A 57,671-nucleotide genomic window follows, 5' to 3' on the forward strand; every position below is an offset into this window, starting at 1 on the left:
ACCTCGGCCTGTGGGTGATGAACGTCGTCGCGTGGATCTGCCTGTTCACGGTGGTCCTCATCCCGCTGGCGATCATCCTCTTCCTCATCGCCAACGTCGGGATGGTCGTCTGGCACCTGCTGGCCGCCTACCGCGCGAGCCAGGGGCGCACGTACTCCTACCCCTTCCAGATCCGCATCCTGCACTGAGGCTTCCTGGAAAGATGCGTTCGGGGATCACACCCCGAGCAGGCGCCGCACCACGGTGTCGGCGAGCAACCGCCCGCGACGGGTGAGCACGACGCGGCGGTCGCGGACCGCGGACGTCCCGTCGACCAGACCGTCGGCGACCAGGCCGGCCACGGCCGGACGGCCGGCCGGTCGCAGGTCGTCGACCGGCAGCCCGTCGGCCAGCCGGACGCCGAGCAGGACCCGCTCGTCGTACCGCTGCTCGTCGGTGAGGACCTCGCGCGCCGCGGCCGGCGAGACGCCGGTGGCCAGCCGCTGGGCCCACCCGGCGGGGTGCTTGACGTTCCACCAGCGCACGCCACCGACGTGCGCGTGCGCGCCGGGACCGACGCCCCACCAGTCGCCCTCGGACCAGTAGCCGAGGTTGTGCCGGCAGCGGTTCGCCGGGGTGCGGGCCCAGTTGCTCACCTCGTACCAGCCCAGGCCGGCGCCGGTCAGCAGCTCGTCGGCGAGCTCGTACTTGGTCGCCTCGTCGTCGTCCTCGGGCGCGGGGACCTCCTCGCGCCTCACCTGCACCGCGAGCCGGGTGCCCTCCTCGACGACGAGCGCGTACGCCGACACGTGGTCCGGCTCGAGCGCGAGCGCGGCCTCGAGGCTGGTGCGCCAGTCGTCGACCGACTCCCCCGGCGTGCCGTAGATGAGGTCGAGGCTGACCTGCAGCCCGGCCTCGCGCGCCCACCCGACCGCGCGCGCGACGCCCTCGGGGTCGTGGGTGCGGTCGAGGGTCCGCAGGACGTGCGGGACGGCGCTCTGCATCCCGAGGCTGACGCGGGTGTACCCGCCGGCGGCGAGCGCCGCCAGACCGTCGCGGCTGACCGAGTCGGGGTTGGCCTCGGTCGTCACCTCCGCGTCGGGCGCCAGACCCCAGCGTTCGCGGATGCCGTCGAGGACGCGGACGAGGTCGCCGGCGGCCAGCATCGTCGGGGTGCCGCCGCCGACGAACACGGTGTCGACGGTCGGGGCCCGGTCGCCGAGGACGCGGGCGGCCAGGTCGAGCTCGGTGAGCGCCGCGTCGGCGTACGTCGTCGTGCCGGTGCCGGGCAGGCTGCCGTCACCGAGCTCGCTCAGCGTGTAGGTGTTGAAGTCGCAGTAGCCGCAGCGCACCGAGCAGAACGGGACGTGGACGTACATCCCGAACGGCGCCGTGCCCAGGTGGGCGAGGGCGGACCCGGGCAGCTCGCCCGTGGGCGGGGCGGGGTCACCGTCGGGCAGGGCGCTGGGCACCGGCCCAGTCTCCCCCAGGGGTGCGGCGTCATCCCGAGTGGGTGAGGACGCCGTACCGGGTCCGGGTGCGCAGGGCCCAGGTCGAGGCGGGCACGACGAGCACCCCGGCGAGCAGGATGATCCCGCCGAGCACGAGCCAGCCCGGACGGCCCCAGCCGATGCACAGCACCGCGACCAGCGGCGGCGCGGCGATCGAGGCCAGTGAGAAGGAGAGCCCGGCGAACCCCTGGTACTGGCCCTGCCGCTCGGCCGGCGCCAGCCCCATCTGGACGCCCCACTGGCCGCCGGAGCCGGTCATCTCGCCGACGACGTGCAGGCCGGCGCCGGCGAGGAGCAGGGCCACGGCGAGCCAGGCGGGCACCCCGCTCGCGAGCGGGATGACCGCGAACCCGGCCACGACCCAGACGCCGGAGCGGGCCATCAGCCGGGCGGCCGCCGGGACGGTGTCCGAGCCGCGCGCGAGGCGGACCTGGAACGCCGCGACGGCGACGGTGTTGACGAGCATCGTCGCGGCGACGACCCAGGTCGGCGCGGAGGTGTGGGTCGAGACCCACAGCGGGACGGCCAGCTCGATGACGAAGAAGTGCATCGAGTAGATGCCGACGAGGAGGGACACGACGGCGTACGGCGTGTCCCGCAGGACGGCGAGCCGCGGCTCGCCGACGGCCCGGGCGGGAGCGGGGGCGAGGTGCGGCAGTCGGCCGAGGACGAGCGCGGTCACGAAGAACGTCAGGGCGTTGACGACGAAGACGGCGAGGAAGGCCCAGCGGGTGTCGACGGCGAGGGCGAGACCGCCGAGGAGGGCGCCGAGCGAGATGCCGACGTTGGTCGTCGAGCGCAGGTACGCCTTGAACGCGACGCCGCGCCCCCCGGTCGCAGCGCGGGCGACGTACCCGTTGCGGACCGCCGAGGCACCGCGGTCCACGAGGGCCTCGAGACCGAGGACCACGACGAGCTGCCACGGGCTGCGGACCAGGGTGAGGCCCAGCGTGGCGACCCCGGTGAGAGCGATGAGGAGGCGCAGCACCTCGCGCGGGCCGCGGACGTCGCCGAGGTGGCCCAACGGGACCTGGGTGACGAGGGCGACCGCCGCTCCGACGCTGAGCGCGAGGGCGACCTGCGTGGCGGTCAGCCCGACGACCCGCGTGAAGTACAGCGCGGTGGTCGTCATGACCGCGCCGTTGCCGAGGGTGTTGACGAGGGTGGCGGCCGCGAGGACCCACAGGACCGGGTCGGTCGGGATGCCTCGGTGGGTCAGGCCGGTCACGGGCGCTCCTTAGATATCTTGACGTCAAGATATCTGACTCGGAGCGGTGATGGCCACCTGTTCCCGTCCGGGTCGGACGGGGCGCCTAGGGTCGGGACGTGACCTCCTCCGCCGCCGCCGAGCCGCCGTCCGCGCCCACCGCCGTCCCGTCGTGGCTCGAGCTCGACGGGGTCGTCAACATGAGGGACCTGGGCGGGCTCCCGGTGGTCGGCGGCGGCACCACCGCGCCGGGACGGCTCATCCGGTCGGACAACCTCCAGGAGCTCGGCCCGGCGGCGGTCCGCCACCTCGTGGACGACCTCGGGGTGACGACGGTCGTCGACCTGCGCACGCACGTCGAGGTGGCCAAGGAGGGCGACGGGCCGCTCGTCGCCGAGCCGGGGGTCGAGATCGTCCACCTGACGCTCTACCGCGAGGACAGCCCCGAGAGCGGGATCCCGGCGGCCGAGCGGGAGCTGCCGTGGAAGAAGGACCGCACCGTCGGGGACGCGGCCGGGGAGCGGGGCGCGTCGGAGGCATCCGCCGCCGCGGACGCGGTGGACGCCGCGGACTCCTCGGGCTCCTCGGACGCGACGGATGCGACGGATGCGACGGATGCGACGGATGCGACGGATGCGACGGATGTGACGGAGCGGCACGACCGGTTCTGGTCGCAGCACTACCTCGGGTACCTCGAGCAGCGTCCCGACCACGTGCTGGCGGCGCTGCGTACGATCGCGGACGCGCCGGGGGCCGTGGTGGTCCACTGCGCGGCCGGCAAGGACCGGACCGGGACCGTCGTCGGCCTCGCGCTGGCGCTGGCCGGCGTCGAGGAGGACGCCGTGGTCGCCGACTACGCCGCGTCCGCCGAGCGGGTCCCGCAGATCCTGGCCCGGCTGACCGGGCGACCGGCGTACGCGACCAACCTCGAGGGCAAGACGGTGGACCAGCAGTCACCGCGGTCGGACACGATGCGGATCCTGCTCGACACCCTCGACCGGGAGTACGGCGGCGTCCGCGGCTGGCTCGCCGCCCAGGGCCTCCCGGCGGACGAGGTCGAGCGGCTGCGCGACGGGCTGCGGACCAAGCTGGGCGTCCACCCGCCGGACTGAGCCCGGCCCTCAGCCTCCCGGGCGTGCGGCCCGCTCGGTCAGCCACGCCTCGAACGTCGTGTCCCCGACGCGCCACCGTCCGCGTGGCAGCAGCGCTCCCTCACGCATCAGGCGACCCGTCCGCCCGGGGAGCGGGAGCGGCACGACGCGCCGGTGCTCCCCGACGGCGCCGACGAGCCTGCGGCTGAGGTCCGGCAGCCGCGCGACGGCCGGGCCGCCGAGGTCAACGAGGCGACCCCGGGGTCCGCGCTCGACCGCGTCCACCAGGACCTTCGCGACATCCGCGGCGGCGACGGTCTGGCTGAGCAGGTCGGGCACCAGACTGGTGCGACCCACCCGGGCCACGTCGAGCATCTGCTCGGCGAACTCGTGGAACTGCGTCGCCCGCAGGATCGACCAGGGCGTCGGCCCGGCCCGTACGGCGGCCTCCTGCGCCACCTTCCCGAGGTAGTAGCCCGACGGCACGTCGTCGATCCCGACGATGGACAGCAGGACGTGGTGGCCGACGCCGGCGGCCTGCTCGGCGGCGAGCAGGTGGCCGGTGACCGAGGTGAAGAAGTCCTCCGCGACGGACCGCCGCTGCGTCGAGACGTTGGTGACGTCGACGACGGCGTCGACGCCGTGCAGCCGCTCGCGCAGGCCGTCGCCGGTGCTGAGGTCGACCCCGAGCGAGCGGGCGAGGGGGACGACCTCGTGGCCGCGGTCGTCGGCGGTGCGCGCGACGAGGCGGCCCACGGTGCCGGTCGCCCCGGCGACCCCGATCCTCACCTCCCCAGTGTGGGTGGCGGGGTCGGGTGCCGACGTGGGATTGGTCGACGACGGTCCGGGCGGCGGCCCGACAGGGACGTTCGTGCGACGGGGGCCTCCCTCTCGGCCCAGCGCAGGGTCTCACACCTATCATCACCGTCAGGCGGCCAGTGCGAGCAGCTCGACGAGGCGACGTTCGACGCGGCTCAGTCGGCGCACGGCTCGCCCCTCCGGCCGACCGGCGCGCAGGTCGTGGACGGCGTGGGCCAGCTGTCGTCGGGTCCGTGACCGCCCAGCCGCTCGGACGAGGTCGCGGCGGTTCGATCTTCTCGACGACCTGGACGTGGCACGTCTGCTCGACGGGCGAGACAGGACCGACGGCGCGGTCGAGCGATAGGTCAGAGCCGTCGGTGTCGTGATGAGCACCTCGTGCAGGGTCGGCGGCGCCAGGGATCCTCCCGCCACGAGGGCGCCCGCCGACGGGTCGCGACCACCCACTCGGCCGTGGTCGCCTCGCTGGCCGGGGTGGAGGGTCTGGGTGTGCCAGCCGGGGGCTTCCTTGGTCTGGTTGCAGCGGGCGCAGAGGCCTTGGCCGTTGGCGGCGGTGGTGGGGCCGCCGTCGGTGTGGGGGGTGACGTGGTCGCCGTGGCGGATGGGGGCGTCGCAGTACGGGGTGCGGCAGGTCTGGTCTCGGGCGATGAGGAAGCGGCGCAGGCCGCCGTCGAAGACGCGGCGTCGGGACTCGAGCGCGACGAGGGCGCCGGTGTCGGGGCACGCCCACAGCCGGCGCAGGAACGTCGCCGCCCGCACCCCGACCTCAGGGTGGGCGTCGGGGGCGCCGCGGACCAGGTGCCGGGCCAGCCACGCCGGGATCGGGCCGTACCCCGGCACGTGGGCCGGCTGGTCGTAGCCCGGGTCGTCGGGGTCGCCCCACAACGCCTCGGCCGAGACGACGAGCTGGACCTCGACCGGCACCGCCGGCGGACCGCCCTGACCTCGTGGCTCCTGCACCTCACCGGCCGTACTGGCCGTACTGGCCGTACTGGCCGTACTGGCCGTACTGGCCGTTGCGGCTGCGGGCTCTTCCGGAGGCGTGGCCTCTCCCGGAGCCGGGGGCTCTCCTGGGCTCGGGGGTTGGGCCGGACTCGGGGGTTGGGCCGGACTCGGGGGTTGAGCCGGGCTCGAAGCCCGGGCCGGGGCCGGGGTCGGGGTCGGGGTGGGGGTGTCGCTGTCCCACCGGGTCGGGTCGGTGACCCACCCGGGCAGGTCCGGCGTCCCGGCCGACTGCCCGGTCACGGCCTGCACCAGCAGGTCCGCCATCAGCTGCCCCGTCCCGCGCCCGTCGCCGGCCGTCTTCGCCGCGGACGCCGCCGCCGACAGCGACGCCTGGCAGGCGATGCCCTGCACCACCGGCAGCAACGCCGTCAGCCACAGCATCCCGTCGGCCGCGGGTCGCGTCGAGACCCGACGCTGCCCGACGGCCTTCTCGTGCCGCTTCACCGCGGCCTGCGGGTCCAACGCGTACCCGCGCGCGATCACCGCCGCCCGGACCTGCCGCTCGCTCCAGCACCGCAGACCTTCCCCGACCTGCTCGTCCACCCGCCGCCGCAGCGCCGGCGTCAACGTGCTGGTCTCCCGCGCCACGATCTCCGCGCCCCACTCCGAGACCTCCCCCGCGTCCAACGCCGCCAACGTCCGAGGCAGGTCCGACGTCCACGCCTTCGCCGCGGCCACGCACGCCGAGGCCCGCGCCGGCGAGATCCGCCGCGCCAACCCGACCTGCCCCACCACCGACGAACGCGCCAACCGCTCCGCCCGCACCCGACGACGCACCAACCCCCGATCACCCGGCTCGTCGCCGTGCCCGAGGGATGTGCCGTCCGCCGCGGCGGACCCGGCGCGCGCGTCGAGCACCGCGCGGGCCGCCGCCTCCTGCGAGACCGCGAACGCCGCCGTCACCCTCGCCTGCGCCCCCGCCGCCACCGACTTCACCGCCTCCAGCAGAGAGATCACCTCGACCCGGACCGCGTCCACCGGCGCCACCACGACCACCGGCGCGATCGAGGAGCCCCATGACGCAGCCGGCTCACCCGCGTCACCCGGTTGCTCGCCCGCAGGCCCCTGCGGCACCGTGAAGTCCCCCTCGGCGACGCGGCGTCCCACCCGACGCAGCTCCTGCGTCAACCACGTCAGGCGTGCGCGGGGCTCCAGCGGGATCGCCTCGAACGCGACGGCCGTGGGATCGAGGCGCAGGTCCTCGAGATCGACGAGGACCTCCCGAGCAGCCGGCACCGACCCGGCCGCCGGCCCTTCGTCACCCGTCGATTCGAACATGCGTCCACGGTAGAGGCCGCCACCGACACGCCCCGGCGACGTCCGCACCGGAGGCCGCCGACCTCACCCCTCGCCGAGCAGGACCGCCCGCCGCTCGCGCGCCCACGCCGAGAGCGGACGGGCGGGGACGCCGGTGATCCGCTCGACGTCGTCCGTGAGCACGTCCACCCCGTCCCGCCCGTGCCGAGCCACCCGTCCGAACTGCTGTCGCAGCCCCTCTGCCTGCCACGACGACATACCGGTCGCGCGCAGGACCCCGGAGAAGACCCGGCTCGGCAGGTGCACGTACCGCACCCGGCGCCCGAGCCCGGCGGACAGCTCGCGGGCGACCCCCCGACCGTCGAGCAGCGCGGGGCCGGTCAGCACGGGCTCCGCCCCGTGGTGCTCGCCACCGCGCAGCACCGTCGTCGCGACCCGTGCGATGTCGGACGTGTCGATCCACCCGATGACGCCGCGCCCCATGGTCTGCGGGAAGAGACCGCGGCGGATCGCCGGCGCGGACGGCTCGAGGTTCGTCATGAACCCCGACGCGTGCAGGATCGTCCACGCCAGCCCGCTCGAGCGCACCAGCGCGTCGATCCGCCAGATCGCTCTCGCCCACGGCAGCGGTGAGTGCTCCGCGGTGTCCCCGCCCGACAGGTGCACGAGCGCCTGGACGCCCGCATCCCGAGCCGCCTGCACCGCCGTCGTCCCGTGCACCTGCTGCTGCGGCGTGGCCGCCGTCACGAGGAACAGCCGGTCGACCCCCTCCAGCGCCGCGGTCGTCGCCGCGCGGTCGCCGAGGTCGGCGATCCGGGCCTCGATCCCGCGGGACTCGAGGTCCCGCGCCTGCTCCGGCCGCCGGACGATGCCCCGTACGGGGACCCCCGCCTCCCGCAGCATCCCGAGGGTCCTGCCCCCCACGTCCCCCGTCACGCCGGTGATGGCCACCGTCCCGTTCATGTCGCCTCCGAGTATCAGTTTTCTGATACTGAAGCCTACGCCTACGATCGTCCGGTGTCCCATCCGCTCCCCCCGACGTCGCAGGACGTCGACGCCATCGCGGCGTGGAGCGTCATCCGCGCCGCCCGGGCGCTGGCCCGACGGCTCGCGGACGAGCTGGCCCCGCACGGACTGACGCCCGTCGAGTTCGGAGTGCTCGTGCAGCTCGCCGCGTCCGGGGACCCGCAGGGGCGAGGCGGGCTCGCGCAGGCCGACCTGGCCCGGGCCGTCGGCGTGCGACCGCAGAGCATGACCGTGATGACCCGGACGCTGGCCGAGCGCGGCCTGGTCGACCTCGGCGAGCGACGAGGACGCGGGCGCCGATCGGCGGTCGTGCTGACCGACGACGGGCGTCGACTGCTCTCCCGCGCCTACCCGGTCGTCCTGGCGAGCAACGACTGGTTCGGGCCCGACCCGGCGACGGCGCCCGCGCTGGTCGTGACGCTACGACCCCTGCTCGGACCGGCCGAGCAGCCGGCGCCGCACGTCCCCTGACCCTCGTGAAGCCCCGGGCGACGACGAGGGCGCCGTACGGGCGCTACTTCTTGGACCCCGGCCCCGACTCGCTGGACAGCGCGGCGATGAACGCCTCCTGGGGGACCTCGACGCGGCCGACCATCTTCATCCGCTTCTTGCCCTCCTTCTGCTTCTCCAGCAGCTTGCGCTTGCGGGTGATGTCACCGCCGTAGCACTTGGCGAGGACGTCCTTGCGGATCGCGCGGATGTTCTCGCGGGCGATGATCCGCGACCCGATCGCGGCCTGGATCGGCACCTCGAACTGCTGGCGCGGGATGAGCTCGCGCAGCTTGCCGGCCATCGAGACGCCGTACGCGTAGGCCTTGTCCTTGTGCACGATGGAGGAGAACGCGTCGACCTGCTCCCCCTGGAGCAGGATGTCGACGCGCACGAGGTCGGAGACCTGGTCGCCGTCGGGCTCGTAGTCGAACGAGGCGTAGCCGCGGGTGCGCGACTTCAGCTGGTCGAAGAAGTCGAAGACGATCTCGGCGAGCGGCAGCGTGTAGCGCATCTCGACGCGCTCCTCGGAGATGTAGTCCATCCCCCGCAGGTTGCCGCGCCGCTGCTGGCACAGCTCCATGATCGCTCCGATGAACTCCGACGGAGCGAGGATGGTCCCGCGCACGACGGGCTCGCGGACCTCGGTGATCTTCCCGTCGGGGTACTCGCTCGGGTTGGTCACCTCGACGTGCTTGTTGCCCTCCATCGTCACGTCGTAGAAGACGCTGGGCAGGGTCGAGATGAGGTCGAGGTCGAACTCGCGCTCGAGCCGCTCGCGAACGATCTCGAGGTGGAGCATTCCCAGGAAGCCGACGCGGAAGCCGAAGCCGAGCGCCACCGAGGTCTCCGGCTCGTAGACCAGCGCGGCGTCGTTGAGCTTGAGCTTGTCGAGGGCCTCGCGCAGCGCCGGGTAGTCGGAGCCGTCGATGGGATAGAGACCGGAGAAGACCATCGGCTTGGGGTCGCGGTAGCCCCCCAGCGCCGCGGCCGCGGGCTTGGCGGCGTTGGTGACGGTGTCGCCGACGCGCGACTGGCGCACGTCCTTCACCCCGGTGATGAGGTAGCCGACCTCGCCGACCCCGAGTCCCTTCCCAGGAACCGGCTCGGGCGAGATGACGCCGATCTCCAGCAGCTCGTGGGTCGCCCGCGTCGACATCATCGCGATCTTCTCGCGCGGGTTGAGGTCGCCGTCGATGACGCGGACGTAGGTGACGACGCCGCGGTAGGTGTCGTAGACCGAGTCGAAGATCATCGCCCGCGCCGGGGCGGACGGGTCACCGACCGGCGCCGGCATCTGCTCGACGATCCGGTCGAGGAGGGCCTCCACCCCGACCCCGGTCTTGCCCGAGACCTGGAGGCAGTCCTCCGGCTCGCAGCCGACCAGCTTGGCCAGCTCCTCGGCGAACTTCTCGGGCTGGGCGGCCGGCAGGTCGATCTTGTTGAGGACCGGGATGATCGCGAGGTCGTTCTCCATCGCCAGGTAGAGGTTCGCGAGGGTCTGCGCCTCGATGCCCTGCGCCGCGTCCACGAGCAGGACCGCGCCCTCGCACGCGGCGAGCGACCGGCTCACCTCGTAGGTGAAGTCGACGTGCCCCGGGGTGTCGATCATGTTGAGGGCGTACGTCGTCCCCTCGGACTCCCACGGCATGCGCACGGCCTGCGACTTGATGGTGATGCCGCGCTCGCGCTCGATGTCCATCCGGTCGAGGTACTGCGCGCGCATGGCGCGGTCGTCGACGACCCCCGTCAGCTGCAGCATCCGGTCGGCCAGCGTCGACTTGCCGTGGTCGATGTGGGCGATGATGCAGAAGTTGCGGATGAGGTCGGGCGGCGTCGCGTGCGGGGTGAGCGCGGTACGGGCTCTGGGTGACACGAGCGGCTGGTCCTCGACTGTCTGGGGGAACGGGTGGGGTCCGGGCGGAATCCCCATCATTTCACGCCCGTACGACGCCCCCGTACGGCGCCGCGCCGCCGCCCACCGCCACGGGCACCCGCAGCGGACCGCGGATCGTCGTCGTGGGCCGGCGCACGACCCTCCCGTCGACCCGCAGGTCCGGCATCCGCACCGCGAGCTCGCGCAGTGCGACGGTCGCCTCGAGCCGGGCCAGCGACGCGCCGACGCAGTAGTGGATGCCGCTGGAGAAGGCCAGGTGCTGCGCGCCCGGGGTGCGGTGGAGGTCGAAGCGGGCCGGGTCGGCGTACACCCGGGGGTCGCGGCCGGTCGCCGCGAGCAGGGTGACGACCCACTGCCCGCGCCGCACCGTGGTGCCGGCGAGCTCGACGTCCTCGTGCGCCACCCGGGCGGTCTCGTGCACCGGCGGGTCCCAGCGCAGGGTCTCCTCGACCGCCGCCGACGCGAGCGACGGGTCCGCCACCAGGGCCCGCCACTGGTCGGGGTCGCGCTGCAGCGCGAGCACCGCCGACCCGATGAGGTTGACCGTCGTCTCGAACCCGGCCACGAGCAGCAGCGTGCACATCGGCAGGATCTCCCCGGCGCTCAGAGCGGCCCCCTCGCCCTCCCCCAGCTCGCAGACGAGCACGGAGACGAGGTCGTCCTGCGGGTCGGTCCGGCGCCGCTCGACGAGCCCGGCGAACTGCGCCTCGAGCGCCGTCGCCGCCCCCATCACCTCGCGCAGGTGGCGCAGCGACGCCACCCCGTCGAGGGCCGAGGCGAGCGCGGCGCCGTACCGCTGCAGGGCGGCCGCGTCGGCGTCGTCGACGCCCATCATCGTGCTGATCACCCCGACGGGCAGCGGCGCGGCGAGGTCGGCGACGAGGTCGAACCGTCCGCGCGCCGCGGCCGCGTCCAGCAGGGCACCGACCCGCGCCTGCACCATCGCCTCGTACGACGCCATCATCCGGGGGCTGAAGGCCGGCGCCGCGAGCCGGCGCAGCCGAGTGTGGTCCGGCGGGTCGAGCTGGAGGAAGGACAGGTCCGCCCCGGACGCGGCGGCCGGCGCGTCGACGGGATCGAGCGGCACGACCCCGAACCGGCGGCTGCGCAGCACCTCGCCCGTCACCGCGTGGCTCGTCGTGACGAGGTTGCCGAGGCGGGTCGGGACGAGGTCGCCGCGCGCCCGCAGCGCCTCGTAGACGGGGTACGGGTCGCGCCGCCCCTCGCGCAGGTGGGCCCGCGCCAGCAGGTCGCCGCGCACCCGGCCGGCCCACCACTGCGCGGCCTGCTCGTGCTGCAGCGACCAGGCGTAGCGACCGAGCTGGGCGGCCTGGTGCAGCGGCCGGGTCAGGGGACGGCTCACGCCCCGACCGTACGACGCCCCGGCGGCACCGTCACCCGGTTACCGTCACCCCGTGCTGACCACCGTCGCCGTGTCCGGCTACCGCTCGCTGCGCGACGTCGTCGTCGGGCTCGGACCGCTCACCGTCGTCACGGGGCCGAACGGCAGCGGCAAGTCGAGCCTGTACCGGGCGCTGCGGCTGCTCGCCGACTGCGGCGCCGGCCGGGTCGTGGGGTCGCTCGCGGCCGAGGGGGGTCTGCCGTCGGCGCTGTGGGCCGGGCCGGAGACGACCGGCGGGGCCCGGCGCGGGCACGGGACGCAGTCCACCGTGCGGAAGGGGCCGCGGGCCGTGCGGCTCGGCGTGGCCGACGACGACGGCTTCGGCTACCTCGTCGACCTCGGGCTCCCGCCGGCCGACGAGCGCTCCGCGTTCGACCTCGACCCGGAGGTCAAGCGGGAGGTCGTCTTCAGCGGGCCGGTGGCCCGCCCGGCGGCCGTGCTCGTCGACCGCGACGGCCCGCTGGTCCGCGCTCGTGGCGACGCCGGCTGGGCGCACCTCACCCAGCGCCTGGGCGCCACCGACAGCATGCTCACCGAGCTCGTCGACCCCGAGCGCGCACCCGAGCTGCTCGCCGTCCGCGGTCAGCTGCGCGGGTGGCGGCTGTACGACGGCTTCCGGGTCGACCGCGACTCCCCCGCCCGCCAGGCGCGGATCGGCACCCGGACGCCGGTCCTCGACCCGGACGGCGGGTCGCTGGCCGCCGCCTGCAGACCATCGCCGAGATCGGCGACGCCGCGGCGCTGGCCGGGACGGTGGCGGACGCCTTCGACGGCGCGCAGGTGAGCGTGGGCTCGGTGGGCGGTCGCTTCGACCTGGCGCTGCGCCAGCCGGGAATGCTGCGCCCGCTCGCCGCGGCGGAGCTGAGCGACGGGACGCTGCGCTACCTGCTGCTCGTCGCGGCCCTGCTCAGCCCGCGGCCGCCGCGCCTCATGGTGCTCAACGAGCCGGAGACGAGCCTGCACCCGGACCTGCTGCCCCCGCTGGGACGGCTCGTGCAGCGGGCCGCGCGGGAGACCCAGGTCGTCGTCGTCTCGCACGCGAGCACCCTGGTCGACGCGCTCGACGCCGGCCGGGGCGCCGTGACCCGGATCGCCCTGGCGAAGGACGCGGAGGGGCAGACCGTGGTCGAGGGCCAGGAGGGGCTCCTGGACCGCCCGGCCTGGCACTGGCCGTCGCGCTGAGCGACCCTCCCGGCGGTCAGACCCTCGCGGCCTGACGCCGCGCGACGAGCACCGACAGCCCGAGCACGCCGAGCCCGAGCACGGCGAGCACCGCACCGATCCGGCTCGGCCACTCGTAGCCGTAGCCGGCGGCGAGGACGAGGCTGCCGAGCCAGGCGCCGAGCGCGTTGGCGATGTTGAGGGTCGAGTGGTTGAGCGCGGCGGCGAGCGACTGCCCGTCGCGGGCGACGTCCATCAGCCGGGTCTGCAGCAGCGGCACGAGGATCGAGGGCAGGAAGCCGAGCAGCACCGAGAACACGACGGCCAGCGCCGGCACGTGCGCGGCCCACCCGAAGAGCGCGAGGGCCACCGCGATGGCGAGCGTCGAGACGGCCATCATCCGCAGGACGCCGTACCGGGCGACGCGACCGGCGACGACCATGCCGAGGACCTGCCCGACGCCGTACAGGCCGAGGACGACGGGCACGAAGCCCTCGGAGAACCCGGCGAGGTGGGTCATCGTCGGGGTGATGTAGGAGTACGTCGCGAACATCCCGCCGAAGCCGACGGTGCCGAACACGAGCGCGAACCAGACCTGCCCGCGGCGCAGCGCCGACAGCTCGGAGCCGACGGAGGCGCCGCTCGGGGCGGGCTGGCGCGGGATCCACAGCGCGATGGCGAGGACGGTCAGCGCGCCGATGATTCCGACGAGCCAGTAGGGCACCGCCCAGCCGACGTCCTGCCCGAGGCGGGTGGTCAGCGGCACGCCGACGACGTTGGCGACCCCGAGCCCGATGAGCATCGAGGCGACCGCGGCGGTGCGCTTCTCCTTCGGCACGAGGCTCGCCGCGACGACCGAGCCGATGCCGAAGTAGGCGCCGTGCGGCAGCCCGGCGAGGAACCGCAGGCCCATGAGGGCGCCGTACGACGTCGCGAACCCGGAGGCGACGTTGAAGACCGCGAACACGCCCATCAGCCCGAGCAGCACGCCCTTGCGGGGCCGCCGCGCGACGAGCACGGTGAGCAGCGGCGCCCCGACCACCACCCCGAGGGCGTACGCCGACACGTAGTGACCGGCCGTGGGGATGTCCACGCCGGTGCCGGCCGCGACCTGCGGCAGCAGGCCCATCGTGACGAACTCGGTGGTCCCGATCGCGAAACCGCCGGTCGCCAGGGCGGCGAGCGCCAGCGGGACGCGCGTGCGGTCCGCACGGGCGGGGGGAGAGGGCGGCGAGGTCGTGACGGGCGTCAGCGTGTCGGTCATGAGGAGTCTCTCGGGTCGGGTGCTGTCGGGGACGGTCCTCGCTGACCGGGGTCGAGCCTAGGGGGCCAACACCGCGGCGCGCGGCGCTGTTCCAGCCCGGGGGACCCACCGGGCTACGGTGGCCCGATGCCCTCCGGTCTCGTCCGCCGCCTGCGCCGCGCGCTGTCCGCGGTCGGCGTGCGCCCGCCGCGGCCGCGCGAGCAGCACGAAGCGCGCCCCCCGGCGCCCGCACCGACCGGTGCACGGAACGGCGCCCGGCCGACCACCGGGACGGGCGGTCCGCCGCCGGCCGGGATGCGGCCGTACCCCGGCGACTACCCCGGCGCCCCGCCGATGCACTGGGCCCCGCGCCCGGACGGCCGGCCGGACCCGGGTGAGGTCGTGTGGACCTGGGTGCCGTTCGAGGAGGACGCCTCGGTCGGCAAGGACCGGCCGGTGCTGCTCGTCGGCCACGACGGCGACTGGCTGCTCGGGGTGATGCTCACGAGCCGCGACCACGACGCCGAGCGCGGCGGCCGCGCGCGCGAGCACGCCGCCGGCCGGGAGTGGGTCGACGTCGGCGCCGGGCCGTGGGACCCGCGCGGCCGGCCGAGCGAGGTCCGCACCGACCGCGTGATCCGGGTCGACCCGGGGGCGGTCCGGCGCGAGGGCGCGGTGCTGCCGCGCGAGGTCTTCGACGTCGTCGCGGCGGCCGTCCGCCGGACCACGTGAGCCCTGCACCACTTCTGCGTAACTTTCTTCCGGCTGACGCCTTCATGACGGAACTCTTGCCATCTCCTGAGAGCCGCCTGGCCAACCGCCCGGCCACCGCGACCTAGCGTCGGCAGCGCGCCGGCGACCGCCGTCGCACCGACCGCTCAGGGGGTCCCCACCCGTGTCGCACCGCTCCGTCCTCGCCGCCGCCCTCGTCGCCGCCACGGCCCTGCTCGCCGCCCACCCGGCCGCCGCCGCACCCGACCCCGGCTGGGCCCCCACCGACGCCCCGGCCGCCACCTCCCCGACGGGCACGGCGTCCCCCACCGCCGCCGCTCGCGCGGCCGGGGTCACCTCCGCCGGCGGCGGCTTCATGGGCTGGTCCCAGAAGGCCGCCCGGCGCACCACCGGCTCCGCCGCCGCCACCTCCACCGCCGCTCCGGCGACGACGACGTCGACCACCCCCGGCATCGACGTCTCGGGCTACCAGGGCAGCTACGACTGGGCGTCGTCCTGGTCGGCGGGCAAGAAGTTCGCCTACGTCAAGGCGACCGAGGGCACGTCGTACACCAACCCCTCCTTCTCGCAGCAGTACTCGGGCTCCTACGACGTCGGCATGTTCCACGGCGCGTACCACTTCGCCCGGCCCGACGTCTCCAGCGGCGCCACCCAGGCCAGCTACTTCGTGGGCCACGGTGGTGGCTGGTCGGCCGACGGGCGCACCCTGCCCGGGGCGCTCGACATCGAGTACAACCCGTACGGCGCCACCTGCTACGGCCTGTCGCAGTCCTCGATGACGTCGTGGATCAACGCCTTCCGGACCCAGTACCACTCGTTGACCGGCGTCTACCCGGTCATCTACTCGACCTACGACTGGTGGAGCACCTGCACCGGCAACACCTCGAGCACGTCGAGCACGAGCCCGTTCTGGATCGCGCGCTACTCCTCGACGCCCGGCACGCTGCCCGCGGGCTACGGCTATTACACGTTCTGGCAGTACAGCGACTCCCCCGTCGACCAGGACTACTTCAACGGGACGACGACGCAGCTGCGGACGCTCTCGCTCGGCTGATCCGCCCGCCGGTACGACGCCGGCGCACAGCGCAGCGGCCCCGTCACCTCCAGGAGGTGACGGGGCCGCTGCGTCGTACGGCGGGGGGCCGACTCAGAGCGTGTTGGCCTTCTTCGCCATGGCCGACTTCTTGTTGGCGGCCTGGTTGGCGTGGATGACGCCCTTCGAGACGGCCTTGTCGAGCTTGGTCGACGCGGTCCTGAGCGCCTCGCGGGCGGCGTCGGCGTCGCCGGAGTCGGCGGCCTCACGGAACTTGCGCACCCAGGTGCGGAGCTCGCTCTTGACCGCCTTGTTGCGCTCGGTGCGCTTCTCGTTGGTCTTGATCCGCTTCAGCTGCGACTTGATGTTTGCCACGAAATGGGTTCCTTGGTCTGGTGCATGGCACCGAGCGGTGCCGGGTCGATGGTTGCCGTTAGAGGGCGGCAGACGCGGTCGGGACCGGGCGTGGGGACGACCCTGCGTGACCGCGCTGGGTGGTGCTGACGTGCGCGCACGACCGATGCGCGCGCGACACGCCAGGGTAGCAGCGGCGCGGACCCCTCCCCAAACCCGGCTGGAGGGCTCAGCGGCCCCGCCGGGCGGAGGTGATGGCGAGGACCGCGCGCTCGACCGCGTAGACCGGGTCGCGCCCCCCACCCTTGACCTCGAGGTCGGCGGCGGCCACGGCCTGGATGGCGCGGCCGAGACCGGTGCCGTCCCAGCCGGCGAGGGCGGTGCGCGCGCGCTTGACCTGCCAGTCGGCCATCCCGACCTCGCGGGCCACCTGGGCCGGGCTCCCCCGGCCGGCGGCGCCGACCTTGACCAGCTGGCGCAGCTGGAGCGCGAGGACGGCGACGATCGGGACCGGGTCGACCCCGGTGGAGATGGCGTGCCTCAGCAGCCGCAGCGCCTCGGCCGGGTCACCGGCGACGGCGGCCTCCGCCACCTTGAAGCCGGTCGTCTCGACCTTGCCGCCGTGGTAGCGCTCGACGACGGTCTCGTCGATCGTGCCCTCGGTGTCGGCGACGAGCTGCGCGCAGGCGGCGGCCAGCTCCCGCAGGTCCTTGCCGACCGCCTGGACGAGGGCCCCGACCGCCTCGGGCGTCGCGCGCCTCCCGAGTCGGCGGAACTCGTGCTGGGCGAAACCGGACTTCTCGTGGTCCTTGACCGCCGGGCACTCCAGCACGCGCGCGCCCTGCTTGCGCAGGGTGTCGAGCACCTTCTTGCCGCGCTGGCCGTTGCGGTGCCGGGCGAGCAGGGTGACGTCGTCGGCCGGGGCGGCGAGGTAGGCCAGCAGGTCGGTCTGCAGGTCGTCGCCGAGCTCCTCGAGCCCCTCGACGACGACCGCCTTGCTCCCCCCGAACAACGACGGGCTGGTCTGCAGCAGCAGCTCCCCGCCGGTGTACGTCGACGCCGACAGCCGCACGACCTCGAGGTCGGGCTGCGTCGACCGCAGCTCCTCCAGGGTCGAGGTCAGCGCCCGCTCGCCCAGCAGGTCCTCGGGACCGGTGACGAGGACGAGCGGCGGGACGGGCACGGCGCCAGCGTACGGCGCCCCACCGACGTGGGACCCCTCAGAACCCGAGGGTCGCCTCGCCGAGCCGCAGCCCCAGCTGCTCGAGCCGGGCCGCGACGACGTCGGGCTCGAGCTCGAGGTGCTCGGCCAGCTCGTCGAGGTCGACGCCGGAGTCGGCGGCCTCGCGCAGCTCCTCGTCGGCCTCGGCGGTCCAGGCGTGGCCGCCCGTGACCGCCGTCCGCGACGACGCCGCGACCGGCGGTGGGCCGGCCACCGGCTTCGGCGCCGCGGCCGCGACGACGGCGGCCGCCGCCTCCGCGCCGAGCGTCCCGGTCAGCCCGCGCAGGGCGGGCTCGGCGACGGGCAGGACCGGCGCCGCCGTCTCGTCGAGGCGGCGCAGCGCCGACAGGACGAGCTCGCGGTCGGTCGTCGGCCAGAACGGCGGCAGCGAGCGCTGGAGGAAGCCGGCGTACCGGGCCGTCATCATCCGCGAGTCGAGGAAGGCGACGACGCCGCGGTCGTCGCCGCGCCGGACCAGCCGGCCGGCGCCCTGCGCGAGCCGCAGCGCGGCGTGGGTGGCGCTGACGGCCATGAACCCGTTGCCGCCCATCCGGGCTACCGCCTCGGCCCGCGCCGAGGCGAGGGGGTCGTCGGGGCGCGGGAAGGGGATCCGGTCGATGACGACCAGCTGGCAGGAGGAGCCGGGCACGTCGACCCCCTGCCACAGCGACAGCGTCCCGAAGAGGCAGGTCGAGGCGGTGCGGGCGAAGTCGCGCACGAGGGTGGAGATCTGGTCCTCGCCCTGGCAGAGCACCTCGATGTCGGTCCCGTCGGCCTTGAGCCGGGCCCGCAGCTCCTCGGCGGCGTTCTGCGCGGCGCGCATCGACGAGAACAGGCCGAGGGTGCGCCCGCCGGCCGCGCGGACGAGGGCCTCGAGCTCGTCGAGCGCCTGGCCCGACGTGCCGTCGCGACCGGGCGGCGGGAGGTGCTTGGCGACGTAGGCGATCGCCTGCCGGGGGTAGTCGAAGGGGCTGCCGACGTCGAGCCCCTGCCACGACGGCGCCCCGTCCCCTCGCAGGCCGATGGTCCCGGCGACGGCGTCGAAGGTGCCGCCGAGCTCGAGGGTGGCCGAGGTGAGCACGACGGTGCGGTCCTCGAAGACCCGGTCGCGCACGAGCATGGCCACGCTCATCGGCGCGACCCGCAGCGTCGTCGTGCCGCGGCGCTGGTCGCGACCGACCCACACGACGTCGAGCTCGCGCTGCTCGAGGATGCGCGCGGCGTTCTCGTTGACCTCGTCGACCGCGGCGCGGGCGACCTGGCGGGCGCCGTCGGCCTCGGCGCCGGGCTGCGGCTTGAGGTCGCTCTGGACGCGGCGGGTCGTGTCGCGCACCCGTTCCAGCGCGAGGACCAGCGCGTCGGGCAGCCCGGTGAGCCGCCCCTCGTCGAGCCCGGCGACGACGTCCTCGAGGAGCACGGCCGCGTCCTCGACGTCGGAGGCGTGGTCGCTGAGCCGCCCGGCGCGGCGGCCGGCGGCGGTGACCATCCCCGAGCTCAGCTCGTCGGTGATCGTCGCGGTGACGCGGTCGACGAGCTCGTGGGCCTCGTCGACGACGAGGACGTCGTGCTCGGGCAGCATCTGACGACCCTCGAAGGCGTCGATGGCCATGAACGAGTGGTTGGTGACGATGACGTCGACGTCCTTGGCCGCCTCGCGGGAGCGCTCGACGAAGCACTCGGCGACGGCGGGGCACGTGCTGCCCAGGCACTCGTGCGCGCTGACCGAGACCTGCCGCCAGGCCCGCTCGCTCACGCCCGGCACGAGCTCGTCCCGGTCGCCGGACTGCGTGACGTCGGCCCACTCGCGCAGGCGGACGACCTCCTGCTCGAGGCGGGAGAGTCGCGCGTCGACCTGGCCCAGGCTCATCAGGGACTCGTCCTCGTCGGGGAAGCCGCCCTCGAGCTTGTGCGCGCACAGGTAGTTGCGCCGGCCCTTGACCAGCGCGTACGTCGGCCGCCGTCCCAGCACCGGGGCCAGCGCGTCGGCGATCCGCGGCAGGTCGCGGTCGACGATCTGGGACTGCAGCGCGAGCGTGGCCGTCGCGACGACGGCCGGCTGCCCCGCCTTGACCGCGTGCCGGACCGCGGGCACGAGGTAGGCGAGCGACTTGCCCGTGCCCGTGCCGGCCTGGACGAGCAGGTGCTCGCCGGTCTCGACGGCGCGGTCGACGGCCTGCGCCATCCGCGTCTGCCCGGGCCGGTCGGCGCCACCGATGCCGCCGACCGCCGCGTGCAGGAGGTCGTCGAGCGAGGCGGTCACGGCCGACAGCGTACGGCGCCCCGCCGACGTCGCCGTCCGGTCGTCCCCAGGCGCGCGACGCCGTACGGCGCCCCGGGTCGCCCCGTCAGGTCAGGCCGTCGCCGCCGAGCGGACCGCCGTCCGGGACCCGGGCCATGAGGACGTCGTCGCGGGTCTCGCCGTCCCGCAGCAGGATCCCGGCGGGGACGCGGCCGACCTCGACCCACCCCAGGCCGGCGTAGAACCCGCCCAGCCCGAGCCCGCTGCGGTAGTCGAGCAGCCACAGCCGCGAGCGGGGCGCCCAGCGGCGGGCCAGGCCGTGCAGGCCGCGGACCAGCTGCCGCCCGGTCCCCTGGCGGCGCCGGTCGGGGTCGGTCATGACCCGCCACAGCGTGAGGCGGTGGGTGTAGCCGCGGGTGGTCTCGCGGTGCCAGAACCCGAGACCGGCCAGGCGGCCGTCGCCCAGCCGGAGCAGACCGAGCACACCGTGACGGTCCGCGAGGACGGCGAGATGGGCGTCGAGGGCCGCCGCGACGGCGTCGCGCGGGGCGTCGGGCAGGGAGCCGACGGCGCCGCCCGCGCGGTTGACCCGCAGCCACAGGTCGAGGACCTCCTCGCGCGGGACCTGCTCGGGGTCGGTGACGGCCGCCAGCCGCGGTCCGGCCCACACGAGCGACGGGGGGTCGTCCGGGCGGTCCTGCGGGTGCGCCTGTTCCCCGACGAGGACCAGACCGGCGCGGCGGGCCGTCGCGACCGAGGCGGTGTTGTGCGGCGCCATCCGGGCGACCACGCGGTGCTCGGGCAGGTCCTCGACGGCGGCCTCGACCACGGCCCGTGCCAGCTCGCGCCCGAGTCCCTCGCCCAGCCGGTGGTGGGCGAGGCGGTAGTACAGGTTGAGCTCGTGCGGGTCGTCGCCGGGCCACGACCGCACCCCGCCCCAGCCGACGACCTGTCCCGAGGCCCGGTCCTCGACGGCGACGTACCCGTAGCCGTGCTCGGCCCAGTGCTCGAGGTCCGCCTCGAGGCGCTCCCGGCAGCGGGCCTCGTCGGGCATGGCGTGCGGGGCGTGGGCGTAGGTGCGCGGGTCGGTGTGCAGGGCGACGTACGCCGGCAGGTCGTCGGGACGCGGGCGGCGCAGCCGCAGCCGCGCCGTGTCCTGCTCGACGGCGGACCGGCGCTGGATCGTCACGGCGACGAGCCTGCCACGCCGGGCGGGCTCGCCGCCCCGGGGTCTCAGGCGGCCCGGGCCTGCCGGCGCCAGGTCGTCGTCAGCTGCACCCCGGCGAGGGAGAAGAGCTGGCTGACGGGGCAGCGCCGGTCGGTCTCGGTCCGCAGCCGCTCCAGCTGCTCGTCGGTGGCGTCGGTGACGACGTCGGCGGTGACCCGCACGTTCTGGAACGTCGTCTCGCCCTCGCGGTAGGTGCCCGTCGTCATCGTCGTCGGGTTGAAGTCGGCCTCGACGCGGAAGGTCACCTGGTCGAGGGTGACGCCGAGCTCCTTCGCCACGATCGAGGAGGTGACCTGGTTGCACGAGGACAACGAGGCCAGTGCGAAGGACAGCGGGCTCGGGTGCGCGTCCTGGCCGCCGAAGGCCTCGTAGGCGTCGGTCTCGATGGTGTAGTCGCCGCCGTCGACCTCGACGGTCTGGGCGACGCCGCGTCCGCGGCCGGTGACGGCGAAGGGGATGAGGGGCATGGGGGTCCTCCTGGACGGGTGACGGGGGTGGCGGGGTGACGCGATGAGCGGGGTCGGTCGGGCGAGGTCGTGCTCAGCCCGGACAGACCGCGGTCGCCACCCGCAGGAGGTCGACGTGCAGGCGCCGCGTGAGGGCCGCCGAGGTCGTCATGGGACGAGGGGAACACGGGCCCACGGCCCCCCACCAGCGATGTCGGCCCGCTGTTCGGCATGTGGACGGGTGGTCCCGCTCACTCGTCGGGAACCCGCCGTCCCGCGCTGCAGACGAGGTGCGCGACGAGCGCCGTCCAGCCGGTCTGGTGCGACGCGCCGAGCCCGGCGCCGGTGTCGCCGTGGAAGTACTCGCTGAACACCGGGTGCGCCGACCAGAGCGCCCCGCGGCCGTGGTCGCGCGGGTCCCCCGGCCGCCGGCCGTCCGGGCCCGGGCGGAAGAGCGCGACGAGCCGCTCCTCGAGCTCGTCGGCGACCTGACCCAGCTCGACCGACCGGCCCGACCCGGTCGGCAGCTCGACCCGCACGTCGCGGCCCGCCCCCTCGGCGTAGGTCCGCAGCGCGTCGACGAGCAGGACGTTGACCGGGAACCAGACCGGCCCGCGCCAGTTGCTGTTGCCGCCGAAGAGCCCGGTGTCGGACACCCCCGGCGTGTAGCGCACCGTGGTCGTCGCCCCGGCGACGTCGAGGGTGACGCCGTCGCGGTGCGCGGCCGACAGCGAGCGGATCCCGTGCGGCGAGAGGAACTCGCCCTCGTCGAGCAGGCGGGCCAGCAGCCGCGGGAGCCGGTCCGGGTCGACGACGGCCAGGGTCGTCCCCCCTCCGTGCGGGCTGATCAGGCTCTCGCACTCGGTCGGGCGGTGCTGCCGCAGCCAGCGCAGGGTGCCGGTGACGTCGGGCAGCTCCTCGGTGACCCAGTCGGGCAGGACGGCGACGGCGAGCAGCGGCAGCAGCCCGACGAGGGTCCGCAGCCGCACCGGCTCGACCTGCTGCTGCGGGCCGACGAGGACGTCGTAGAAGAAGCCGTCGTCCTCGTCCCACAGCCGGATCCCCATGCTGCCGAACGCGTCCATGGCGCGGGCGATGGCCATGAACCGCTCGAGGAAGGTCGTGGCGAGGTCGTCGTACGCGTCGTCGGTGCGGGCCACCTCGAGCGCGATCCGCATGAGCGAGAGGCACATCGCCGCCATCCACGCGGTGGCGTCGGACTGCTCGAGCCGCCACCCGGCGGGGACGCCCTTGGACCGGTCGAAGGGCCCGATGTTGTCCATACCCAGGAAACCACCCTCGAAGAGGTCGCTGCCCTCGGCGTCCTTGCGGTTGACCCACCAGCTGACGTTGAGCAGCAGCTTGGCGAGGACCTTCTTGAGGAAGCCGGTGTCCCGGGCTCCGTCGAGCAGGTAGACCTGCCAGGCCGCCCAGGCGTGCACCGGTGGGTTGACGTCGGAGAACGCCCACTCGTAGGCCGGCAGCTGCCCGTCGGGGTGCTGCGCCCACTCGCGGGTGAGCAGCAGCAGCTGGTCCTTGGCGAAGGCCGGGTCGACGTGCGCGAGGGCGACGGCGTGGAAGGCCAGGTCCCAGGTGGCGAACCACGGGTACTCCCACTCGTCGGGCATCGAGATGACGTCGGCCAGGGCGAGGTGCCGCCAGGACGTGTTGCGCCCCAACGGCTCCCGCGCCCGACGGGACGCGGGTGGCGGCGGGCCGGCCGGGTCGCCCTCGAGCCACTCGGCGACGTCGTACCGGTAGTGCTGCCGACCCCAGAGCAGCCCGGCGAGGGCGCGCCGCGCCGTGAGCCGGTCGTCCTCGCGGACACCGGTCGGGACCACTCGGTCGTAGAAGGCGTCGGCCTCCGCCTCGCGGTCGGCCAGCACCCGCCCGTACGACGCCCCGAACGGCCGCGGAGGGCGCGGACCGGCGACGAGCCGCAGCCGCACGGTGACGCTCTCGCCCGGCCCGACCGCGTCGAAGGCCCAGTGCAGCCCCGCCTTGGTGCCGACGCCGTCGGTGGCGAGCGCCGAGTCGTCGCCGCGGACGACGGCGCGGTCGACGGCGTCCTTGGGGTGGGCCGGGCCGGACGGGGCGCCGTACAGGCCGACGGTGTCGGTCTCGCTGTCGCACAGCAGGACCCGCGGGTGCCCCTCGGCGAGGAGCGTGTAGCGGCCGAGGAAGCCGTGCCGGACGTCGAGGGCGGTGACGTCGCCCTCGTCGAGGTCCGACGTGGTGCCCGGGTCGAGCAGCGTCAGCGACGGGCGCCGGTCGTCGCGGCCCCACGACCAGGTGTTGCGGAAGGTCAGCTGCGGCACGAGGTGGACCGGCACCGGCTCGGGGCCGTGGTTGGTCGCCGTCACCGTGACGAGGACGTCGTCCGGGGCCGCCTTGGCGTGGGTGACGACGACGTCGACGAACCGGTCGTCGTCGAGGACGCCGGTGTCGGCGAGCTCGTACTCGTCCTCGTCGCGGCCGCGCGCCGCGTTGCTGCGGCGCAGGTCGTCGTACGGGAAGGCGGCGGACGGGTAGCGGTAGAGCCAGCGGCCCCAGCTGTGGGTGGGGGTCGCGTCCAGCGGCCACCAGTGCTCCTTGACGTCCTCGCCGTGGTTGCCCTCGGGGTTGGTCAGGCCGAAGAGCCGCTCCTTGAGCCGGTCGTCGCGCCCGTTCCACAGGCCGAGGGTGAGGTGGAGGAAGCCGTAGCGGTCGCTGAGGCCGGCGAGGCCGTCCTCGCCCCAGCGGTAGGCCCGCCGGTGGGCGTGGTCGAAGGGGAAGTGCGCCCAGGCGTCGCCGTCGGCGGAGTAGTCCTCCCGGACCGTCCCCCACTGCCGCCCGGCCGTGTAGGGGCCCCACAACCGCCAGGCGTCCCCGGCGTCGGGCGACTCGGCGAGGCGGACGTGCTCCGGCGTCGGCGTGCTCGGCGTGCTCACGGGAGGCAGCCTGGCAGGGGCGGCTGGGTGGCGCCTCAGTACCCGGTGGTGCGCAGCGCGCGGCCCTCGATCTCGCGCAGCGCCGCGTCGGCGACCTCGGGGCTGGCCAGGCCGCGGCGGCGTCGCTCGACGACGTAGTCGCGCTCGGCCCCGGCGGCCCGCCGGAGCCAGCGGGCGAGCAGGTCCGCGGTCTCGTGGTCGGGGTCCTCGCCGTCGGCGCCCCGGCGGAGCTGCTCGAGGGCCTGCTGCGAGGCGATGAGGCCCTCGTAGCGCTCGACGACGGCGGTCCGCACGACGTCGGGCGGGGCGTCCTGACCCTGCTCCATCTGCCGGCGGACCAGCCGCAGCGCCTGCTCCGCCGCTCGCCGGCGCAGCTTGGCCAGCTCGGCGACCTCGTCGAGGCTCGAGCCCGAGACCCGCAGCCAGGTGACGAGCGGCTGGAGCGTGAGGCCCTGGACGAGCAGGGTGACCAGGACGCAGGACAGCGCGATGACGAGCAGCTCGTCGCGGCCGGCCAGGTCCTCCCCCGAGGTCGTCATGAGCGGGACGGACAGCGCGGCGGCGACGGTGACGACCCCGCGCATCCCCGCCCAGGAGACGACGGCCGACTCGCGCCAGCCCGTGGGGATGGGCTCGTCTCGGCGCTTGGCCCGCACCCGGAAGACCGCGGCGAACGGGAAGACCCACAGCGGTCGTAGGACGACGAGGACGACGACGACCACCGCGGCGTGCAGCAGGGTGATCGAGTCGAGCCGCGTCTCCCGACCCACCTTGACCAGCTCGTAGCCGACGAGGGCGAAGACGAGACTGGTGACGAGGAAGTCGGCGTACTCCCACACCGACCGGCCGAGCAGCCAGCCCTCGGAGGTCGTCGACGGGTGGCTGAAGGTCGTGAGGAAGAGCCCGAGCGAGAGGACGGCGAGGACGCCGGACCCGCGCAGGTGCTCGGCCCCGAGGTAGGCCAGGTAGGGCACGAGGACGGTCACCGTCGTCTCGGCGGCGCCGTCGTCGACGAGGCGCAGCACCCGCGTGGTCAGCCAGCCGAGCGCGAGCCCGAGGGGCACGCCGATCCCGATGGACAGGGCCGCCTCCTCGAGCGTGCCACCCCAGGAGAACCCCCCGGTGACCGCGGCGGCCAGCGCCACCTTGAACGCGACGAGCGCGGTGGCGTCGTTGAACAGCCCCTCGCCCTCGAGGATCGTCACCAGCCGGTGCGGCAGGTGCAGCCCGCGCGCGACGGCCGTCGCCGCCACCGGGTCGGGCGGGGAGACGATCGCCCCGAGGACCCAGGAGGCCTCCCACGGCAGGCCGAGGACGTGGGCCGTGACGGCGACGACGACGATCGTCGCGAGGGTCAGCCCGACGGCCATGAGCAGGACCGGTCGGGCGTGGGCGCGGAACTCCCGGACGGTCGTGCGCTGGGTCGCGGCGAAGAGCAGCGGCGGCAGCACGAGCGGCAGGACGAGCGACGGCTCGATCTCGAGGCGGGGCGTCCCCGGCACGAGGGCCACAAGCAGCCCGAAGAGGGTGAGCAGGACCGGCTGCGGGACGCGCAGCCGGTCCGACAGAGGCGTGAGGGCGACGACCCCGGCGACGAGGAGGGCGGCCAGGGCGGCGGTGTCCACCTAGGGCGCGGTCGCGGGCGTCGCGGCCGGCGCGACGACGTACGGCTCGAGCTCGGCGCGCAGCACCGGCGAGACCTTGGCCCGCACGTGGGTGCCGTCGTCCTCGTGGGCGACGGACAGGACGTCGGCCTCGGCGTGGACCCGGCTGACCAGGTCACCGCGGTCGTAGGGGACGACGGCGCAGACCTCGATGTCGGGCCGGGGGAGCTCGTCGGCGACGAGCGCGAGCAGCCGGTCGATGCCCTCGCCCGTGCGGGCGGACACGACGACGCAGTGCTTCTCGTGCCGGGCGATCCGGTCGAGGACCTCGGGGTCGGCCGCGTCGGCCTTGTTGACGACGACGACCTCCTTGACGTCGGCGGCGCCGACGTCGGACAGGACGCCCCGCACGGCGGAGATCTGGCCCTCCGGGTCGGGGTGGCTGCCGTCGACGACGTGCAGCAGCAGGTCGGCGTCGCCGACCTCCTCCAGCGTCGAGCGGAAGGCCTCGACGAGCTGGGTCGGCAGGGCCCGGACGAAGCCGACGGTGTCGGCCAGCGTGAAGGGGCGGCCGTCCTCCGTCTCCGCGCGGCGCACCGTCGGGTCCAGGGTCGCGAAGAGGGCGTTCTCGACGAGGACGCCGGCGCCGGTGAGCCGGTTAAGCAGCGACGACTTGCCCGCGTTGGTGTAGCCGGCGATGGCGACGCTCGGCACGGCGTTGGCCCTGCGGCCGTGGCGCTTGGTGTCGCGCACCGTCTTCATCGACGCGATCTCGCGCTTGAGCTTGGCGATCCGGGTGTTGATCCGTCGCCGGTCCAGCTCGATCTTCGTCTCACCGGGACCGCGCGAGCCCATGCCCTGGCCCCCGGCCGCCTGACCACCGGCCTGCCGGCTCATCGACTCGCCCCAGCCGCGCAGGCGCGGGAGGAGGTACTGCAGCTGGGCCAGCTCGACCTGCGCCTTGCCCTCCTTGCTCTGCGCGTGCTGGGCGAAGATGTCGAGGATGAGCGCGGTGCGGTCGATGACCTTGACCTTGACGACGTCCTCGAGCGCGCGCCGCTGACCGGGGGTCAGCTCGCCGTCGCAGACGACGGTGTCGGCGCCCTCGGCGACGACGATGTCCCGCAGCTCCTGCGCCTTGCCCTTGCCGAGGAAGGTCGCCGCGTCCGGGCGCTGACGGCGCTGGATGACGCCGTCGAGCACGGTCGACCCGGCCGTCTCGGCGAGCGCGGACAGCTCGCGGATCGAGTTCTCCGCGTCCTGCAGGGTGCCCTCGGTCCACACGCCGGCGAGGACCACCCGCTCCAGCCGCAGCTGGCGGTACTCGACCTCGGTGACGTCCTCGAGCTCGGTGGACAGACCCGCGACGCGCCGCAGGGCGGCGCGCTCCTCGCGGTCGAACTGGTCACCGTCGAACTGGTGGCCGGGCGCGGTCTCCGGGTCCGGCAGGTAGCCGGCCTCGAAGCGGTCCGCCTCGGCGCTGATGGCGGCGGCCTTGTCGGCCAGGACAGTGCTGCGTTTCGTCATATCTCCTCAAGGGTCGCACGGGGCAACGCGGGGCGGTACGCCATTTATGCCACCCGCCACCCTCCCCCTACCCTCACGGACGTGAGCGAGCACTACTTCACCGCCGATCCCGGCAGCGCCGGCCCGCGCCGCGAGCTGCGGCTGACCCTCGGCGGTCACGAGGTCCTCCTGCACACGGCGGGGGGCACCTTCTCGCCCGAGCGGCTCGACGCGGGGACGTCGGTGCTGCTGCGCGAGGCGGCCGCTCCCCCGGCCACCGGCACGTTCCTCGACCTCGGCTGCGGGTGGGGCCCCATCGCGCTCGACCTGGCGCTGCGCTCGCCCGGGGCGACCGTCTGGGCGGTCGACGTCAACGAGCGGGCGCGCGCCCTCACCGCCGAGAACGCCGCCGCCGCCGGGGTCGGCGACCGTGTGCGGGTGTCCGCGCCCGAGGACGTGCCGGTCGACGTGGCGTTCGACCGGCTGTGGTCCAACCCGCCGATCCGGGTCGGCAAGGCCGTCCTGCACGGGATGCTCGAGCAGTGGCTCCCCCGCCTCGCCCCGGACGGCGAGGCGTGGCTCGTCGTCCAGAAGCACCTCGGTTCGGACTCGCTGCAGCGCTGGGTCGAGGAGCACGACGGCGTCCTCGCTCCGTTCGGCTGCGAGCGCGCGGCCACCGGGCGCGGCTACCGCGTGCTCAAGGTGGCGCGCAGATGACAACCGCCTCCCCAGACCGCCCGTACGACGACCCCCGGTACGACGACCTCGCGGCCGCCACCGTGGCGGCGCGCGGCGTCGTCGCGGAGCGCTTCCCGGACGCGCGGACGGCCTGGCTCGGCGGGTCGGTGGCCCGCGGGGAGGCGACCGCGGCCAGCGACCTCGACGTCACGGTCCTGCTCGACGGTCCGCCGGCGCCGTTCCGGGACACGGTGCGGTGGCACGGGTGGCTCGTCGAGCTCTTCGTCCACACCGACGCCTCGCTCGACCACTACCGGCGCGCCGACCTGCAGGACCGGCGACAGCCGACGATGTCGCGTCTCGTGGGCGAGAGCGTCGTGCTGGTCGACCGCGACGGGTCGGGGGCCCGGCGGCGCGCCGAGTGCCTCGCCGAGATCGGGGCCGGTCCGTCACCGCTCTCCGACGACGACCTGCGCCTGGCCCGCTACCGGGTGACGGCGTGGGTCGACGACCTGCGCTCGGCCGCGCCGGCGCTGCGGACCGCCGCCGCGACGACGGCGTACGGCGAGCTGCTCGGCCTGCTCCTCGACGTCCACCGGCGCTGGCGCGGACAGGGCAAGGGGCTGGCCCGCGAGGTGCTCGCCCTCGACGCGGCGCAGGGCACCCGGTGGCTCGAGCGTGCCGACGCGGGGCTCGCCGCCGCTCTCGCCGGCGACCCGGGGCCCCTCGCCGGCCTCGCCGACGAGGTGCTCGACCTCGCCGGCGGGCCGCTGCGCGAGGGCCTGCGGCTCGCCGGCGAGGAGGGCTGACCCGAAGGGGTCGGTGCCGTCAGTGCCCGTGACCCTCGTGGGTCGAGCAGTGGTCGCCGCCGTGACCGGGCGGCGGGGGGACGTCGAGCGCGGGGTTGCGGTCGAAGAACCCGAACGGCTTGAGCTCGAAGCGGACCGCGTCGCTCGGCATGACCGGCCAGTCCTCGGGGCGGGTGACGTGGTGGATGCCGAAGACGTACCAGAGCACGACGTCGGTGTCCTGGGTCGGCCGGCCGGCCCGCACCCACTCGGGCAGACCGTGGTCCCGGGTGCTCTGGACGACGAACTCCCCGCTGGGCCACCGCTGCTCGGGGTCGTTGGGCGTCACCCACACCGGGTGGGCGATGACCCCGGCGCGCTCGAGGACCGGTGACCCGGGAGCGAACATCGGCGGGATCGCCCCGCCCGGGACGAGCTTGTAGGACGGGTGCGTGCCGAGGCCGTTCGTGGTCCGCTCGTTGACGACCTTCCAGGTGCGCTGGGTCTCCCAGGACAGGTCGTCGTACCCCTCCGTCGTGATCGGCTCGGTGGCCTGCACGAGACCGAGACCGTCGGGGTTGCCCGGGCCGGTGGGCGCGATCCGCGTCTCGGAGCGCACGACGGTGTTCTCCCGGCCGTCGACGTCGAGGTCGAGGCGGGCGACGAGGAAGTGCTGGTGGAACGGCGCGTAGGTGCGCTCGTCGACGAGGGTGCCGTGCGGGTGCTCCTGGCCCTCGGCGAAGGCCGTGACGACCATGATCCCGGTCGCGCGGACCTCGCACTCGATGGTGCCGTCGAGGTAGAGGCGCCAGTAGACGAGGTACTCGTAGTTGGCCACGGTGACGTGGAACGAGATGACGAACCGCCGCGACCGGCGCACCTCGGCGGCGCCACCGTGGTCGACGTGCTTCCACAGCACCGCGTCGTCCTCCTCGTGCAGGCAGATCGCGTTGCGGATGGTGTACGGCGCCCCGTGGCTGTCGTGCAGGGTCGCGTCGAGGTAGCGGATCTCGCCGAGGCAGTCGCAGCCCAGCTCGAGCGAGGTCGTCATGAACCCCAGCCCCCACTCGCCGATGTCGAAGGCGGTGCGGCGGGCGTGGTCGACCGACGGGTCGCGGTAGGGCACGACCATCTCGGCGAAGGACATCCGGCCCGCGACCGAGCGGACCCGGTCGCCGTCACGGTAGGTGAGCCGGTGCAGGACCAGGCCCTCGCGGCCGGTGAAGCCGATGCGGACCGACCAGTTCTGCCAGGTGAGCAGGTTCCCCTCGACGGTGAAGCCGGGCCCCTCGGGCTGGGTGACGTCGAGCGGGGCGATCGGGGGCCGGGTCGAGGCCTCGCGCAGCTCGGCGGGCAGGAGCGAGGGGACGTATTCCCCCATCACCGACGGGCGCGGGACCGACGCCGCGGCCGGGTCGTCCTCGATCTCGAGCAGCTCCATCGTCCCGAGGTCGATGAGGCAGTGGAAGCCGCCGACCGGGCCGGCGTACGGGTTGGCTCCCGGGGCCTTGCGCACCCACGTGTCGCTCGAGCCGACCCGACGGCCCGCCCAGCGCTCCGGCACGAGCGGCCCGGAGAAGCACCAGGTGTCCATGAAGACGAGGTCGAGGTCGGTGACGCCGCGGGCGGCGAGCGCCGCGACGACGTCGGGGTGGGCGCGCAGGACCGCGTCGGCCTCGGTCCACTCGTCGACGGTGACGTTGGGCTGGACGCCCGGCACGGCCTCCCACGACTCGAGGACCGGCTCGCCGCCGGTCCCGTCCCCGCCGTCGAGCCGGACGACGGCGACGTGCGCGAGGACGGCGGCCCGGTCGTAGGCGACGACCCGCAGCCGCCGCGGCGGGACGGGCCCGCCCTGCTCGGCGGTGTCGACGTCGGCCTTGGCCGGCTCGACCAGCTCCATCGCGGTCAGGCGCCAGCCGTCGCCGACGCCCTTCTCGCGGGCCAGCAGCGCGGTGGCCGCGGTCAGCTCGTCCGCGGTCGGCGGGTCGAGGGGGTGGGCGCAGGTCGTGGGCGTGGTCATGGCAGGGTCACCGTCCCGTCGGCGAGGAGGACCGCCGGGCCGGACAGCTCGACGTGGTCGCCCGGCAGGGCGATGACGGTGAGGCGTCCTCCGGGGACGTCCACCGTCCAGCGGTCGGCCCCGCTGTCGTCACCGGGGACGTCGTCGACGATCCCCTCCCACCAGCGGACGGCGAGGGCGGCGGCGGCGGCACCGGTGCCGCAGGAGCGCGTCTCCCCGACCCCTCGCTCGTGGACGCGCAGGGCGATGTGGCCCGGGCCGACGGCGCGGACGAGCTCGACGTTGGTGCCGTGCGGCGGCTCCGGCTCGACCCGCGGGGCGCGCGTGAGGTCGAGGTCGGCGAGGTCGAGCTCCGGCGGCAGCACGACGACGGTGTGCGGGTTGCCGAGGTCGAGCGTGAGGCCCGGCAGCGTCGGGCCGCCGTACGGCGTGACGAGCGCGTCACCGCCGCGGGCCCTGGCCGTCGCGGGGTCGACGACCCGCCACGGGCCGAGGTCGACGGCCCAACCCCCGTCGACGGCGCGGACGGACTTCGTGCCGGCGCGGGTCGCGATGGCGAACTCGGCCTCGGTCTCCATCCCCTCCCGGCGCAGGTACTCGGCGAAGACGCGGGTGCCGTTGCCGCACATCTCCGCCGGCGAGCCGTCGGCGTTGCGGTAGTCCATGAACCACGAGGCCTCGTCGGCCTGCGCACGGACCTCCGGCTCGTGGGCGTGCAGCGTCGGCACGACCCGGATCACTCCGTCGCCGCCGAGACCCGCCCGGCGGTCGGCGAGGGCGGACACGTGCTGCGGGGCCAGGTCGAGGGAGCCGTCCGGGTCGGGCACGAGGACGAAGTCGTTCTCCGTGCCGTGGCCCTTGGTGAAGGGCAGCGAGGTCGGGGTCACGGGGTCAGTCTGGCAGCCCGTGCCGACGCCCCGGAGGGGGATCGGCGGGTGCTTGACGCGGGACGCGGGCGGGTGTGCGATGTGCTCCTCGGGCGACGTCCGGCGTCGCCTCGGCACGGGGGTCCGGTCATGGTGTTCTGGGTGGTCGTCGGGGTGGCCGTGGTGCTGCTGCTGGGGTGGGCGCTGTGGCGCGACCACCGTCGACCGGGGATGTCGGTCCGCGGGACCGCGCGCAGCACCCAGCACGAGGCGATGATCGAGGTCGAGGAGCACCGGTTCCGCAAGAACAGCGGCACCTGGGGGCCCTGACCCCCTCAGCCGTCGGCCGCCTCGACCAGCGCCAGCGCGCGGTCGAGCAGGTCCGGCGACCCGGCCGGCAGCCAGTGGAGGCGCGGGTCCGGGCCGAACCACGACTCCTGCCGGCGGACCAACCGGCGGGTGCCGGCGGCGGTCTGCTCGCGCGCCTCGCGCTCGGTGAGGTCGCCGTCGAGCTGGGCCAGGGCCTGCTGGTAGCCGATCGCCTTGGCCGCCGTCCGGCCCTCGCGCAGCCCGAGCGGGAGCAGCCGCTCGACCTCGGCGAGCAGGCCCTGCTCCCACATCCGGTCGACGCGGCGCTCGATGCGCGCGTCGAGCTCGGCGCGGTCGGCGCGCAGCCCGAGGATCACCGTCGGGACGGCGAGCTCGCGCGTCGGCAGGGTCGCCGAGAACGGGCGCCCGGTCAGCTCGACGACCTCGAGCGCGCGGACGATCCGGCGGCCGTTGCGCGGCTCGATGGCCGCGGCCGCGGCCGGGTCCACCCGCGCCAGCCGGGCTCGGAGCACGTCGACGCCCTGCTCGGCGAGCTCGGCCTCGAGCCGGGCGCGGACGGCCGGGTCGGTCGGCGGGATGTCGAGGCGGTCCAGCGCCGCGCGTACGTAGAGCCCCGACCCCCCGACGAGCAGGGGGCGACGGCCCCGGGCGGCGATCGCCGCGAGGTCGGCGCGGGCCTCCCGCTGGTACGCCGCCACGCTCGCCTCGTCGCGCACGTCGAGGACGTCGAGCTGGTGGTGCGGGACCCCGCGGCGCTCGTCCGGCGTCAGCTTGGCCGTGCCGATGTCCATGCCCCGGTACAGCTGCAGGGCGTCGGCGGAGACGACCTCACCACCGAGCCTCAGCGCCAGCTCCACCCCGAGGTCCGACTTGCCGGTCGCCGTCGCGCCGACGACGGCGACGACGGGTCCCGTGGCGGGGGTCACTGCTCGTCGTCGTGCGCGTGCTCGAGGTCGTCGTCGACGTCGTCGTGGCCGAACGGGTCGCGGTCGACCCCGGGCAGCCAGGTGCTCCCGGGCTTCCCCCAGCCGTTCTTCTTCACGGCCTTGCGGGCCTTCTTCGACCAGCGCTCGTCGAGCCGGTCGACGTACAGCTTGCCGTTGAGGTGGTCGAACTCGTGCTGCATGCAGCGGGCGAACCAGCCGGTGGCGACGAAGTCGAGCGGCGCGCCGGCGGCGTCGTACCCCTGCACCCGCACGCGCAGCGGCCGCTTGAGCGGGAACGACTCCCCCGGCACCGAGAGGCAGCCCTCGGAGTCGTGGTCGACGTCGGGGCGCTCCGTGGGCACCTTGTCCGGCGTGAGGATCGGGTTGACGACGACGCCGCGGCGCGGGACGCCGTCCTCGTTGTCGAGCTCGTAGGTGAAGACGCGCAGCCCGACACCGACCTGCGGGGCGGCGAGGCCCACGCCGTGCGCGGCGTCCATCGTCTCGTAGAGGTCGGTGACGAGCGCGGACAGCTCGTCGTCGAAGGCCTCGACGCGGGCGGCGGGGCGGTGGAGCACCGGCTCGCCGGTGATGACGATGGGACGCACGGCCATGGGCCTTAGTCAACCAGCCCGCGCGTCGGGGTGAGGCCCCCGCCCCGACGGGGTACGGCGCCCCGCATGAGCGACGAGAACCAGTGGCACGCCCACGGCAACGACGCCCCGTCCCGCGGGCCCGAGCGGGTCGACGACGGCATGGCCGAGCCCGACACGACGCAGGACGACACGATCGTCGGCCCGGACGGCGAGGTGGTCGACCCCGACGTCACCGACGGCGGTCAGACGGGGCAGGACTCCGGCTCGATGGCCTGAGGCCCGGCCTGGGGGCGAGGACCGACCGACGGCATCCCCAGCGACACGGCCGGCTTGCGTGCCCCGCTGTCCTGCAGCGCCGCCCACGCGTCGCCACCGCGGGTGCGGCGGACCTCGTAGGTGCCGCCCTGCAGCCCCGAGTCGGCGACCAGGTGGTGCGGGGCGCCGTACGTGACGTCGACGAGGACCACGTCACCGGGGCGCGGCTCGGGGGCGCCGTCGGGGACGGAGAAGTGCACGAGCCGGTTGTCGCGGGCCCGGCCGGACAGGCGGCGGGTCTCGGCGTCCTTGCGACCCTCCCCGGTGGCGACGAGCACCTCGACGGTGCGGCCCTCGAGGGCCCGGTTGCCGGCCCAGGCGATCTCCTCCTGGACGGCGAGCAGCCGGTCGTAGCGCTCCTGGACGACCGGCTTCGGCACCTGGTCCTCCATCGTCGCGGCGGGGGTGCCGGCCCGGATCGAGTACTGGAAGGTGAAGGCGCCGGAGAAGCGGGAGGCGCGGACGACGTCGAGGGTGGCCTCGAAGTCCTCCTCGGTCTCGCCCGGGAATCCGACGATGAGGTCGGTCGTGATCGCGGCGTCGGGCATCGCGGCGCGGACGCGGTCGATGATGCCGAGGAAGCGGTCGCTGCGGTAGGAGCGACGCATCGCCCTGAGGACGCGGTCGGAGCCGGACTGCAGCGGCATGTGCAGGCTGGGCATGACGTTGGGGGTCTGGGCCATCGCCTCGATGACGTCGTCGGTGAACGCGGCGGGGTGCGGGCTGGTGAAGCGCACCCGCTCGAGACCCTCGATGTCGCCGCAGGCGCGCAGCAGCTTGCCGAAGGCGAGCCGGTCGCCGAACTCGACGCCGTACGAGTTGACGTTCTGCCCGAGCAGGGTCACCTCGACGACACCCTGCGCGACGAGCGCCTCGATCTCGGCGAGGATCTCGCCGGGGCGGCGGTCGACCTCCTTACCGCGCAGGCTCGGGACGATGCAGAAGGTGCAGGTGTTGTTGCAGCCCACCGAGATCGACACCCACGCGGCGTAGGCGCTGTCGCGCCGGGTCGGCAGGGTGCTCGGGAAGACCTCGAGGCTCTCCTTGATCTCGACCGCGGCCTCGCGGTTGTGACGGGCGCGCTCGAGCAGGGCCGGCAGCGAGCCGATGTTGTGGGTGCCGAAGACGACGTCGACCCACGGCGCCTTCTGCACGATCGTGCCCTGGTCCTTCTGGGCGAGGCAGCCGCCGACGGCGATCTGCATGTCCGGGTTCCTCAGCTTGGCCGGGCGCAGGTGGCCGAGGTTCCCGTAGAGCTTGTTGTCGGCGTTCTCGCGGACGGCGCAGGTGTTGAAGACGACGACGTCGGCGACCTCGGGGGCGTCGGCGCCGAGGGCGTGCACGTCGGTGTAGCCGGCCGCCTCGAGCAGCCCGGCGAGGCGCTCGGAGTCGTGGACGTTCATCTGGCAGCCGTGCGTGCGCACGTCGTACGTCTTCGTCGGGACCTGCGTCGGGACCTGCGTCGGGGCCTGCGTCGGGGCCTGCGTCACCTGCGATGTCACCGTGGAAGTGTAGGTCGCCCCCGCAGGGTCACCCGCCCGTGAGCCGGGCGACCACCGCGTCGACGCGCCGGGCGCGGGTCTCGAGGCGCTTGGCCTCGGTGACGGCGCGGACGTGCTCCTTCCGGGCCGACGGGCTCAGGGCGTCGAAGGCCCGGCGGGCGCCGGCCGCCTCCAGCGCGGCGGCGAGGTCGTCCGGGACCTCGACCTCACGCGGCGCGTCGTCGAGGACGACGTCGACGGTCACCGCGTCACCCGCGGCGACCCCGGCCGCGGCGCGGTGCTCCGCGCTGAGCGGGACGAGGCAGCGGCCGCCCATGACGCCGACCGTCGTGCGGTAGGTGTGGCCGCCGATCGTCACGGCGACCTTCGGGCGGCGGCCGCCGCCGAGGGCCTCGACGACCTCGTCGGACAGGGGCAGGCCGGTGGCGGTCTTCCCGCCGAGCTCGACGACGGTCTCAAGGCGCATGGCGTGATCGTGCCACGAGGGCGAGGGCGACACGCCGAGACACGCGGCCCCACATGTGGGTCCCACCACTGACGATCACCCCCACATATGGTGCTCGCGTTGCTGGTCCCGCGCGGCAGCCCGTCGCGCGGGGGCAAGAGGGAACCCGGTGGAAGTCCGGGACTGTCCCCGCAGCGGTGAGTGGGAACGACCGCCGTCATCAGCACTGGACCCCCAGGGGTCTGGGAAGCGACGGCCAGTAGGCGCGGGCCCCGGGAGACCGGGACCGGCGGGCCCACGAGTCCGAAGACCTGCCAGCGCCCCACGCCCGCCCGGGCGTGGGTGGTCCGTGGTCGCGTGGGACGACCCCCGGACGGTGGGAGTGCCCACCCCGCTGGTCGCGGGGCGCCGTACGCCCGCCGGCCGTCCTCCCGCGCGCCCGCCGGACCTCCTGGTCCGCGAGTCTCGCGAGGAGAAGAGATGACGCTCGCCCCGTCCCCCACCCGTCACACGATGACCGTCCGCAAGCGCAACGGCGACAGCGAACCGGTCGACGTGACGAAGATCGTCCGCGCCGTCGACCGCGTCAGCGGCGACCTGCCGGACGTCGACCCCATGCGGGTCGCCACCCGCACCATCAGCGGCCTGTACGACGGCGCCACCACCGCCGAGCTCGACCGGCTCTCCATCCAGACCGCCGCCGAGCTCATCGGCGAGGAGCCCGAGTACTCGCGGCTCGCCGCGCGGCTGCTCGCCGGGTACGTCGAGAAGGAGGTGCGCGGGCAGGGCGTCGCGTCGTTCAGCCAGTCCGTCGCCCTCGGGCACGCCGAGGGGCTCGTCGGCGACGAGACGGCCGCCTTCGTCAAGGACAACGCCCGCAAGCTCGACTTCGCCGTCGACGAGGACGCCGACCGGCGCTTCGAGTACTTCGGGCTGCGCACCGTCTACGACCGCTACCTGCTGCGCCACCCGCGCAGCCGGCTCGTCGTCGAGACCCCGCAGTACTTCCTGCTGCGCGTCGCCTGCGGGCTCGCGCAGTCGCCGGCCGAGGCGATCGGGTTCTACCGGCTGATGTCGTCGCTGGCCTACCTGCCCTCGAGCCCGACGCTGTTCAACTCGGGGACCCGGCACACCCAGATGTCGTCCTGCTACCTCGTCGACTCCCCGCGCGACGAGCTCGAGTCGATCTACGGGCGCTACGCGCAGGTCGCGAAGCTGTCGAAGTTCGCCGGCGGCATCGGGATCGCGTTCTCCCGCGTGCGGTCCCGGGGCGCGCTGATCCGCGGGACGAACGGGCAGTCCAACGGGATCGTGCCGTTCCTGCGGACCCTCGACGCGTCGGTCGCGGCGGTCAACCAGGGCGGACGGCGCAAGGGCGCGGCGTGCGTCTACCTCGAGCCGTGGCACCCCGACGTCGAGGAGTTCCTCGAGCTCCGGGACAACACCGGCGAGGACGCCCGGCGCACCCACAACCTCAACCTCGCCCACTGGGTGCCGGACGAGTTCATGCGCCGCGTCGAGGACGACACCGAGTGGTCGCTGGTCGACCCCGACGTCGCGCCGGACCTGCCGGACCTGTGGGGTGAGGCGTTCGACCGTCGCTACCGCGAGCTGGAGGCGAGCGGGCAGGTCGTGCGGACGGTCAGGGCGCGCGACCTCTACGGGCGGATGATGCGCACCCTGGCGCAGACCGGCAACGGCTGGATGACGTTCAAGGACACCTCGAACCGGCTGTGCAACCAGACGAGCGACCCCGTGGCGGGCCGTCCCTCCGGGCCGGTCGTGCACCTGTCGAACCTGTGCACCGAGATCATCGAGGTCAGCGCGGACGACGAGACCGCCGTGTGCAACCTCGGGTCGGTCAACCTCGCCCAGCACCTGGCGACCGGTGCCGACGGGAGGCCGGGCGTCGACTGGGAGCGGCTGCGCTCGACGGTGCGCACGGCCGTGCCGCTGCTCGACCGGGTCATCGACATCAACTACTACCCGAGCGAGGAGTCGGCGCGGTCCAACCCGCGCTGGCGACCGGTGGGCCTGGGGATCATGGGGCTGCAGGACGTCTTCTTCGCGCTGCGGCTGCCGTTCGACTCCGACGAGGCGCGCGAGCTGTCGACGCGGATCCAGGAGGAGGTCCACCTCACCGCCCTCGAGGTCTCGGCCGACCTCGCCCGCCGGTACGGCGCCCACCCGGCCTTCGCCGACACCCGCGCCGCCCGCGGTGACCTGCAGCCCGACCTGTGGGGCGTCGCCCCGACGCAGACGCAGCGGTGGGCGGCGTTGCGGGAGAACGTCGCCGAGGTGGGGCTGCGCAACTCGCTGCTCGTCGCCATCGCCCCGACCGCGACCATCGCGAGCATCGCCGGCTGCTACGAGTGCATCGAGCCGCAGGTGAGCAACCTGTTCAAGCGCGAGACCCTCTCGGGCGAGTTCCTCCAGGTCAACACGGCCCTCGTCCGCGAGCTCAAGGCGCGCGGGCTGTGGACCGAGGCCGTCCGCGAGGCGGTCAAGCGCGCCGAGGGCTCGGTGCAGGGCATCGAGGCGATCCCCGCCGACGTGCGCGACCTCTACCGGACCGCGTGGGAGCTGCCGCAGAAGGCGCTCATCGACCTCGCCGCCGCCCGGGCGCCGTACGTCGACCAGAGCCAGTCGCTCAACCTCTTCGTCGCCGGGCCGACGATCGGCAAGCTCAGCTCGATGTACCGCTACGCCTGGCGGGCCGGGCTGAAGACGACGTACTACCTGCGCTCGCGACCGGCGACGCGCATCCAGCAGGCGACCGTGTCGGTCACCGCCGCTGTGCCGCAGACGGATCCGCTACCGGCGGTCGACGTCGTCGCCTGCTCGCTGGAGAACCCCGAGTCGTGCGAGGCGTGCCAGTGACCGCCACCCGCTCCACGACCGACCTGACGACCGCTGCCACCGAAGGACCGCACATGCTGCTCGACCCCGGGATGGACCTCACCCTGCGCCCGATGCGCTACCCGCACTTCTACGACCGCTTCCGCGACGCCATCAAGAACACGTGGACCGTCGAGGAGGTCGACCTGCACTCCGACCTCAAGGACCTGCAGCGTCTCTCCCCCGCGGAGCGGCACCTCGTGTCGCGGCTCGTCGCGTTCTTCGCGACCGGCGACACGATCGTGTCGAACAACCTCGTGCTCAACCTCTACCAGCACGTCAACAGCCCGGAGGGGCGGCTGTACCTGTCCCGCCAGCTCTTCGAGGAGGCGGTGCACGTGCAGTTCTACCTGACCCTGCTCGACACCTACGTCCCCGACGAGCAGGAGCGGCACGAGGCCTTCGCCGCCGTGGAGAACATCCCGTCGATCAAGCACAAGGCGGAGTTCTGCTTCCGGTGGATCGACTCGGTCTTCGAGCTGCGCAGCCTCACGACGCGGGAGGACCGACGGGCCTTCCTGCTCAACCTCATCTGCTTCGCCGCCGTCATCGAGGGGCTGTTCTTCTACGGCGCCTTCGCCTACGTCTACTTCCTCCGGTCGCGGGGGCTGCTCAACGGGCTGGCGTCCGGCACGAACTGGGTGTTCCGCGACGAGTCGATGCACATGGCCTTCGCCTTCGACGTCGTCGACGTGGTCCGCGCGGAGGAGCCGGACCTCTTCGACGACGACCTCACGGCACGGATCCGGCAGATGCTCGTCGAGGGCGTCGACGCCGAGGCGCAGTTCGCGGACGACCTGCTCGGGCAGGGCGTCGCCGGGCTGTCGACCGCGGACATGCGCTCCTACCTCGAGCACGTCGCCGACCGCCGGATGCAGCGGCTCGGTCTCCCGCCGATCTTCGGCTCGGCGAACCCCCTCGCCTTCATGGAGCTGCAGGACGTCCAGGAGCTGTCGAACTTCTTCGAGCGCCGCGTCTCGGCCTACCAGGTCGGCGTGACCGGGGCGGTCGACCTCGACGAGGACTTCTGACCCGGTCCGCGGGGGCGCTCTAGTCGCGCTGGTGCTCCGGGGCGTCGTTGACGGCGTCCCGGACCACCGCGTAGACCACCGACGGGGGGTAGCCCTTGCGGGCGAGCATCCCCGAGAGCCGGCGCGCCTGGACCTGCGGGTCCAGGCCGCCGAGCGTCCGCAGCCGCTTGGCGACGAGAGCCTCGGCGCGGGCCCGCTCCGACTCGGCGTCGACCGAGCCGACGGCGGCGTCGATCTCCTCGTCGCCGACGCCCTTGTCGCGCAGCTCGCGGACGAGGGCGCGCTTGGCCAGACCCTTGCTCGCCGTCCGGGTCCGCACCAGCGACTGCGCGAACTCGGCGTCGTCGACGAGACCCACGGCGGTCATCCGGTCGAGGACCCGGGCGGCGACGTCGTCGTCGCAACCCCGGGTCCGCAGCTTCTCCTCCAGCTGGTGGCGGCTGCGCGGACCCATCGTCAGCTGCCTCAGCACGATCCGGCGCGCGACCGACTCGGGGTCCGCGTCGGCGTCCTGCACGGCGGGGTCGTCCGGCGGCGGCGCGACCCGGCGGCGGCCCGCGCCGTCCGCGTGGCGGGCCGTTGCCTCCGTCCGGCCCGCCGTGCCCTCCGCGGCCGCCAGAGCGCTGGCGGCCGCGGCGAGACGGTCGGTATGGGTGGTGTCGTCCACCACGCTCAGAAGTCGACCGGGACGTCGACCGCCGGCTTGTCGACCTGCGGCCCGACGCCGAGCTTCTCCTTGATCTTCTTCTCGATCTCGTCGGCGAGGTCCGGGTTGTCCTTGAGGAACGTCCGGGCGTTCTCCTTGCCCTGGCCGAGCTGGTCGCCCTCGTAGGTGTACCAGGCGCCGGCCTTGCGCACGAAGCCGTGCTCGACGCCCATGTCGATCAGGCCACCCTCGCGGGAGATGCCCTGGCCGTAGAGGATGTCGAACTCGGCCTGCTTGAACGGCGGCGAGACCTTGTTCTTGACGACCTTGACGCGGGTGCGGTTGCCGACCGCCTCGGAGCCGTCCTTGAGGGTCTCGATGCGGCGCACGTCGAGACGGACCGACGCGTAGAACTTCAGCGCCTTGCCACCGGTCGTCGTCTCCGGCGAGCCGAACATCACGCCGATCTTCTCGCGCAGCTGGTTGATGAAGATCGCCGTCGTGCCGGTGTTGTTGAGCGCACCGGTGATCTTGCGCAGCGCCTGCGACATGAGGCGCGCCTGCAGACCGACGTGGCTGTCACCCATCTCGCCCTCGATCTCGGCCCGCGGCACGAGCGCCGCGACGGAGTCGATGACGATGATGTCGATGGCCCCGGAGCGGATGAGCATGTCGGCGATCTCGAGCGCCTGCTCACCCGTGTCCGGCTGCGAGACGAGCAGCGAGTCGGTGTCGACGCCGAGCTTCTTCGCGTACTCCGGGTCGAGCGCGTGCTCCGCGTCGATGAACGCGGCGATGCCGCCGGCCTTCTGCGCGTTGGCGACCGCGTGCAGGGCCACCGTCGTCTTGCCGCTGGACTCCGGGCCGTAGATCTCGACGACGCGACCGCGCGGGAGCCCGCCGATCCCCAGCGCCACGTCGAGCGTGATCGCCCCGGTGGGGATCACCTCGATCGGCGGCCTGACGTCGTCACCGAGGCGCATGACCGCGCCCTTGCCGTGCTGCTTCTCGATCTGTCCGAGAACCGTCGCGATCGCCTGGTCGCGGTCGGGGGTCTTGACGACCATGTGCCCACCATCTCTCTGTCGTGCCTCGTCGTGTGCCGTCCACCTGCGACCCGCAGGACGCCGGCCGTGCTGCCGGTCGGACGTGCTCTCGGGTCGGACGTTAGAGCCCGGCACCGACACCGTCCGAGGCCGATCAGCAGGCCTGTGGATCGCGGGTGTCGGGCCGACCCCATGTGGACAACCTAGCCGAACACGTGTTCGAGGTCGTGGACGACGCGCCCGGCGCGTCGCGGGCGGCCACGGGCCGCCCGCCGAGCCTGCCGACGGGTCAGCGGCGGCGCGGCGGCGTGGGGTCCTTGCCGAACCGCCGCTCCGGCGGCACGTCCATCGCGTCGCACAGCGCTTCCCACACCTCGCGGGCGGGGACCCCGGCGGCGAGCGCCTCGTCGGCCGTCCGGTCGCCGAGGGCGAGCAGGGTGTGGTCGCGGGCGAGCGTCCGCGAGTAGGCGGGCCCGAACTCGTCGTCCATGAGGGACCAGAAGACGCTCAGCCGCACCCGACGAGTCTCGCACGCACCCGGGGGGGCATCGGCACGGGTCACGGGTGGTCGACGGTGTGGACGAAGCCCGGCGGGCTGGCGGCCCCCGTCCCTATGCTGTGCGCGGCGCCGGACCGGTGCCGCGTCCACGCCGTCAGGCATCCACAGGGGGTCATCGCACCATGTCGTCATCCGTCCCGCCGCCTCCGGACGGCTCCGAGCCGTCCCAGCCCGGGCCGCAGCAGCCCGAGCAGCCTCAGCTGCCCCAGCAGGCCGCGCACGGCGCCCCGTACGGGCCGGAGGGCGCGCCGCCGAGGCGCCGGCGCCGCGGCCTGGTCGTGGCGCTCGTCGTCGCCGCGGTCGTCCTCGTCGTGGGGGGCGCGGCGGGTGCGGCCGCCTTCCTCAAGCTGGCGCCGAGGGGCGCGCAGCCCGACACCGTGCTGCCGGCCGACACGATCGCCATGGTCCGCCTCGACCTCGACCCGTCCGCCGGCCAGAAGGTCGCCGCGGCCCGCTTCCTCACCAAGCTGCCGGACGTCGCCAAGACCGGGGACGACGTCGACCTCAAGCAGTCGCTGTGGAAGGCGGTCGCCTCCTCCGACGAGGGCCTGGCCAAGCTGGACTACCGGAAGGACGTCGAGCCCTGGCTCGGCGACCGCGCCGCGGTCGCCGTGCTGCCCGGCGGGAGCGCCGACAAGCCGCACGTCGTCATCGCGCTCGAGACCACCGACCAGGCCAAGGCCAAGGCGGGCATCGCCGAGGTCGCGGCCGCCGGCGGGGCGAAGGAGCCCCTCGACGTCACGGCCCGCGACGACTACGCGCTCGTCACGGCGAAGGACGTCACCGCCGACCTCACCGCGGGACTGGCCAAGGGCACCCTCGCCTCCAGCTCGACCTACACCGCCGACCTCGCCGCCCTCGGCGACACCGGCGTGGCGTCGATGTGGGTCGACACCCCGGCGGCGCTCAAGAGCCTGGGCTCCGCGCTGCCGACGGGAGCGGTGCCGGCGTCCGCCCTGAGCAAGAGCGGGCGCGTGGCCGCCAGCCTGCGCTTCGACGCCGACTACGTCGAGCTCGCCGGGGTGACCCGCGGCGGCGCGGCCCCCACCTCGACGACCGGCGCGGGGGCCGGCAAGGGCCTGACGACGCTGCCCGCCGACACCATGGCGGCCGTGCAGCTGTCGGGTCTCGGCGAGGCCGTCAAGGCCAACTGGTCCGCGGCCTCCGCCCAGCTCCCCGCCGAGCAGCTCGACGCCGTGCAGCAGCAGCTCGGGGTCAGCCTGCCCGACGACCTCGCCGTCCTCCTCGGCTCGCGGCTGACCCTCGCCATGCCCAAGCAGGACCTGCAGTCGCTGGGTGGCTCCGACGTGCCGACGATCGGCCTGGAGAGCGTCACCACCGACCCGGCCCGGGCCGAGACGGTCGTCACGAAGGTCACCGAGCTGTCCGGGGTCGACAACCTGGTCTCGCACCAGGTGAGCGGCGACACGCTGTACCTCGCGACGACGCCGGACTACCTCAAGGCCCTCACCGGCACCGGCACGCTCGGCAGCAGCACCCGCTTCACCACGGCGGTGCCGGACGCGCAGAAGGCCACCGCGTCGGCGTACGTCGACCTCGAGGCGCTGCGCCCGATCCTCACCCAGGACGCGTCCGCGGACGCCAAGCCGCTGCTGCAGTCGCTGACCGCGGCGGGCTTCAGCGCGACGATCGGGACCGACGGCTCCGGGTCGTTCTCCTTCCGCGTCCTCGGCGGTTGAGCCCGGCGACGGCGACCACCGACGGGTGTCGGTGGTCGCCGTCGTGGTCGCCGTCGGTGGTCGCTGTCGGTGGTCGCTGTCGGTGGTCGCTGGCAGGCTCGGGGGTCTGATGAGCACCGACGTCCTCGACCGCTTCTCCCCCGCCACCGCCGCGTGGTTCCGGGGCTCGTTCTCGGCGCCCACCCCGGCGCAGGCCGGGGCCTGGGAGGCGGTCAGCTCGGGGCGCCACGCGCTCGTCGTCGCCCCGACCGGGTCGGGCAAGACGCTGTCGGCCTTCCTGTGGGCCCTGGACCGCCTCGCGTCGACGCCCGTGCCGGAGGAGCCGAAGTCCCGGTGCCGGGTGCTGTACGTCTCGCCGCTCAAGGCGCTCGCCGTCGACGTCGAGCGCAACCTGCGCAGCCCCCTCGTCGGCATCGGCCACGCGGCCGAGCGGCTCGGTGAGCCCATGTCGCCGGTCCAGGTGGGGGTCCGCTCCGGTGACACCCCGGCCGCGGAGCGCCGCCTCTTCCAGCGCACCCCGCCGGACATCCTCATCACCACCCCGGAGTCCCTGTTCCTCCTGCTCACCTCCAGCGCTCGAGAGTCGTTGCTCGGGGTCGAGACGGTCATCCTCGACGAGGTGCACGCGGTCGCGGGCACCAAGCGCGGCGCGCACCTGGCCCTCAGCCTCGAGCGCCTCGACGCCCTGCTGCCGAAGCCCGCGCAGCGGATCGGCCTGTCGGCGACGGTGCGTCCCGTCGAGGAGGTCGCCCGCTTCCTCGCCGGCGGCCGACCGGTCGACGTCGTGCAGCCGACGTCGACCAAGGAGTGGGACCTGCAGGTCGTCGTCCCGCTCGCCGACATGTCCGCGCTCGGCGAGGTCGTCGAGGAGGACCTGTCCGGCCCGGCGGCCGGTGCGCAGCGCCGGGCGTCGATCTGGCCGCACGTCGAGGAGCGCATCGTCGACCTCGTCTCGCAGCACCGCTCGACCCTCGTCTTCGCCAACTCGCGCCGGTTGGCGGAGCGGCTGACCTCCCGGCTCAACGAGATCTGGGACGACCGGCTCACGGCGGCGGCCGAGGCCGCCGCGGACCCGGGCGACGGCGCCGACCCGCCGGAGGCCGTCGCGCCGACCAGGCCGGCGTCACGGGCGACACCGGCCCAGGTCATGGCCCAGGCGGGGTTGTCGACCGGGGCACCCCCGCTGCTGGCGCGTGCCCACCACGGTTCGGTGAGCAAGGAGCAGCGCGCCGAGATCGAGAACGCCCTCAAGGCCGGGCAGCTGCCGGCCGTCGTCGCGACGAGCAGCCTCGAGCTGGGCATCGACATGGGCGCCGTCGACCTCGTCATCCAGGTGGAGTCGCCGCCCAGCGTGGCCAGCGGGCTGCAGCGCGTCGGCCGCGCCGGCCACCAGGTCGGGGCCGTGTCGCGCGGCGTCGTCTTCCCCAAGTTCCGCGGGGACCTGGTCCAGACCGCCGTGGTCGTGGAGCGGATGCGCGAGGGCGCCATCGAGTCGCTGTCCGTGCCGGCCAACCCGCTCGACGTCCTCGCCCAGCAGGTCGTGGCGATGTGCGCCCTCGACGACTGGCCCGTCGACGACCTCGTCCGCCTCGTCCAGGGCGCGGCGCCGTACGCCACGCTCCCCCGCTCGGCCCTCGAGGCCGTCCTCGACATGCTCTCCGGCCGCTACCCCTCCGACGAGTTCGCCGAGCTGCGGCCGCGCCTGGTCTGGGACCGGGTCACCGGTGTGCTCAGCGGCCGCCGCGGTGCCCAGCGCCTCGCCGTCACCTCCGGCGGCACCATCCCCGACCGCGGGCTGTACGGCGTCTTCCTCGCCGGCGCCGAGGGCACCGGCCGCCGCGTCGGCGAGCTCGACGAGGAGATGGTCTACGAGTCGCGGGTCGGTGACGTCTTCACCCTCGGCACGTCGAGCTGGCGGATCGAGGACATCACCCACGACCGCGTGCTGGTCTCGCCCGCCCCGGGACTGCCGGGCAAGCTGCCGTTCTGGAAGGGCGATTCGCTGGGACGCCCGACCGAGCTCGGCGCCGCCGTCGGGCGCTTCGTGCGCGAGGTCGGCGGTATGGCGCCGGAGCGGGCGCGCGAGCGGGTCGCGGCCTCCGGCCTCGACGAGTGGGCCACCGACAACCTGCTGGCCTACCTGCACGAGCAGAAGGAGGCCACCCGCCACCTCCCGAGCGACAAGACGATCGTCGTGGAGCGGTTCCGCGACGAGCTGGGCGACTGGCGGATCGCCGTCCACTCGCCGTACGGCGCCCCCGTCCACGCGCCCTGGGCGCTGTGCGTGTCCGCCCGCATGCGCGAGCGGTTCGGCGTCGACGTGCAGGCGATCCACGGCGACGACGGGATCGTCTTCCGGTTGCCCGACCTCGAGTTCGACGAGCTGACCAGCGAGGGCGGCGGCGGCACGGTCGGCAGCGAGCTGATGTCGCTCATCATGCTCGAGCCCGACGAGGTCCACGACCTGGTCACCGAGCAGATCGGCGGCTCGGCCCTCTTCGCCTCCCGGTTCCGCGAGTGCGCGTCGCGCGCCCTGCTGCTGCCGCGCCGTCGTCCCGGCCAGCGCCAGGCGCTGTGGCAGCAGCGGCAGCGCTCGGCGCAGCTGCTCGAGGTGGCCAGCCAGTACCCCAGCTTCCCCATCGTCCTGGAGGCGGTGCGCGAGTGCGTCCAGGACGTGTTCGACGTCCCCGGCCTCGTCGACCTCATGCGCCGGATCGGCTCGCGCGAGGTCGCGACCGTCGACGTCGAGACCTCGGTCCCGTCGCCGTTCGCCCGGTCGCTGACCTTCGGGTACGTCGCCCAGTTCATCTACGAGGGCGACTCGCCGCTGGCCGAGCGCCGCGCCGCCGCGCTCTCGCTCGACCCCACGCTGCTCGCCGAGCTCCTCGGCCGCGGTGACGGGCTCTCGCTGCGCGACCTGCTCGACCCCGAGGCCGTCGCGCGCACCGAGGCCGAGCTGCAGCGTCTCGACGAGAACCGGCGCTGCCGCGACGCGGAGGACGTCGTCGACCTGCTGCGCGCCCTCGGCCCGCTGCCGCACGAGGACGTCGTCGCCCGCACCGCCGAGGGCACGACCACCCGGGACGTCGGCGCCTGGCTGGTCGACCTCGAGGGCAGCCGCCAGGTCATCCGCGTCCGGGTCGCCGGCGAGGAGCGCTGGGCCGCGGTCGAGGACGCCTCCCGGCTGCGCGACGCGCTCGGCGCGTCGTTGCCGACCGGGGTGCCCGACGTCTTCCTCGAGCCGGTGACCGACCCGCTCGGGGACCTGGTCTCCCGGTACGCGCGCACCCACGGCCCGTTCGCGGCCGCCGACCTCGCCCGCTGGCTCGGGCTCGGACCGGCCGTGGTCACCGACGCGCTGCGCCGGCTCGTCGGCAGCGGCCGGCTCGTCGAGGGGGCGCTGCGCCCGGACCCGACCGGCGCGGGCGGCGGGGGCACCGACTTCTGCGACGCCGGCGTCCTGCGCACCATCCGCCGCCGCTCGCTCGCCGCGCTGCGGGCCGAGGTCGAACCGGTCACCGGGCGCGACCTGGCCCGGTTCCTGCCCGCCTGGCAGGGCGTCGGCGGTCAGCTGCGCGGCCTCGAGGGCCTGGTCCGCGCCGTCGAGCAGCTCGGCGGGGCCGTGCTGCCGGCGAGCGCGCTGGAGACCCTCGTCCTGCCGGGACGCGTCGCCGGCTACACCCCCGGGATGCTCGACGAGCTGATGTCGAGCGGCGACGTGCTGTGGCGCGGGCACGGGTCGCTCCCCGGTGACGACGGCTGGGTCTCGCTGCACGTCACGGACCTCGCCCCGCTGACCCTGCCGCCCCCGGACGAGTCGGCCGAGCTCGGCGACCTCCCGCTCGCCGTCCTCGACGCCCTCGCCTCGGGCGGGGCGTACTTCTTCCGGTCCCTCGCCGACGTCGTCGGCAGCACGGACGACGAGGCCCTCACGCAGGCGCTGTGGGACCTCGTGTGGGCGGGCCGGCTCACCAACGACACCCTCGCGCCGCTGCGGGCCCTGCTCGGCGGTGGCCGGACCGCTCACAAGAAGCGTGCGGTCGGCCCGCGGCGCGGGCGCTACACCCCGCGCCCCGGGGCGCTCGGCATGCGCAGCGGTCTGGCCCGGCCGAGCCTGCCGGTGCGCACCGGCCCCCCGTCCGCGGCCGGCCGCTGGTCGTTGCTGCCCGGCAGCGTCGCCGACCCGACGCAGGTCGCCTACGCGACGGCCGAGGTGCTCCTCGACCGGTACGGCGTCGTCACCCGTGGCAGCGTGATGGCCGAGGAGGTCCCGGGCGGGTTCGCCGGGGTCTACCGGGTGCTCGCCGCGGCCGAGGAGTCCGGTCGCGTGCGCCGGGGGTACTTCGTCGAGGGCCTCGGGGCCGCGCAGTTCGGCACCACCGGCGCCGTCGACCGCCTCCGCGCGCAGAGCCGACCCGTCGAGGACGAGCGGGCGCGCGAGGACGCCCCCGCCGTCGTCCTCGCCGCCTGCGACCCGGCCAACCCGTACGGAGCCGCGCTGCCCTGGCCCGACCGCGACCACCCCGCCCCCGACGGCACGCCGACGGCCGCGAGCGCTGCCGACGGTGCGGAGCCGACGCCCACCGGTCGCAAGGCACCCCGGGGGCACCAGCCGGGACGCAAGGCCGGCGCTCTCGTCGTCCTCGTCGACGGCGACCTCGTCCTGTACGTCGAGCGCGGCGGACGCACCCTGCTCACCTGGACCGACGAGCCGTCCGCGCTGCAGCGCGGCGCGGACGCGCTGGCCCTCGCCGTCCGCGAGGGCGCGCTGGGCCGGCTCACGGTCGAGAAGACCGACGGCGAGCAGGTGCTCGGCTCGGGGCACCCCCTGGCGGACGCCCTGTCCCGCGCCGGGTTCCACGCGACGCCGCGCGGTCTGCGGCTGCGGCGGTGACCCGTGCCCGAGGGTGACACCGTCTACCGCACCGCGCACCGGCTCGACCAGGCGCTGGGGCGCGACGTCCTCACCACCGTCGACCTGCGCTGGCCCGACCTCAGCACCCTCGACCTGGCCGGCCGGTCGACGCTCGAGGTCGTGCCGCGGGGGAAGAACATCCTGCACCGGATCGAGGGCGATGTGACGATCCACTCGCACCTGCGGATGGAGGGGCAGTGGCGCGTCGAGCACCCGCAGGACGTCGGCCCTCGCCGGCTGGCCGACCAGCAGCTGCGCGCCGTCGTCGGCACGGAGCGGTGGACCGCGCTCGGGCTGCGGCTGGGCGACCTGCACGTCGTCGCGACCTCGCAGGAGCACACCCTCGTCGGCCACCTCGGCCCCGACGTCCTCGGCTCGGACTGGGATCCCGACGAGGCCGTCCGGCGGTTGCTGGCCAGCCCGACGACGATCGGGGCCGCGCTGCTCGACCAGTCGAACCTCGCCGGGGTCGGCACGATGTACGCCGCCGAGACCCTCTTCCTCGAGCGGGTCCCGCCGTGGACCCCCGCCGCCGAGCTGGGCCGCGAGCGGGTCGCCGGCGTGGTCGAGCGAGCGCACCGCCTCCTCGACCGCGGCAAGGAGGGCGCCGTCCAGGTGACGACCGGTCGCGAGGCGCGCGGCGAGTGGCACTTCGTCCACGCCCGGTCCGGACGGCCCTGCCTGCGCTGCGGCACGACGGTGCGGGTGGCGATGATCGGCGACCCGCCCCGCGAGCGCACGATGTTCTACTGCCCCCACTGCCAGGGTGGGATCGGCCCCACCGACGACGGGTCGCCGCAGCGACCGCTCGGCTCGCAGGGCCGCGGCGGCCCGCGCCGCACCTACCGACCCCGACGCTGAGCAGGGGCTCGCTCAGGCGACGGCGTCCTCGTGGAGCCGCTCGATCCCGAGACCCGGGACGTCGGGGAGGGTGATGACCGGGCCGTCGTACGTGATGCCGCCGTCGTACGGCGACGCGGCGGCCCACCAGGCGGCGTCGAGGTCGTTGGTCCCCGAGGTGGGGACGGCCGCGACGAGCGAGGCGGCGGCGCCGAGCCCGACGTGGGTCTCCATCATCGAGCCGACCATCGTGCCGAGCCCGTGCTCGGCCGCTCGCCGCAGCAGGGCGGCCGCGGCGGCCAGCGACCCCGTCTTGGCCAGCTTGACGTTGATCGCGTCGGCCGCGCCCAGCCGCAGGATGCGCTCGAGGTCGTAGGCGGTGAAGAGCGCCTCGTCGGCCATGACCGGCAGCCCCACCCGTGCCCGCACCCAGGCCAGCCCCTCGACGTCCTCCCCCGGCACCGGCTGCTCGACGAGCTCGACGCCGAGGTCGGCCGCCTCGAGGGCGCGGACCACGTCGACGGCGTCCTCGGGGGTCCAGCCCTGGTTGGCGTCGAGCCGCAGGACGGGGTCGGGACCGACGGCCTCGCGGACGGCGCGGACCCGGGCGACGTCGGTCGCGGCGTCGGTGCCGACCTTGAGCTTCAGGGTGCCGAAGCCGTCGGCGACCCGCGCCACCGCGGCGGCGGCCAGCGCGTCGGCGTCGCCCGCGGAGAGGGTGACGTCCGTCGTCACCGTGCGCGGCGGGTGGGCGGCCGGGTCGCCGTACGTCGTCCGCAGCAGCTCGGCGAGCCGGACCCCCGACCGGCGGGCGGCGAGGTCGTGCAGGGCGACGTCGACCGCGGCCTTGGCACCCGCGTTCCGCGCCACGGCGCGCGGCAGCCGGGCGGTCGTGGCGGACCAGTCGTCGGTGTCGGTGCCGACGACGAGGGGGGCCAGCATCTGCTCGACGCACGCTGTGGCCGAGGCGAGCGACTCACCGGTCACCTGCCACACCTGCGGGGCCTCGCCGTACCCGACGACGCCGTCGGTGTCGCGCACCCGCACGAGGACGGTGTCGACGGTCTCCGTACGCCGCAGGGCCGTGACGAAGGGGGTGTGCAGCCGGGCCCGGACGCGCGTGCAGGAGACGTCGACGATCCGGGACACGGGGCGGGCGGACCTCAGGCGGCGGAGGCGACGGCCGGCGTGCGCGGGCCGACCGGCAGCGGGGTGGGCGCGGTCAGCGCCTCGGTCTCGGCGATCCGGGTGGAGACCTCGCCGAGGACGACCGACAGGGGCGTGCCGAGGGCCTGGCAGATCGAGGCCAGCAGCTCGGAGGAGGCCTCCTTCTCGCCGCGCTCGACCTCGCTGAGGTACCCGAGGGAGACCGCCGCGGAGGCCGACACGTCGCGCAGGGTCCGACCCTGGTCGCGCCGCCGCTCGCGCAGCACGTCGCCGAGCTCCCGTCGTAGCAGGATCATGCGCGGGCCCTCCTTCGTCGGAACCGGGCGGGTGGAGCGGAGCGATGTGCCCTCCACCATATCCCGTCGCTCGGCGGGCGCAGCGGGTATGGGAGAAATCGGGCGGCGGGTCACGGACCGGGGGGTGCTCGTCATGGCACCCGGGTCAACGCACCACGGCGGCGCACGCTTCCCTCACCCCTGCTGCTGCGCCACCCAGCTCGCGTGTAGGCCCGTGTACACACCACCGAGCCCGACGAGCTCGGTGTGCGGTCCGCGCTCGACGACCCGCCCCTTGTCGACGACGATCACCTCGTCGGCGGCCTGCGCGGTCGACAGCCGGTGGGCGATGGCGATGGAGGTGCGGCCCCGGGTGAGGCTGTCCAGCGCCCGCTGGATCCGCACCTCGGTGCTGGGGTCGACCGCCGAGGTGGCCTCGTCGAGCACGAGCAGGTCGGGGTCGGCGAGGTAGGCCCGTGCGAGCGCGACGAGCTGTCGCTCCCCCGCCGACAGCGACTCGCCCCGCTGGCCCACCTGGGTGTCGAGGCCCTCGGGCAGCGACTCGAGCCAGCCGTCGAGCCCCAGCTCCGTGATGGTCAGCAGGACGTCGTCGCGGGACGCACCCGGGGTGCCGAAGACGATGTTCTCCAGCAGCGACGCGTCGAAGAGGAAACCCTCCTGCGGGACCAGGACGACCCGCTGCCGCAGCGAGGAGAACCGCACCTGCCGCAGGTCGACGCCGTCGACGAGCACCCGGCCCGCCGTCGGGTCCATGAGCCGGGTGAGCAGCTTGGCGAAGGTGGACTTGCCCGAGCCGGTCTCGCCGACGATGGCCACCCGGGTGCGCGGCTCGATCCGCAGGGTGACGTCGTGCAGCACGAGGTCCCCGCCGGGGTAGGCGAACGAGACGCCGTCGAACTCGGCGGTGATCGGCCCGCGCAGCAGGTCCGCCCCGGCGTCCCCCGGGTCGGACACGTCGGCGTGCGTGTCGATGATGCCGATGACGCGTCGCCACCCGGCGACGGCGTTCTGCATCTCGTTGAGGATCTCGGTCGCCTGCTGCACCGGCGAGGTGAAGAGGTTGACCAGGAAGAGGAACGCCAGCAGCTCGCCGAGGCTGAGCCGGCCGTCCACGGCGAGCAGGGTCCCCACGACGAGGACGACGGCCGTCGTCAGCCCGGACACGAGCTGGCCCGAGCTGAAGGCGATGACGGCACGGGCCTGCGCCCCGATCGCCGTACGGCGGTGGGCGTCGATCGCCCGGTCGATGCGCTCCGCGGTGCGGTCCTCCACGGCGTAGGCGCGGATCGTCGAGGCGCCGACGATGGCCTCCGAGATCGCGCCGAGCATGTCGCCTACCCGCTCGCGCACGGCGGTGTACGCGCGGCCGACGACGCCCTGGAAGACGCGGATGATGACGAACAGCGGGATGTAGCAGGCCCATACGACGGCCGTGAGCAGCGGGCTGTAGAAGAGCATGAGCACCGTGGCCAGCGTCAGCTGCGCGACGTTGACCATGAGCATGAGCCCGCCGAACTGGACGAAGTTCGAGATGGTGTCGACGTCGGAGGTGACGCGGGACACCAGCGACCCTCGCCGCTCGGTGTTCTGCGTGAGCATCGACAGGTCGTGGATGTGCCGGAACGCCCGGATGCGCAGGGACGCCAACCCGTTCTCCGACGCGGTGAAGAGCCGGACGTTGACGAAGTAGCTGCTCACGGCGGTCACCGCGACGCCCACGACCGCGACGAGCACCCAGCGCAGGACGATGCCGGTGTCCGGGCCGCCGGCCCCGAGGATGCCCTCGTCCGTCGAGCGCTGGACGACGAAGGGGATGAGGACGCGCCCCAGGGTCGACAGCAGCGCGAGGCCGAGGGTGATCCCGAAGCCGCGCCGCAGCTCCGGCGAGAGCTCGATCCCCCGGCGCAGGGTGGCCATCGTCCCGAGCTCGTGGCCGCGCTCGATGGTGCGCGCCCCCGGGCGGTCCGGCGACACCGGGCTCTGCACGGTCGTGCTCATGCCTGCACCTTCTCCTCGTCGGCCGCGACCGCGGCGCGCTCCGCGGCCTCGCGCGCGTACGCCGTGACGAGCCGTTCGTAGCCGGGGCACCGCTCGCGCAGCTGGGCGTGGGTGCCGTGGTCGACGACGCGCCCCTCCTCGAGGTAGACGACCTCGTCGGCGAGGGTGATGGTCGCCATCCGGTAGGCGACGACGAGGACGGTCGTGCCGGCGGCCGAGTCACGCAGCGCGGCGAGGATGGCCTGCTCGACGCTGGGGTCGACCGCCGAGGTCGCGTCGTCGAGGACGAGCAGCCGCGGGCGGCGGACGACGGCCCGGGCGAGCGCGATCCGCTGGCGCTGGCCCCCGGAGAAGCTCGTGCCGCGCTCCCCCACCCGGGTGTCGAGGCCCCCCGGCAGGGCCCGGACGAACTCCTCGCCCTGCGCGACCCGCAGCGCCGCCCAGACCTCCTCGTCGGTGCGGTCGGCGCCGAGGGTGATGTTGCCGCGGACGGTGTCGTCGAAGACGAAGGTCTCCTGCGACACCAGCGCCGCCGCCTCGGCGAGGCCGCCACGGCGCACCGTGCGCAGGTCGACGTCGTCGACGAGGACCTCGCCGGTGTCGGGGTCGACGAGCCGCAGCAGCAGCGTGGTCAGCGTCGACTTGCCCGAGCCGGTGGGGCCGACGACCGCGACGGTGCCGCCGGGCGGCAGGTCGAGCGTGACCCGGTCGACGGCGAGGAAGCGCTCGCGCTGCCGCTCCCCACCGTCCTGCGCCGACTCGTCGTACGCATAGCTGACGTCGCGGACGGACAGGTGGGCGGCACTGGTCGCCGGCAGCGCGGCGGCGCCGTACGTCATCTCGCCGCGCGCCTGGAGGACCGCGTCGACCCGCTCCCAGCCGACGACCGATCGCGGGATCTCGGCGAGGACCCAGCCGAGCGCGCGGACCGGGAAGGCGAGCAGCGAGAAGAGGTAGGCGATCTGGACGACCTCGGCGGCGGTGAGGTGCCCGGTCTGGACGCGCCACACCCCCACGAGGATGACGGCGAGCGTGCCGAGCTGCGGGATGGCCTCGATGGCCGGGTCGAAGGTGCCGCGGGTGCGCCCCACGAGGATGTTGGCGTCGCGCAGCTCGTGGGTGACCCGCCGGAAGCGCTCGGCCTCCTGGTCCTCGCGGCCGAGGCTCTTGACGACGAGGGCCGCCTCGAAGCTCTCGTGGGCGACCTCGGAGACCTCCGCGCGCAGCTGCTGGGCGCGGGTGGCGCGCGGCGACATGCGCCGCTGGAAGGCGAGGTTGGCCAGCAGCAGCACCGGGAAGACGGTCAGCCCGACGACGGCGAGCCAGACGTCGACGACGAGCATCTGGACGGCGGCGAAGACGAGCATGACGACGACGCCGATGGCCATCGGCAGCGGGTTGAAGACGTTCCACGTCGACTCGACGTCGGCGTTCGCGTTGGACAGCAGCTGGCCCGAGGGGTGGCGGTGGTGCCACGAGAGCGGGAGCCGCAGGTACTGCCGGGTGACCTTGCGGCGGTAGATCGCGCCGAGGTTAAAGAAGGCGACCCCGGCGGCGACGCGCCGCACGATGACGCCGGCGACGTTGAGCAGGACGACGGCGACGACGGCCCCCGCGACGTGCCACAGCTGGCCGGCCGTCACGGACCGGGACTGGACGGCCGGGGTGATCGGGTCCTCGACGACGCGGCCGATGACCCAGGCGGTGGCGCCGGTCATGACGCCGTACACCGCGCTGCCGACCACCGAGACGGTGAACCAGCCGCGCTGGTCCCGGATGCCCCGGCGCAGGACGCTCACCCCCTTGCGCAGCGAGCTGGCGGTGGGGTGCGGGACGAGCGAGGACACGACCGTCACCTTCTCACGGCGCACCGACAGCCCGCGGTCAGGATTACCTCGCGGGGTCCACTACCGGCACCCAGTAGCGGCGCAGCCCGCCGCGGACGTCCTCGAGCACGCCACCGTTGGCCTCGATGGTGCCGATGGAGCCGGCGTTGTCGTCGTCGCAGGTGACCAGCAGCCGGCCCATCCCGCGCTCGGCGGCGAGCCGGCGCATCGCGGCGAGCGCGGCGGTGGCGACGCCGCGACGGCGGGCGGAGGGGCGCACGCCGTACCCGATGTGACCGCCCTGCTCGCGCAGGATGTCGTTGAGCTCGTGGCGCAGGTGGATGGTGCCGACGAGCCGGCCGTCCTGCTCGACCCAGCGCAGCGTCGACGCCACCCAGGCGGGCGGGACGTCCTCGCCGCGCTCGTGGGCGAGGGCGCCGCGGACCCACGCGTCGAAGGCCTCGGGGACGGCGAGGTCCTCGACGCTCAGCCCGAAGAAGGCGCCGCCGTCGACGTGCTCCTCCCCGTCGGCGGCGAACTCGCGCACCATCTCCAGCCACTCGGCGTGACGGCGGGTGGTGGGGGCGACGAGGGTCACGGGGGTCGGGTGAGGGCGCTGCTCGGGCACCGGCCCACCCTAGGGAACGACGAAGGCGACGACGGAGGCCCTTTGACAGGATGACGAGGTGAGGACCCGATGACCCGCTACGCCCGCGCCGAGCGCCACCTGTTCGCCAACACCCTCGTCGCCTCCGGACCGGACGCGCCCACCCTCGACGACCCATGGCGCACTCGCGACCTCGCCGCCCACATCGTCCTGCGCGACAGCCGACCCGACCTCGTGCTGGGGATGTTCGTCCCCGCGCTGTCCGGCCGCCTCGACCGGGCGATGCGCGAGACCGCCGACGGGGACTGGACGGCGCTCGTACGGCGCGTCCGCAGCGGCCCGCCCGGGTGGTTCCCGACGCAGCTGGCCGCGGTCGACGAGCGGATGAACCTCGGCGAGATGTTCCTGCACCACGAGGACGTCCTGCGCGCCGTGCCGGGATTCGAGCGCCGCGAGCTCGGTGCCCCGCTCGAGGGGGCGCTGTGGGGCCAGCTCGGGACGATGGCCACGCTGTTCCTGCGCAAGGCCCCGACCGGCGTCGTCCTCGTCTCCCCCGGCCACGGCCGGCTCGCGGCCAAGGGACCGACGGGCCCCGGCACCGTCGTCGTCACCGGGACACCGGGCGAGCTGACCCTCTACGTCTCGGGACGTCAGCGGGTCGCCTCGGTCGAGACCGAGGGCCCGGACGACGCGGTCGGCGCGCTCGACACGGCGTCGTTGGGCGGCTGAGCCCCGGGCGACCTCTCAGCGGACCTCGAGGCCGTCGGCGCGCAGCGCGCCCTTGACGTCGCCGATCGTCAGCTCGCCGAAGTGGAAGACGCTGGCGGCGAGCACGGCGTCGGCGCCGGCGCGCACGGCCGGCGCGAAGTGCTCGAGCGCCCCCGCACCGCCGGAGGCGACGACGGGCACGGACACCGCGGCGCGGACCCGCTCGATGAGCGGCAGGTCGAAGCCGTCGCGGGTCCCGTCGGCGTCCATCGAGTTGAGCAGGATCTCGCCCGCGCCCAGCTCGGCGGCCCGGGCGCACCACTCCACGGCGTCGAGGTCGACCGGGGTGCGGCCGCCGTGCGTCGTCATGACGAAGTCGTCGGTGGGGCGCCCGTCGTCGCCGCGGCGGCGGCGCACGTCCGCGGACAGGACGAGGACCTGGGCCCCGAACCGGTCGGCGACCTCGGCGATGAGCTCGGGCCGGGCGATGGCGGCGGTGTTGACGCCGACCTTGTCGGCGCCGACCCTTAGGAGCCGGTCGACGTCGTCGACGGTCCGCACTCCCCCGCCGACGGTGAGCGGGATGAAGACCTGCTCGGCGGTGCGGGTGACGACGTCGTACGTCGTCGCGCGGTCGCCGCTGCTCGCGGTGACGTCGAGGAAGGTCAGCTCGTCGGCCCCCTGCTCCCCGTAGAGCCGGGCGAGCTCGACGGGGTCGCCCGCGTCGCGCAGGTTCTCGAAGTTGACGCCCTTGACGACCCGACCGGCGTCGACGTCGAGGCAGGGGATGACCCGGATGGCGACGCTCACGGCGGCCAGCCTACGGCGGCCCTCTACCCTCGCCCCCATGACGTCCACCCCCACCGACGACCGCGCCGTCGACGTCGTGGTCGGCCTCGCAGGGCGGGCGACGCCGCGGTGCGGGGACGTCCTCGTCGTCGCCGTCGACGGCCCGAGCGGAGCCGGCAAGACGAGGCTGGCGCGGGCGGTCGGCCGGCGTCTCGGCGCGCGGGTGGTGCACATGGACGACGTCTACCCGGGCTGGGACGGGCTGGCGGACGCCGTCCCGCTCGTCGTGGAGGGACTGCTCGAGCCGCTCGCCCGGGGCGAGGACGCGGCCTACCGGCGGTGGGACTGGGTCCACGACCGGTGGGCGACCCGGCGGCGCGACGTGCGGTGGGTGCCGCGGCTGGTCCTCGAGGGCGTCGGGTCGAGCGTCGGGGCGGCGGGCGCGTTCGCCGCGCTGCGGGTCTGGGTCGAGGCCCCCCGGGCCGTCCGCTTCGAGCGCGGGATCGCCCGCGACGGCGAGGCGTACCGCCCGCACTGGGAGCGCTGGGCGCGTCAGGAGGCGGCCCTGTTCGCCGGCGACGGCACCCGCTCGCGGGCCGACGTGGTGGTCGACACCACGGGCGCCCACCGCGTGCCGCGCTGACATCGGCGAGGATCGTGGGGTGGCCTTCGCCTACGACAACCTCAGCCACCGCCCGTCCGGCCCGTTCCTGCGCGCCGCCTCGGCGGTGCTCCCGGGCGTGCGCGCCGTGCAGGACCAGGTGGCGCCGTACGCCGCGTGGTGGCGCGAGCACA

Annotated in this window: 48 protein-coding genes, 2 pseudogenes and 1 riboswitch (2 of these 51 running past the window's edge); of the genes and pseudogenes, 18 read left to right on the top strand and 32 right to left on the bottom strand. The window is 74.5% G+C overall.

All coding sequences use genetic code 11. The features are described from left to right. Positions 1-188 carry the 3' end of a DUF4870 domain-containing protein gene (locus tag FB458_RS19855; protein ID WP_141850017.1) on the top strand. 220 nt of this gene lie to the left of the window's left edge, so 188 of the gene's 408 nt are visible here — the last part of the coding sequence; the start codon falls outside the window, past its left edge; the stop codon is at positions 186-188. Between the two features lie 27 nt (positions 189-215). Here FB458_RS19855 and hemW read toward each other — a convergent pair whose 3' ends face one another. Both hemW and FB458_RS19865 read right to left on the bottom strand, forming a co-directional pair. Next, entirely contained in the window at positions 216-1,451 is a 1,236-nt protein-coding gene (gene hemW, locus FB458_RS19860) for a radical SAM family heme chaperone HemW (protein ID WP_141850018.1), read from the bottom strand. Between the two features lie 28 nt (positions 1,452-1,479). Then, positions 1,480-2,718 carry an MFS transporter gene (locus FB458_RS19865; protein WP_141850019.1) on the bottom strand — a complete coding sequence of 413 codons (1,239 nt, stop codon included), beginning with the start codon at positions 2,716-2,718 and terminating at the stop codon, positions 1,480-1,482. A gap of 98 nt (positions 2,719-2,816) precedes the next feature. Between FB458_RS19865 and FB458_RS19870 the strand changes: the two genes are divergently transcribed. Next, a complete protein-coding gene (locus FB458_RS19870) occupies positions 2,817-3,809 on the top strand; it encodes a tyrosine-protein phosphatase (protein WP_246061409.1) in 993 nt (330 codons plus the stop codon). 9 nt (positions 3,810-3,818) lie between these two features. On the opposite strand, the gene FB458_RS19875 is transcribed toward FB458_RS19870, so the two are convergent. The 3 genes from FB458_RS19875 to FB458_RS19885 all read right to left on the bottom strand — a co-directional run bounded on the left by FB458_RS19875 (position 3,819) and on the right by FB458_RS19885 (position 7,832). Continuing rightward, on the bottom strand, positions 3,819-4,577 hold the full coding sequence (locus tag FB458_RS19875) for an SDR family oxidoreductase (RefSeq protein WP_141850020.1): 759 nt from the start codon (positions 4,575-4,577) through the stop codon (positions 3,819-3,821). Positions 4,578-4,715: 138 nt separating this feature from the next. Continuing rightward, the gene (locus FB458_RS19880) at positions 4,716-6,890 is read right to left on the bottom strand and encodes an HNH endonuclease (protein ID WP_141850021.1); all 2,175 of its coding nucleotides are present in this window, start codon (positions 6,888-6,890) and stop codon (positions 4,716-4,718) included. 63 nt (positions 6,891-6,953) lie between these two features. Further along, positions 6,954-7,832, bottom strand: coding sequence for an NAD(P)H-binding protein (locus FB458_RS19885; RefSeq protein WP_170185766.1), 879 nt, complete (start codon positions 7,830-7,832; stop codon positions 6,954-6,956). Between the two features lie 54 nt (positions 7,833-7,886). Between FB458_RS19885 and FB458_RS19890 the strand changes: the two genes are divergently transcribed. Beyond that, complete coding sequence (locus tag FB458_RS19890) at positions 7,887-8,366, top strand: MarR family winged helix-turn-helix transcriptional regulator (RefSeq protein WP_170185767.1); 480 nt, start codon at positions 7,887-7,889, stop codon at positions 8,364-8,366. Between the two features lie 43 nt (positions 8,367-8,409). On the opposite strand, the gene lepA is transcribed toward FB458_RS19890, so the two are convergent. Then, on the bottom strand, positions 8,410-10,260 hold the full coding sequence (gene lepA / locus FB458_RS19895; RefSeq protein ID WP_141850023.1) for a translation elongation factor 4: 1,851 nt from the start codon (positions 10,258-10,260) through the stop codon (positions 8,410-8,412). Positions 10,261-10,321: 61 nt separating this feature from the next. Next, positions 10,322-11,644 (bottom strand): cytochrome P450, encoded by a 1,323-nt coding sequence (locus FB458_RS19900; protein WP_211356106.1) that lies wholly within the window; start codon positions 11,642-11,644, stop codon positions 10,322-10,324. A 52-nt stretch (positions 11,645-11,696) separates the two neighbouring features. Between FB458_RS19900 and FB458_RS19905 the strand changes: the two are divergent. After that, a pseudogene (locus tag FB458_RS19905) lies at positions 11,697-12,865 on the top strand (AAA family ATPase). 16 nt (positions 12,866-12,881) lie between these two features. Here FB458_RS19905 and FB458_RS19910 read toward each other — a convergent pair. Further along, positions 12,882-14,108: an MFS transporter gene (locus FB458_RS19910; RefSeq protein ID WP_141850024.1), complete on the bottom strand. Its 1,227-nt coding sequence runs from the start codon at positions 14,106-14,108 to the stop codon at positions 12,882-12,884. Between the two features lie 126 nt (positions 14,109-14,234). Between FB458_RS19910 and FB458_RS19915 the strand changes: the two genes are divergently transcribed. Further along, positions 14,235-14,819, top strand: a complete 585-nt coding sequence (locus FB458_RS19915; RefSeq protein ID WP_246061410.1) for a type II toxin-antitoxin system PemK/MazF family toxin — start codon at positions 14,235-14,237, stop codon at positions 14,817-14,819. Between the two features lie 163 nt (positions 14,820-14,982). Beyond that, positions 14,983-15,873, top strand: a complete 891-nt coding sequence (locus FB458_RS19925) for a GH25 family lysozyme (protein ID WP_211356107.1) — start codon at positions 14,983-14,985, stop codon at positions 15,871-15,873. Positions 15,874-15,966: 93 nt separating this feature from the next. On the opposite strand, the gene rpsT is transcribed toward FB458_RS19925, so the two are convergent. The 9 genes from rpsT to hflX all read right to left on the bottom strand — a co-directional run bounded on the left by rpsT (position 15,967) and on the right by hflX (position 27,402). Beyond that, positions 15,967-16,227 carry a 30S ribosomal protein S20 gene (rpsT, locus tag FB458_RS19930; protein WP_141850025.1) on the bottom strand — a complete coding sequence of 87 codons (261 nt, stop codon included), beginning with the start codon at positions 16,225-16,227 and terminating at the stop codon, positions 15,967-15,969. Between the two features lie 208 nt (positions 16,228-16,435). Continuing rightward, a complete protein-coding gene (holA, locus tag FB458_RS19935) occupies positions 16,436-17,389 on the bottom strand; it encodes a DNA polymerase III subunit delta (RefSeq protein WP_141850026.1) in 954 nt (317 codons plus the stop codon). A gap of 37 nt (positions 17,390-17,426) precedes the next feature. After that, positions 17,427-19,697 (bottom strand): ATP-dependent DNA helicase, encoded by a 2,271-nt coding sequence (locus tag FB458_RS19940; protein WP_246061640.1) that lies wholly within the window; start codon positions 19,695-19,697, stop codon positions 17,427-17,429. Positions 19,698-19,773: 76 nt separating this feature from the next. Beyond that, entirely contained in the window at positions 19,774-20,856 is a 1,083-nt protein-coding gene (locus tag FB458_RS19945) for a GNAT family N-acetyltransferase (protein WP_211356108.1), read from the bottom strand. Between the two features lie 44 nt (positions 20,857-20,900). Further along, complete coding sequence (locus tag FB458_RS19950; protein ID WP_141850027.1) at positions 20,901-21,362, bottom strand: OsmC family protein; 462 nt, start codon at positions 21,360-21,362, stop codon at positions 20,901-20,903. A gap of 73 nt (positions 21,363-21,435) precedes the next feature. Continuing rightward, positions 21,436-21,513 (bottom strand): putative leader peptide, encoded by a 78-nt coding sequence (locus FB458_RS22295; RefSeq protein ID WP_425460880.1) that lies wholly within the window; start codon positions 21,511-21,513, stop codon positions 21,436-21,438. A gap of 79 nt (positions 21,514-21,592) precedes the next feature. Further along, on the bottom strand, positions 21,593-24,271 hold the full coding sequence (locus FB458_RS19955) for an MGH1-like glycoside hydrolase domain-containing protein (RefSeq protein ID WP_246061411.1): 2,679 nt from the start codon (positions 24,269-24,271) through the stop codon (positions 21,593-21,595). 35 nt (positions 24,272-24,306) lie between these two features. After that, positions 24,307-25,896 (bottom strand): Na+/H+ antiporter, encoded by a 1,590-nt coding sequence (locus FB458_RS19960; protein WP_141850028.1) that lies wholly within the window; start codon positions 25,894-25,896, stop codon positions 24,307-24,309. After that, entirely contained in the window at positions 25,897-27,402 is a 1,506-nt protein-coding gene (gene hflX / locus FB458_RS19965; protein ID WP_141850029.1) for a GTPase HflX, read from the bottom strand. An 81-nt stretch (positions 27,403-27,483) separates the two neighbouring features. On the opposite strand from hflX, the gene FB458_RS19970 reads away from it, so the two are divergent. Continuing rightward, entirely contained in the window at positions 27,484-28,098 is a 615-nt protein-coding gene (locus FB458_RS19970) for a class I SAM-dependent methyltransferase (protein ID WP_141850030.1), read from the top strand. Then, positions 28,095-28,868: a nucleotidyltransferase domain-containing protein gene (locus tag FB458_RS19975; RefSeq protein ID WP_141850031.1), complete on the top strand. Its 774-nt coding sequence runs from the start codon at positions 28,095-28,097 to the stop codon at positions 28,866-28,868. The genes FB458_RS19970 and FB458_RS19975 overlap by 4 nt, the downstream gene beginning before the upstream one ends. Positions 28,869-28,887: 19 nt before the next feature. Here the strand turns inward: FB458_RS19975 and FB458_RS19980 are convergent, their stop codons facing one another. Continuing rightward, positions 28,888-30,870 carry a primary-amine oxidase gene (locus FB458_RS19980; protein ID WP_141850032.1) on the bottom strand — a complete coding sequence of 661 codons (1,983 nt, stop codon included), beginning with the start codon at positions 30,868-30,870 and terminating at the stop codon, positions 28,888-28,890. Beyond that, positions 30,867-31,757: a diaminopimelate epimerase gene (gene dapF, locus FB458_RS19985; RefSeq protein ID WP_141850033.1), complete on the bottom strand. Its 891-nt coding sequence runs from the start codon at positions 31,755-31,757 to the stop codon at positions 30,867-30,869. Before dapF ends, FB458_RS19980 begins: the two co-directional genes overlap by 4 nt. Positions 31,758-31,886: 129 nt before the next feature. Here dapF and FB458_RS19990 point away from each other — a divergent pair, with 129 nt between their 5' ends. Beyond that, a complete protein-coding gene (locus tag FB458_RS19990; RefSeq protein ID WP_141850034.1) occupies positions 31,887-32,066 on the top strand; it encodes a hypothetical protein in 180 nt (59 codons plus the stop codon). Between the two features lie 5 nt (positions 32,067-32,071). On the opposite strand, the gene miaA is transcribed toward FB458_RS19990, so the two are convergent. Next, positions 32,072-32,992 (bottom strand): tRNA (adenosine(37)-N6)-dimethylallyltransferase MiaA, encoded by a 921-nt coding sequence (miaA, locus tag FB458_RS19995; RefSeq protein WP_141850035.1) that lies wholly within the window; start codon positions 32,990-32,992, stop codon positions 32,072-32,074. Further along, the gene (gene def / locus FB458_RS20000) at positions 32,989-33,606 is read right to left on the bottom strand and encodes a peptide deformylase (RefSeq protein WP_141850036.1); all 618 of its coding nucleotides are present in this window, start codon (positions 33,604-33,606) and stop codon (positions 32,989-32,991) included. Before def ends, miaA begins: the two co-directional genes overlap by 4 nt. Positions 33,607-33,672: 66 nt before the next feature. Here def and FB458_RS20005 point away from each other — a divergent pair, with 66 nt between their 5' ends. Beyond that, a complete protein-coding gene (locus FB458_RS20005; protein ID WP_141850037.1) occupies positions 33,673-33,864 on the top strand; it encodes a hypothetical protein in 192 nt (63 codons plus the stop codon). On the opposite strand, the gene miaB is transcribed toward FB458_RS20005, so the two are convergent. Both miaB and FB458_RS20015 read right to left on the bottom strand, forming a co-directional pair. Continuing rightward, positions 33,831-35,393, bottom strand: a complete 1,563-nt coding sequence (gene miaB / locus FB458_RS20010; RefSeq protein ID WP_141850739.1) for a tRNA (N6-isopentenyl adenosine(37)-C2)-methylthiotransferase MiaB — start codon at positions 35,391-35,393, stop codon at positions 33,831-33,833. The genes FB458_RS20005 and miaB overlap by 34 nt on opposite strands. 40 nt (positions 35,394-35,433) lie before the next feature. Beyond that, positions 35,434-35,871, bottom strand: a complete 438-nt coding sequence (locus FB458_RS20015; RefSeq protein ID WP_141850038.1) for a YdeI/OmpD-associated family protein — start codon at positions 35,869-35,871, stop codon at positions 35,434-35,436. A gap of 86 nt (positions 35,872-35,957) precedes the next feature. Continuing rightward, a riboswitch (cobalamin riboswitch) is annotated at positions 35,958-36,183 on the top strand. Between the two features lie 147 nt (positions 36,184-36,330). On the opposite strand from FB458_RS20015, the gene FB458_RS20020 reads away from it, so the two are divergent. Together FB458_RS20020 and FB458_RS20025 are read left to right on the top strand one after the other, a co-directional pair. Beyond that, positions 36,331-38,730, top strand: coding sequence for a ribonucleoside-diphosphate reductase subunit alpha (locus FB458_RS20020; protein WP_141850039.1), 2,400 nt, complete (start codon positions 36,331-36,333; stop codon positions 38,728-38,730). Beyond that, entirely contained in the window at positions 38,727-39,779 is a 1,053-nt protein-coding gene (locus tag FB458_RS20025) for a ribonucleotide-diphosphate reductase subunit beta (protein WP_246061412.1), read from the top strand. Before FB458_RS20020 ends, FB458_RS20025 begins: the two co-directional genes overlap by 4 nt. Positions 39,780-39,798: 19 nt before the next feature. On the opposite strand, the gene FB458_RS20030 is transcribed toward FB458_RS20025, so the two are convergent. The 3 genes and pseudogenes from FB458_RS20030 to FB458_RS20040 form a co-directional block, all read right to left on the bottom strand. After that, positions 39,799-40,449, bottom strand: a complete 651-nt coding sequence (locus FB458_RS20030) for a regulatory protein RecX (RefSeq protein WP_246061413.1) — start codon at positions 40,447-40,449, stop codon at positions 39,799-39,801. Between the two features lie 50 nt (positions 40,450-40,499). Further along, positions 40,500-41,492: pseudogene (recA, locus tag FB458_RS20035) on the bottom strand (recombinase RecA); the annotation flags it as partial. Between the two features lie 268 nt (positions 41,493-41,760). Beyond that, a complete protein-coding gene (locus FB458_RS20040) occupies positions 41,761-41,988 on the bottom strand; it encodes a DUF3046 domain-containing protein (protein WP_141850041.1) in 228 nt (75 codons plus the stop codon). 164 nt (positions 41,989-42,152) lie between these two features. On the opposite strand from FB458_RS20040, the gene FB458_RS20045 reads away from it, so the two are divergent. The 3 genes from FB458_RS20045 (at position 42,153) to FB458_RS20055 (ending at position 49,506) form a co-directional block, all read left to right on the top strand. Next, positions 42,153-43,730: a DUF3352 domain-containing protein gene (locus tag FB458_RS20045; protein ID WP_141850042.1), complete on the top strand. Its 1,578-nt coding sequence runs from the start codon at positions 42,153-42,155 to the stop codon at positions 43,728-43,730. Between the two features lie 109 nt (positions 43,731-43,839). Then, positions 43,840-48,624: an ATP-dependent helicase gene (locus FB458_RS20050; RefSeq protein WP_141850043.1), complete on the top strand. Its 4,785-nt coding sequence runs from the start codon at positions 43,840-43,842 to the stop codon at positions 48,622-48,624. A gap of 3 nt (positions 48,625-48,627) precedes the next feature. Next, the gene (locus FB458_RS20055; RefSeq protein ID WP_141850044.1) at positions 48,628-49,506 is read left to right on the top strand and encodes a DNA-formamidopyrimidine glycosylase family protein; all 879 of its coding nucleotides are present in this window, start codon (positions 48,628-48,630) and stop codon (positions 49,504-49,506) included. Between the two features lie 12 nt (positions 49,507-49,518). Here the strand turns inward: FB458_RS20055 and FB458_RS20060 are convergent, their stop codons facing one another. From FB458_RS20060 to FB458_RS20080, 5 genes are all read right to left on the bottom strand, one after another. Next, positions 49,519-50,634: a mandelate racemase/muconate lactonizing enzyme family protein gene (locus FB458_RS20060; RefSeq protein WP_211356109.1), complete on the bottom strand. Its 1,116-nt coding sequence runs from the start codon at positions 50,632-50,634 to the stop codon at positions 49,519-49,521. 14 nt (positions 50,635-50,648) lie between these two features. After that, complete coding sequence (locus FB458_RS20065) at positions 50,649-50,948, bottom strand: helix-turn-helix domain-containing protein (RefSeq protein WP_211356110.1); 300 nt, start codon at positions 50,946-50,948, stop codon at positions 50,649-50,651. A gap of 174 nt (positions 50,949-51,122) precedes the next feature. Beyond that, the gene (locus tag FB458_RS20070; RefSeq protein WP_141850046.1) at positions 51,123-52,946 is read right to left on the bottom strand and encodes an ABC transporter ATP-binding protein; all 1,824 of its coding nucleotides are present in this window, start codon (positions 52,944-52,946) and stop codon (positions 51,123-51,125) included. Beyond that, positions 52,943-54,793, bottom strand: coding sequence for an ABC transporter ATP-binding protein (locus FB458_RS20075; RefSeq protein ID WP_141850047.1), 1,851 nt, complete (start codon positions 54,791-54,793; stop codon positions 52,943-52,945). The genes FB458_RS20070 and FB458_RS20075 overlap by 4 nt, the downstream gene beginning before the upstream one ends. Before the next feature lie 43 nt (positions 54,794-54,836). Next, on the bottom strand, positions 54,837-55,400 hold the full coding sequence (locus FB458_RS20080) for a GNAT family N-acetyltransferase (protein WP_246061415.1): 564 nt from the start codon (positions 55,398-55,400) through the stop codon (positions 54,837-54,839). 69 nt (positions 55,401-55,469) lie between these two features. On the opposite strand from FB458_RS20080, the gene FB458_RS20085 reads away from it, so the two are divergent. After that, positions 55,470-56,108, top strand: a complete 639-nt coding sequence (locus tag FB458_RS20085) for a TIGR03085 family metal-binding protein (protein WP_141850048.1) — start codon at positions 55,470-55,472, stop codon at positions 56,106-56,108. A gap of 15 nt (positions 56,109-56,123) precedes the next feature. On the opposite strand, the gene hisF is transcribed toward FB458_RS20085, so the two are convergent. Beyond that, on the bottom strand, positions 56,124-56,897 hold the full coding sequence (hisF, locus tag FB458_RS20090; protein WP_141850049.1) for an imidazole glycerol phosphate synthase subunit HisF: 774 nt from the start codon (positions 56,895-56,897) through the stop codon (positions 56,124-56,126). Positions 56,898-56,934: 37 nt separating this feature from the next. Here hisF and FB458_RS20095 point away from each other — a divergent pair, with 37 nt between their 5' ends. Beyond that, a complete protein-coding gene (locus FB458_RS20095) occupies positions 56,935-57,519 on the top strand; it encodes a nucleoside/nucleotide kinase family protein (protein ID WP_141850050.1) in 585 nt (194 codons plus the stop codon). Between the two features lie 19 nt (positions 57,520-57,538). Next, positions 57,539-57,671, top strand: partial view of an SGNH/GDSL hydrolase family protein gene (locus tag FB458_RS20100; protein WP_141850051.1) — the beginning only. Its footprint extends 581 nt past the window's final position; only the first 133 of its 714 coding nucleotides appear in the window; the start codon lies at positions 57,539-57,541; its stop codon lies off the right edge, out of view.

The sequence above is a fragment of the Lapillicoccus jejuensis genome, assembly GCF_006715055.1.
GTDB lineage: Bacteria > Actinomycetota > Actinomycetes > Actinomycetales > Dermatophilaceae > Lapillicoccus > Lapillicoccus jejuensis.

Excerpts from the sequence above, each read along its gene's own strand:
- FB458_RS19880 (WP_141850021.1), bottom strand. The coding sequence starts at position 6,890 with ATGTTCGAATCGACGGGTGACGAAGGGCCGGCGGCCGGGTCGGTGCCG.
- FB458_RS19885 (WP_170185766.1), bottom strand. The coding sequence starts at position 7,832 with ATGAACGGGACGGTGGCCATCACCGGCGTGACGGGGGACGTGGGGGGC.
- FB458_RS19910 (WP_141850024.1), bottom strand. The coding sequence starts at position 14,108 with ATGACCGACACGCTGACGCCCGTCACGACCTCGCCGCCCTCTCCCCCC.
- FB458_RS19915 (WP_246061410.1), top strand. The coding sequence starts at position 14,235 with ATGCCCTCCGGTCTCGTCCGCCGCCTGCGCCGCGCGCTGTCCGCGGTC.
- FB458_RS19950 (WP_141850027.1), bottom strand. The coding sequence starts at position 21,362 with ATGCCCCTCATCCCCTTCGCCGTCACCGGCCGCGGACGCGGCGTCGCC.
- FB458_RS22295 (WP_425460880.1), bottom strand. The coding sequence starts at position 21,513 with ATGACGACCTCGGCGGCCCTCACGCGGCGCCTGCACGTCGACCTCCTG.
- hflX (WP_141850029.1), bottom strand. The coding sequence starts at position 27,402 with ATGACGAAACGCAGCACTGTCCTGGCCGACAAGGCCGCCGCCATCAGC.
- FB458_RS19975 (WP_141850031.1), top strand. The coding sequence starts at position 28,095 with ATGACAACCGCCTCCCCAGACCGCCCGTACGACGACCCCCGGTACGAC.
- FB458_RS19980 (WP_141850032.1), bottom strand. The coding sequence starts at position 30,870 with ATGACCACGCCCACGACCTGCGCCCACCCCCTCGACCCGCCGACCGCG.
- FB458_RS19990 (WP_141850034.1), top strand. The coding sequence starts at position 31,887 with ATGGTGTTCTGGGTGGTCGTCGGGGTGGCCGTGGTGCTGCTGCTGGGG.
- def (WP_141850036.1), bottom strand. The coding sequence starts at position 33,606 with ATGGCCGTGCGTCCCATCGTCATCACCGGCGAGCCGGTGCTCCACCGC.
- FB458_RS20005 (WP_141850037.1), top strand. The coding sequence starts at position 33,673 with ATGAGCGACGAGAACCAGTGGCACGCCCACGGCAACGACGCCCCGTCC.
- FB458_RS20015 (WP_141850038.1), bottom strand. The coding sequence starts at position 35,871 with ATGCGCCTTGAGACCGTCGTCGAGCTCGGCGGGAAGACCGCCACCGGC.
- FB458_RS20020 (WP_141850039.1), top strand. The coding sequence starts at position 36,331 with ATGACGCTCGCCCCGTCCCCCACCCGTCACACGATGACCGTCCGCAAG.
- FB458_RS20045 (WP_141850042.1), top strand. The coding sequence starts at position 42,153 with ATGTCGTCATCCGTCCCGCCGCCTCCGGACGGCTCCGAGCCGTCCCAG.
- FB458_RS20050 (WP_141850043.1), top strand. The coding sequence starts at position 43,840 with ATGAGCACCGACGTCCTCGACCGCTTCTCCCCCGCCACCGCCGCGTGG.
- FB458_RS20065 (WP_211356110.1), bottom strand. The coding sequence starts at position 50,948 with ATGATCCTGCTACGACGGGAGCTCGGCGACGTGCTGCGCGAGCGGCGG.
- FB458_RS20070 (WP_141850046.1), bottom strand. The coding sequence starts at position 52,946 with ATGAGCACGACCGTGCAGAGCCCGGTGTCGCCGGACCGCCCGGGGGCG.
- FB458_RS20085 (WP_141850048.1), top strand. The coding sequence starts at position 55,470 with ATGACCCGCTACGCCCGCGCCGAGCGCCACCTGTTCGCCAACACCCTC.
- FB458_RS20095 (WP_141850050.1), top strand. The coding sequence starts at position 56,935 with ATGACGTCCACCCCCACCGACGACCGCGCCGTCGACGTCGTGGTCGGC.